Here is a 57,671-nt window from a genome sequence, read left to right as displayed (position 1 = left end):
CGGAGCGTCGGATGCCAACGGTAGGCAAACGAACACACATGTGAAATTCAATGCTATAGCGCTGTTCGACGAAAAACTGCAGGATTATCTGGCCTTTGTGGACAGCAACCCAGACGTAAGGCGCTCACAGGGCATTCCTGAATATATACAAGGCATGGTAGATGCTAATCGAGCGATTAACGCTCTATTATATTTCGCCCACTCTTCAAAAGACGATTTATCGGTGGAAGAGCATGCCTGACTGGGAAAAAGCAGTGTGCTACAGGTGTCGCGGCACACTGCTTTTCCTGTCACTTAACGCCCGTATCTGACGGTTCCTGAATAGGTTTTTGATACAGCCTCAGGATTATGCACCCTGACTCGATATGTACCGAAAGACCCCAGCCAAGAAACGCGAGGTGACAAAGGATTAGCCGCTACCTTTGTCCAAGCGGAGCCAACTTCGCGCTCAATAGAAATTTGAGGAGCCCGACCCGACCCACCGGTTGAAACCATGGCATCAATGTTCGCGCCAGAACAACCGTTGCTACCGGTTATCGTGAATGGGCCATGGGCGGTTATTTCACTATCCGGCTCGACTATTCCGCCAAAGCTTTCGGAAACACTCAAGCACAGTGCAGACGCTTGAGCAGACAGCAACATTAACGCAGCAAAGGGTAATGCAATTAAACTTCTCATAAGCTCACCATAAAGTCTGTCTCGAGAACTTAACGCATGAAGGTCACTATCACCCCTCCTCACTCATCAAATGCGATCCCTCACCGTTAAGAGTGCGATCCATCCAAACTGAAACCATTCATGATTTGGTGCCAGTCGCCGGGTAGGATCGTATGTAAAACCGTACTCGATTTTTTGCTCCGAATATGCCAGCCACTTCCTAAAAACAATAAGGATCGTTCTGTCATACTTAAGTCAAGGGCGCTGTCAGTTGCTTCCTAGTCCCGCACTCGGCTTACTTCTCAGGCGTTATTTCATTCAAAATCAAACTCCGATAATGCCCGGGATTCGATCCAGACCACTTACGAAACGCCTTATAAAACGAACTCGCATCGGCAAACCCCAACCGCGTGGCAATTTCGGCAAAGCTGATCTGCGGTTCAGCCAGCCACACAATCGCCAGTTCCTTGCGCACGCTGTCCTTGAGCCCCTGATAGGTCTGCCCCTCTTCCGCCAAGCGGCGGCGTAGGGTGGACGCAGAAATACACAACCTGGCGGCAAGCCCCTCGGTTTCCGGCCAGGTGTCGGGGGGCATCTGCCGAAGGTCGTGCTTGATGCGCGTGGCGAGGCTTTCGGGGTCGCGATATTTGACCAGAATGTTAGCCGGTGCATGGGCCAGGAACCGTTGGAGCTCCTGCGGGCTGCGCTTGATCGGCAGGTCCAGGCAATCGGCGGAAAAGATCATGCGGGTGCGGGGTCGATCAAAGCGCAGGTTGTCAGAGAACATCACCTGATAATCGTCACAGAAGTCCGGCTGCGCGCAACGCAGCTCAATGGCGAGAATCGGAATGCGCCGCCCCGCCAGCCAGCAGGCGACGCCGTGGACGATCATCCAGTAGGTAAAGTAGGTAAACGCACGCTTGGGCTCATCAGACTCGAGCAGGACAATTTCCGCCAGGCTCTGTTGGCGCACCAACTGGGCTGGCAGGTGCTCCAGCATCAGTGAGAGAAACCCCAAGCCGGTTTCCAGGCCCGCCGCCAGGCTGGGTTGCGCCATGGCGGCGCGACACAGGAACGCCAGGCTGCCGGACTTGAGCTTGCGCGGGTCCATGCCAAAGAACTCATCGTCCCTGCGCCGCGCCAGCAAACGCCACAGGCGTGCATAGGCCGTGGCCGCCACGCGAGCGTCGGGCTGCTCAAGCAACGCCGGGGCAATCCCGACTTTGCTCAATGCCTCAACGGTGGCGGCTCCCGGCGCGCAACTCTGCAACAACGCTTCGCGCACGAGGTGGATGGAGATGGTGTCTTTTTCCGACATGGGGCGTTGAGCTGTCCGGCTGCGGTCTGGTTGGCCTGCATCATAAGGGCGGTTGCGCTTCGCCACCACTGTTCAGCCCACGTTCAGCAAAGGTCAATATTTCTTGTTTAGCAATGAGTATCATTATGTTACAACTTAGCTCCCTAACTAGTTGCGCCCGGGTGCCCGATGCTCGTTCCTTTTTTAATCATGCTGCGCGAAGGCATTGAAGCGGCATTGATCGTTGGCATTATCGCCAGTTACCTGCAACAGACCGGGCGTGGCCAGTGGATGCCCGCAGTGTGGATCGGCGTGTTCCTTGCGGCGGCGCTGGCGCTGCTGGTGGGCGGCGGCCTGGAGTTGGTGAGTGCAGAATTCCCGCAAAAGCAGCAGGAATTGTTTGAAGGTGTCGTCGGGCTGGTCGCCGTGGGCATCCTCAGTTCCATGGTGTTCTGGATGCGCAAGGTGGCGCGCTCGATTAAGCACTCGCTGCATGAATCCCTCGACCATGCGCTGGCCGGCTCCAGGCATCAGGTGTTCGCGCTGATTGCCATGGTGTTTTTCGCCGTGGCCCGCGAAGGGCTGGAGACGGTGTTCTTCCTGTTGGCCGTGTTTCAGCAGAGTGAAGGCCCAGGCGCTCCGATAGGCGCCCTGCTCGGCCTGGTCCTGGCCATTGTCGTCGGCTTGCTGATTTATTCCGGCAGCATGCGCCTGAACCTCGGTGCATTTTTCCGCTGGACCGGCCTGTTCATCCTGGTGGTCGCCGCCGGCATTCTCGCCAACTCGGTGCAAGCCCTGCATGAAGCCGGCGTGTGGAATCACTGGCAAACCGTGCTGTTCGATTTCAGCGCCGCATTGCCCATGGACAGCCCACTCGGCTCGGTACTGGCCGGCATGTTCGGTTACCAGGAAGCACCGACCGTCAGCACCCTGGGCGCCTATCTGATTTACCTGGTGGTGGCCCTGGTGATGTTCTTCCTGCCCTCGGCCCCGACCCAGCCTGTTGCCAACACTTCTTCCGTTTCCAGCCAGTAAGGACCGTCTCTTGTCCAACCCAACCCCTCAATCGGCTCCGCCGTCACGCGCCCTGCGCTGGGGCGTGGCCGGCTCGGTGGTGGTGATGATCGCCGCCGGTGGCCTGTTCTACTACGCCTCGCAATTGGCCGCCGGCAAGCGCCAGGCCAACCACAATGAAATCGCGGTGACCATCCACGGCCACGCCTGCGAACCCAACGCCCTGACGGTACCGGCCGGGCATGCCAGCTTTCGCATCATCAACCGTTCCGACCGTGCGGTGGAGTGGGAAATCCTCGACGGCGTGCTGGTGGTCGAAGAGCGGGAAAACATTGCCCCAGGCCTGAGCCAGGTGATCAACGCCAACCTGCTGCCCGGCGACTACGCCATTACCTGTGGCCTGCTGAGCAACCCGCGCGGCACCTTGCATGTCACGCCCACCGCAGAGTCTGACGCCCAGGCCAAGGCCAAGCCGTCGATGGTGGCCTTTATCGGCCCGTTGTCGGAGTTTCGCGTGTACCTGAGCGGCCAAGGCGGTGCGCTGGTCAAGGCCGTGACGGCCCTGCAACAGGCCATCGCCGCCGGTGACCTGGCCCAGGCCCAGGCGCTGTATGTACCGGCGCGCGAGGCGTATCAGCGCTTGGCGCCGGCGTCCCAGCGCCTGGCCGAATTGGATAACGCGATCAATGCCCGTGCCGATTACTTTGAAAAGCGCGAGCAAGACCCCGCCTTCAGCGGCTTCCACCGCGTTGAATACGGCCTGTTCCAGCAACACAGCCTTGACGGCCTGGCGCCGGTTGCCCAACGCCTGGTCACCGACGTCGCGACGCTCAAGCAACAGTTACTGGCCCAGTCCCTGCCACCGGAGCAACTGGTGAGCATTGTGGTGCGCAACCTCAATAGCCTGGCGGACGTGCGGGCGGCGAGCGGTGAAGAAGAACGCTACAGCCACATCGACTTGAACGGCTTTGCCGCCAACCTGCAGGTCGCGCACAAAGTGGTCGACCTGATGCGCCCGTTGCTGGGCAAGTCCGCCGCCGACCTGCTCCCCACTATCGACAGCGCGCTCAACGCCTTCGACACCGAACTCAACGGGCTCAAGGTGAATGACCGCTACCCAACCTACGACAAGGTTACAGCCGATCAGCGCAAGCAGATCGCCGACAAGGCCAAGGCACTGGCCGTTGCACTCGATGGAATCGACCCCGCCCTTGGCCTTTCCGGCCTGCAGTGAAGACGACCGCATACATGAGTGATACACAACAGTTTGACCTCCAACGTCGCCGCGTCCTGTTGGGCATGGCGGCCACCGGCGCTGCGATTGCCGGCAGCAGCCTGAGCTGCCCGGCCATGGCGGCAGCCGCCGAGCAAGTCACCACCGCACCACGCAGTGACAAAACCCAGGACCACCAGGCGTTTTTCGGCAAGCACCAAAGCGGCATCGTCACCCCGCGCCCGGCCTGCGGCATGGTCGTGGCGTTCGATGTGCTGGCCAGCGACCGCGAGGACCTGGAACGCCTGTTCCGCACCCTCAACGAGCGCATCGCGTTCCTGATGACCGGCGGCACCGTGCCCCAGGTCGACCCGAAATTACCGCCTACCGATTCCGGCATCCTTGGCCCGGTGGTCACACCCGATAACCTGACCATCACCGTGTCGGTCGGCGAGTCATTGTTCGACGAACGCTTCGGCCTCGTGGCGGCCAAACCCAAGCGCCTGAGCCGCATGGTCGGTTTCCCCAACGACGCGCTGGAACCGGCGCAGTGCCACGGCGACCTGAGCCTGCAGTTCAGCTCCAACACGCCGGACACCAATATCCACGCCCTGCGCGACATCGTCAAAAACCTGCCCGACCTGCTGCTGGTGCGCTGGAAGCAGGAAGGCAGCGTGCCGCCCCAGGCACCGACCAAACCCGGTGAGCCGGCGCAGAGTGCGCGCAACTTCCTGGGCTTTCGCGATGGCTCGGCCAACCCCAATTCCAATGATGACAAGGCCATGGACCAGATCGTCTGGGTACAGCCTACCAGCGACGAACCGGCCTGGGCCGCCCATGGCAGTTACCAGGCCGTGCGCATCATCCGTAACTTTGTCGAGCGCTGGGATCGCACCCCGCTGCAAGAACAGGAAAGCATCATCGGCCGTGTCAAACCCACGGGTGCGCCCATGGACGGCCAGCATGAAACCCAGGTCCCGGACTACAGCAAGGACCCTGAAGGCAAGTTGACCAAGCTCGATGCCCACATCCGCCTGGCCAACCCTCGCACCCCGCAGACCCAGGCCAACCTGATCCTGCGACGGCCGTTCAACTACTCCAACGGCGTCAACAAAAACGGTCAACTGGACATGGGCTTGTTGTTCATCTGCTACCAGGCTGACCTGGAGAAAGGCTTTATCAGCGTGCAAACCCGGCTCAACGGCGAGCCGCTGGAGGAGTACCTCAAGCCCGTGGGTGGCGGGTATTTCTTCACGTTGCCCGGGGTCACCGGCCCTAAGGATTTCATCGGGCGCACGCTGCTCGCGGCAACGCACTCTCAAACGCCTGCCAAGACCTAAAACACACCAGAGCGGAATGTCTCCCATGAAGAAGTCGTCTATCGCGTTGTTGTTACTCAGCCTTTCGCCACTGGCAAGCTTCGCCGCTACTGCGCCGTTGGACCTGGTGGGCCCGGTGTCGGATTACAAGATCTACGTCACCGAAGAAATCGGCGAACTGGTCACCCAGACCCAGGCGTTCACCGACGCCATCAATAAGGGCGAGCTGGCCACGGCCAAGAAGCTCTATGCGCCGACTCGCGTGCACTATGAGTCCATCGAGCCGATCGCCGAGCTGTTCAGCGACCTCGACGCGTCCATCGACTCGCGTGTCGACGACCATGAAAAAGGCGTGACGGCCGAAGACTTCACCGGCTTTCACCGCATTGAATATGCGCTGTTCTCGCAGAACTCGACCCAGGGCCTGCAAGCGCTGACCGCCAAGCTCAACGCCGATGTGAATGACCTCAAGACCCGCGTCGATGGCCTGACTTTCCCGCCGGAGAAAGTCGTTGGTGGTGCCGCTGCGTTGCTCGAAGAAGTCGCGGCCACCAAGATCTCCGGTGAAGAAGACCGCTACAGCCATACCGACCTGTACGACTTCCAGGGCAACATCGACGGCGCGAAGAAAATCGTCGACCTGTTCCGTGGCCAGATCGGGCAGCAAGACCAGGCCTTCCTGGCCAAGGTCGACAAAAACTTTGCCAGCGTCGACAAGATCCTGGCCAAGTACAAAACCAAGGATGGCGGCTTTGAGACCTATGACAAGGTCAAGGACAACGACCGCAAGGCGTTGGTCGGCCCGGTCAACACCCTGGCCGAAGACCTCTCAACCCTGCGCGGCAAGCTGGGTTTGAACTAACTGCCGCCCACAAAAAAAACACCCAGTCCCTGTCGAAGGGCCTGGGTGTTTTTTTGCCGGCACGTTGCTCAGTTAGAGAATGCGGTACAGCAAGCGCTCGATCCGCACCCGGCTGACACGCCGCAGGAATTTGCCGACGGCGGGCGGGTAATCCACCAGCGTCTGCAATTGCTGGTAACCCTGGATACGCGTGGTGTGCTGGAAAATATTCGCAAGCTCGGCGCTTCGCGGCTCCAGCCATTGGCCTTGAGGGTCGTCGATCAGCAAGCCGTTTTCCAGGTCGAGGCGAAATGCCCGAGGGTTGAGGTTGTTGCCGGTGAGCAAGGTGTAGCGCTCATCCACCCACATGCCCTTGAGGTGGTAGGTGTTATCGCCGTCGCGCCATAAGTGCAGGTTCAACTGGCCGCTGTTGATCATCGGCTGATGCCGCTTGGCAAAGCGCCGCAGGCTGATCTCGTACAAGTACGGCAACGCCGCAATCACCTTGAAAGGCTCGGTGGGCGGAATGTAGAAGTCGTTGGCGGTCTTGTCGCCCACCACGATGTCGATCTTCACGCCGCGTGCCAGGGCGCGGTTGATCTCACGGGTCACCGGCAATGGCAGGTTGAAATACGGCGTGCAAATAGTCAGTTGCTGCTGGGCGCTGGCGATCAGTTCGAGGATCACTCGGCTCAACGGGTTGTTCTTGCCAACGCCCAGCAAGGGGCTGACCGACAGATGGCCATTGGGCAACTGCCCGGCTGTGGTGTCGTAGGTCGCATGCTTGAGACGGCTGCGCAGGTCGCCGATGTCGTTGCGCAGGCTGCGGGTGGTGGGCGGGTTCGGCAGGTCCAGGCGATGCACGGCCTTGGACGCCACCAGGCCGTGCTCCACCAGATGCTGCATCGAATCGGCCAAGGGTTGGCTATGGATCAGGTGGTAACGATCGAAGCGGTATTTGTCGAACTTGTGCAGGTACACGTTGTTCAGGCTGGCGCCGCTGTACAGCACGCTGTCATCGATCACGAAACCCTTGAGGTGCAACACGCCGAACAGCTCGCGGGTTTGCACCGGCACGCCGTACACCGGCACTTCGGTGGCGTGGCGCTGGGTCATCGCCTGGTACCAGGCGCTGTTGCCCGGTTGCTTGCCCGCGCCGATCAACCCGCGCTGGGCGCGCAGCCAATCCACCATCACCACGATGTCCAGTTCAGGCCGTGCGGCCTTGGCGGCGTGTAGGGCGTCGTAGATCTCCTGCCCCGCCTCGTCCTGCTGCAAGTACAAGGCAACGATGTAGATACGCCGCGTGGCCTGGGCGATTTTCTCCAGCAGGCAGCGACGATAGGCGTCGGCGCTGGGCAGCACCTCAAGGGCCTCGGTGGACAGCGCAAAACCGCGCAGCTTGGGCAACAGGGAGCGTTTGAAGAACGACGGCATAGGGCTCGCAATGGGTCGAATCCGAAGAGGCCCAAAGCTTACACCATGAGGCTGCTCAGGTCTCGCAACGGGCAATCGAAAAAAAGACTGTTGACCATGAAGAACGATCGTTCTACTGTGCTCGATATGAACGATATAACCCAGAATGAAACCCGCGACATTATCCTCGACGTCACCGAGAAGTTGATCTATCGCCACGGCATCGCTGCCACCGGCATGGACTTACTGGTGAAAACCGCCGGCGTGTCGAGGAAAAGTATCTACCGCTACTTCGCCAACAAGGATGAGTTAGTGGTGGCCGCCCTGCAACGCCGTGACGAGCGCTGGATGCAGTGGCTGCGCCGCGAAGTGGAGCGCAACGCCGACAGCGGCGAACGCCTGCTGGGGCTGTTCAGCGCGCTCAAAGGCTGGTTTGGCTCGGCGGACTTTCGCGGCTGCGCCTTTATCAATACCAGTGGCGAAACCGGCGACGCCCAAGACCCGGTGCGCCTGTTAGCCAAGGCCCATAAACGCAAACTGTTCGAGTACGCACTTGAACTGTGCCAAGCACATGGCACCCCCGACCCGGAGCAGCAGGCCGCGCAACTGCTGATCCTGATCGATGGCGCCATTACCGTTGCCCTGGTCATGGGTGATTCAACAGCTGCCGATAATGCGCAATGCATGGCGCGGACTTTACTGCAACTTTGAACCCACAGCCCAGGCACCTTTCGACCCAACCTTTATTGCTTTGAGGAGTCGCCCATGTCAGCCCAAGAACAAGTCCGTCCGCCCCTGCCGCCGTTTACCCGCGAATCGGCCATCGAAAAAGTCCGCCTGGCCGAAGACGGCTGGAACTCCCGCGACCCGCAACGTGTATCCCTGGCATACACCCTGAACACGAACTGGCGTAACCGCGCCGAATTTGCCCATAACCGCGAAGAAGCCAAGCAGTTCCTGAGCCGTAAATGGGCCAAGGAACTGGATTATCGACTGATCAAAGAACTGTGGGCCTTCACCGATAACCGCATCGCCGTGCGCTACGCCTATGAATGGCACGATGATTCGGGTAACTGGTACCGCTCGTACGGCAACGAAAACTGGGAATTCGACGAGAACGGCTTGATGGCCAATCGTTTTGCCTGCATCAACGATATGCCGATCAAGGAGAGCGAGCGCAAATTCCATTGGCCGCTGGGGCGGCGCCCGGATGAGCATCCGGGCCTTTCAGAACTGGGGCTATAACCCCGACTCTGTAGGCAGCGTGAGATCCAATGTGGGAGCTGGCTTGCCTGCGAAGACGGACTAACAGTCAACACAGCTGGACCGGGTACATATCCGTTATTTAGGTAACGGCCACTTAGGGTTCCGCTCTGACAGCGGCTCACTTTTGAAAAGAGCCCAAAAGTAAGCAAAAGGCTCTTGCCCCACCACTCGGCACCTCGCCTAGGCTCGGTGTGCCCGAACGCAGGCTTGAATCCGTGGGCCGCCGCCACGCGCCATCCATGGCGCGGGGCGGCTAACCCGGCGTCCTGCCGGGTTACCCACGAATTCAAGCCTGCGTTCGGCCAGCGTGGTTTGACGGGGCGCCTGAGATCAAGAGCAGATCAAGATCAAGGGCGACTCGCTTCGCATCGTGGTTACCGTCTGCTGTTACAACCCACAAAGTTGTGTAGATACCTATGCCTTCGCAAGCCAGCTCACACATTTGGATCGCGGGGCATCAATTGGATCAACGTCTGCTAACAGCGCCCTCCCACACGTTTAGTCCTGATTCAGCCCCACCCGATACAACACACCATCATCCTCATCCGTCAGCACATACAGAAAGCCATCCGGCCCCTGTCGCACATCGCGAATCCGCGCTTTCAATTCGCCCAGCAAGCGTTCCTCGTGAACCACCTTGTCACCCTCGAACTGCAAGCGAATCAGCTCCTGGCTGACCAGCGCACCGATAAACAGGTTGTGCTGCCAGGCCTTGAACCGGTCGGCGTCATAGAACGCCATGCCACTGATGCCCGGCGACTTCTCCCACACATGATGGGGCGCCACTGTGCCCTCTGCCGTTTTGCCCTTGGCTTCGGGAATCGGCAGCAGGGAATAGTTGATGCCATGGGTTGCCAACGGCCAGCCGTAGTTCTTGCCGCGTTCGATGATATTGACTTCATCACCGCCACGGGGCCCGTGTTCATTTTCCCAGATCGTGCCGCTCCATGGGTTCAAGGCCAGCCCTTGCGGGTTACGCTGCCCATAGGACCAGATCTCAGGACGCACGCCGGGCTGACCGACAAAGGGGTTGTCATCTGGCACGCGCCCATCCGGGTAGATGCGCACCACTTTACCTTGCAGCTTGTCCAAGTCCTGAGCCGTGGGGCGGTCGTTGTTCTCACCCAGGGTCACGAACAGGTAGCCGTCACGGTCAAAGGCCAGGCGCGAACCGAAGTGGTTGCCGGTAGACAGCTTGGGCTCCTGGCGCAGAATCACCTTGAAGTCCTCCAAGCCGCTCAAGTCGGCCGCCAGGCGCCCACGCCCTACGGCCGTGCCGGCCTTGCCGCCCTCGCCACCGCCTTCGGCGTACGACAGGTACACCAGGCGGTCCTGCTTGAAGTCTGGCGACAGCACCACATCCAGCAACCCGCCCTGCCCTTTGGCCCAAACCTGTGGCACGCCCTTCAAGGGTGCAGAGAGCTTGCCGTCGGGGCTGACAAAGCGCAGGTTTCCAGGCAGTTCAGTCACCAGGAAACCTTGCTGGTCGGGCAAAAATGCCAGCGCCCACGGATGGTCCAGGCCCTTGGCAACCGGCGTGGCCGTGACGCTGCCTTGCTCGCTGGGGAACTGTTGGCTATCGGCGGCATACACCGCGCTCAACGGCAGCAACGCGGTGGCGCACAAGGCGGCTAGCAGGGTTTTACGTACAAACATAAGGCGAAATCCTTAGCGGCGATTGCCGTTGGCATCATAGGTGGGCGCTTTGGGTGCGGTGGCCGGACGGCTGGGGGCCGCCTCCTGCTTGGGGTAGCGGTTGCCGATGCCGCCGTTTTCCAGCGTCGGCCGCGGGTTGGCCGGGACAGGCTGGATACTGCGAACCGCCGGTGCATTGGGCTGGGTGCCCTGCATGCTATTGGGGTTGGCCCGGTGAATAGGGCCGTGGTCGCTGCTGCGGCCCGGCAGGTTTTGCGCCTGGGCCAACGGCGCAAGTGCCAGGCCCAGCGCCAATGCTGCAAGATGACGTACACAACGGTTCATGGCCAAACCTCTCTCTGCCAGGTACTACGTGCTTTCGATAACACGCTACGCCGTGGGTTCGGGTTGTGACACTAAATAGTTTCTCATCAGGTGTAATACGATCTGTCCGAGCATCTATCCGCCGAAACTTTTGCCCTGCCCTGCGAGTCACCAGCACACAGGCTCTTCGTTGAGGAATCACACCTATGCCACGGGCAATCTGGAAAGGCGCCATCAGTTTTGGCTTGGTTCACATCCCGGTATCGCTGGTCTCGGCGACCTCTTCACAAGGCGTCGACTTTGACTGGCTGGACAAACGCAGCATGGACCCGGTGGGCTACAAGCGCATCAACAAAACCACCGGCAAGGAAGTCACCAAGGAAAACATCGTCAAGGGCGTGGCGTTTGAAAAAGGACGCTACGTGGTGCTCAGCGAAGACGAGATTCGCTCGGCCCATCCCAAGTCCACCCAGACCATCGAAATCATCGCCTTCGTCGCCAGCGACCAGATCCCCCTGCAAAACATCGACACGCCCTACTTCCTCGCCCCGGATAAACGCGGCGGCAAAGTCTATGCACTGCTGCGCGAAGCGCTGAAAAAAACCGGCAAGGTCGCCCTGGCCAACGTGGTGCTGCATACCAAGCAACACCTGGCTGCGTTGATGCCGCTGGAGTCGGCCCTGGTGCTGGTCATGCTGCGCTGGCCGGCCGAAGTGCGCAGCCTGGATGAACTGGAACTGGGCAGCGATGTGACAAAACCGACCCTGGCCAAAGGTGAATTGGACATGGCCAAGCGCCTGGTGGAAGACATGAGCGCCGATTGGCAGCCCGATGAATACCGTGACAGCTTCCAAGACAAGATCAGAGCGCTGGTGGCGAAGAAGGCCAAGGCCGGCAAGATCGAAGACGTGGAAACCGCCGAAGGCGGCGAAGAGCGCAAATCCGCCGATGTCATCGACCTGACCGAACTGCTCAAACGCAGCCTGGCGGGTAAACCTGCGGCGAAAAAGAGCCCCGCTAAAAAGTCTAATAACAAGGCCTCTTGAGCCTGCCATTGACGGGAGAACAACATGGCAAAGCCCCTGAGCGAGTACAACCGCAAGCGTGATTTCAAGATCACCGCCGAACCCGCCGGCAGCTCACCGAGCAAACGTAAAGCCTCGGCCCTAAGCTTTGTGATTCAAAAGCACGATGCGCGCAACCTGCATTACGACTTTCGCCTGGAACTTGATGGCGTGCTGTTGAGCTGGGCGGTGCCCAAGGGCCCAAGCCTGGACCCGAGCCAGAAACGCCTGGCGGTGCATGTGGAAGACCACCCACTGAGCTACGGCAGTTTCGAGGGCAGCATTCCCGCCGGCCAATACGGTGCGGGGGATGTAATCGTGTGGGACCGAGGCATCTGGCAACCCCACGATGACCCGCGCAAGGCCTATGCGGCGGGCAAACTCAAATTCACCCTGATCGGTGAGAAGCTCTCCGGTGACTGGGCTCTGGTACGAACCCGGCTCAAAGGCAGCGGCGACAAGGAGCAATGGCTGTTGATCAAGGAAAACGATCAGCAAGCGCGCCCGGCGGCTGAATTCGATATTGTCGAGGCCGAGCCGGCCAGCGTGCTCAGCGATGCGGTGGTAGGTAAGCCAAAAGCCAAAGCCAAGGCCAAACCCAAGGCCGCGCCAAAAGCCAAAGCGCCCAAGCGTACCGCTGCCCTGCCGGATGAGTTCGCCCCTCAATTGGCAACCCTGGTGGACCGGGCGCCCGAAGGTGATTGGCACTACGAGATCAAGTTCGATGGCTACCGCATCATGGCGCGCATTCGCGACGGTGAAGTGCGCCTGTTCACCCGCAACGGCCACGACTGGACCGAGCGCCTGCCGCGTCAGTGCAAAGCCTTGCAAGCCCTCAAGCTCAAGGACAGTTGGCTGGATGGCGAAGTGGTCAGCCTCAATGGCGACGGGCTGCCGGATTTCCAGGCGCTGCAAAACGCGTTCGATATCGGCCGCAGCCTGGACATCGTCTATTACCTGTTCGATGCCCCGTTCTTGAACGGTCGCGACCAACGCGAAGACCCGGTCGAAGAGCGTCGCGCTGCGCTTAAATCCGCACTGTCTGGCAGCCGAAGCAAACTGCTGCGCTTCTCCGAAGCCTTTGCCGCCAGCCAGCGCGATATTTTCGAAAGCGCCTGTGACCTGGCCCTGGAGGGGGTGATCGGCAAGCGTGCTGGCAGCCCTTACGTGTCGCGGCGCAGTGACAACTGGATCAAGCTCAAATGCCGCCTGCGCCAGGAATTCGTGATCGTTGGCTACACCCGCCCCCAAGGTTCGCGCAGCGGCTTTGGTGCGCTGCTGCTGGCGGTCAACGATGAGGCAGGCCTGGTATATGCCGGGCGCGTAGGCACGGGCTTTGATCAGGCGGCGCTGAAAAGTATCTACGCCCAGCTCACACCGCTTGAGCGCAAGGACTCGCCACTGCAAAAGCCGCTGACCAGTGCCCAGGCCCGTGGCGTGCACTGGGTTGAGCCGAGCCTGGTCGGTGAGGTGCAATTTGCCGAATGGACCCGTGAAGGCGTGGTGCGCCAGGCCGCGTTTGTGGGCCTGCGTACCGACAAGCCAGCCTCGCAGATCATTCACGAACAGCCGCGTGCGGCCAAGTCGGTCAAGGCATCCGGGGCATCGAAAGCCGGTAAAGCCCAGGCAACGGTGAAGAACGTGAAAATCACTCACCCCGATCGCATTATCGACACGCACAGCGGCACGCAAAAACAGCAACTGGCGCAGTTCTACACCGATATCAGTGAATGGATACTGCCCTTCCTGCGTGGACGTGCCGTGTCATTGTTGCGGGCGCCGGAAGGTATTGAAGGTGAGCAGTTCTTCCAGAAGCACTCAGAGCGCATGGCAATCCCGCACATCAAGCAATTGGACCCGGCGCTGGATCCAGGTCATGCGCGCCTGATGGAAATAGACAGCGTGGATGCCCTGGTCGGCGCCGTGCAAATGGGCACGGTCGAGTTTCACACCTGGGGGGCCACCGCAGACAAGATCGAAACGCCTGACCTGTTCGTCCTCGATCTCGACCCGGACCCGGCCCTGCCCTGGAAAGCCATGCTGGAAGCCGCCCAACTGACCCTGTCGGTACTCGATGAGCTGGGCTTGCAAGCCTTCGTTAAAACCAGCGGCGGCAAGGGCCTGCATTTGATCGTGCCGTTGGCCCGGCGCGATGGCTGGGACACCGTTAAGGCGTTCGCCAAAGCCATTGCCCAATTCATGACCCGGCAACTGCCGGAACGCTTTACCGCCACCAGCGGCCCCAAGAACCGCGTGGGCAAGATCTTTATCGATTACCTGCGCAACGCCCGTGGCGCCAGTACCGTGGCGGCGTATTCAGTGCGGGCACGCCCAGGCTTGCCAGTGTCGGTGCCGGTGAGTCGAGAGGAGTTGAAAGGATTGCGCGGCGCCCAACAGTGGACAGTGGCGAACCTGCATCAGCGGCTACAAACGTTGAAGGACGACCCGTGGGCGGGGTATGCCAATCGGCAGAAGATCAGCAAAAAGATGTGGGACAAACTGGGCGCGGAGCCACCCGGGTGATCCGCGCCCTGAGCCAGGTCAGATAAGAATGAAGATCAGCGCCAGACCGGCAAAGATCGCCCACTTTTCCAGGTAGTAGCGCGTGCGATTGCGCTTTTTAAGCTCTTTGCCACGCAGGCGAATCTTGTACAGGCGAGTGAAGGCACGGTTGAGGCCGCCGGTCTTGTCGCCCTCGTCATTGGGCGAACCCGCGGCGGCCATCACATTGCGGCTGAACCAACGGTTGAACGCTGCCGCCCAGCGGTACTTCATCGGCCGTTCGATGTCGCAGAACAGAATGATGCGGTTCTGTTGCGTGGTGTTTTCCGCGTAGTGAATGTAAGTCTCGTCAAACATTACCGGCTCACCGTCGCGCCAGTAATAGTTTTCACCATCCACGTTGATATAGCAGCCTGGATCATTAGGCGTATCCAGCCCCAGGTGATAGCGGTAGGAGCCTGCATACGGGTCACGGTGACGCACCAGCTTGGAGCCCGGAGGCAGCTCGGCGAACATCGCCGCCTTGATCGAGCCGATGCTCTGCACCAGCTCGGTGGTGCGTGGGCACAGCTTCATCGCCGAGGGGTGACTGTCGCCGTACCACTTGAGGTAGAAACGCTTCCAGCCGGTCTTGAAAAACGAGTTGAAGCCTACGTCGTTGTATTGCTCCGAGCGCTTGATCTCCCCCGCCCGCATCAGGTTCTGGCCTTCTTCGCGGATCTCTTCCCAGTGCTCCTGCAACGGGCTCAGGTCTGGAAAGTCGCTGGGCGAGAGAAAGGGACGGCTGGGCTGCTTGGAGAACAGGTACAGGAAACAGTTGATCGGCGCCAGGAACGTCGAGTGATCGCTAAGCTGGCGACCCAGCTTGTGTCGCACCCGACCGCGCAGGTGTACATACGCAATGGAAGCAACGTAGAGAGCAACAATGATGAGTTTCAAGGGATTCGTCACACGTCAGGGAGAGAACAGGCTGCTCCTGCGGGCCCACAACGGCCGAGGATGGATAAGCAGCACCTGAAATCACAATTCACATACAGGCGACACGGCCGGCGGGATAACCGCCTGCGTGCAACCATTGGCAGTTATTTAGCCACACTTTGTAACCAAAGGTTAACTAAGAATTGTGAAAAGCTGTCTACTGAGTGTGCTGGGGGTAGGAGCAGGCAGGCCCTTGAGCCTGCCTGTTTGAGGGCGTTTGCAGGGTTACAGCGGCGAATCTTTACCCTCGCGGCGATCGCCTAATGCCGTATAGGGTACGGCCTGAGTGCGGCTGCGAACGAAGTAGCGGATCAGCGCAATCATCAGGCCCAGCAACAGGCCGCCGACGAGGCTCAACGCGATGACCAGCGGCTTCTTCGGCTTGATCGGCGACAGAGGCTCCTGGGCTCGACGGTCAATCGTCACCAGCTTGAGGTTGCTCATGTCGATGTTCAAACCACGCAACCTGGCGACTTCAGCGCGAAGCGGCTCGACGTCCTGCAAGAAGATGTCTTCATTGCCACGCTTGCGCAGTACCTCAACCTCGCGGTTGCTTTCCAGCAGTTGCAGCTCTTTGCCGATCTCGGCAATGCGCGGGTTGGTAAAGTCATCGCTGGTACGCTGCTGCAATGCAGCGCGCTCGGCTTCCAACGCCTCGGTCCCCATGAAATACAGCGGGATCTTCTGGTTGTTCACCTCGGTACGCATGACCTGGCTCGAACCCGTGCGGGTGGAGTCGGCCATAGAGGACGGCGTTGTCGGTGTACGGATGCCCATGGACTTGGCAATGCTGATGGCTTCGGCCAACTCGGCCAGGCGATTGGTGCGTTCCATCTTCATCTGCAAGCGCAAAGCGCTGAGCTCATCCTGCAGTTGGGCACGCTTGAGCCGGTCGGCTTCCAGCAGCTTGGCGATTTTCGATTCTTTATCGGTATCGTAGTTGGCGCGGGCGGCGTCGATCTTGCCCTTGAGCTCGCTCAAGCGGTTATTGACGATCACCTTCAGGTCAGCACCCACCTGCTGACGCTCGGCGGCAATGGCGTAGTCCACAAAACCGTTGAGAATCGCAACACCGTCGACGTCGGTCGGGTATTGCAGCTCCAGACGAATATAGCTGCTCAACGAATCGGATTTCTTCGGATCGGGCAAAATCAGATTGACCGAATTGCGGTTGAACGCCTCAAAGCTCTGCTCAAGGGTTTGCCCCGGTTTCTTGAACGCCTTGAACAACTCCTCATGGTCCTTGAAGAACCCCAGGCGCGCATCATAAGAGTCCAGCTGTGCGCCCACTTTGAGCAACGCATCGGCAGGCGGCAACTTATACACTTCCGAACGGTTCAAGGCGTCTAGCTCGTTGATTGCAGCAGGCCGCAACACACTGCTGACTTCATAGGTCTTGGGTGCCAGGAAGGCATAACCTGCGCCTAATACCCCGGCCAGAAGCGTACACCCGACCACCAGCTTTTTTTGTCGCCAGATGGCGTGAAACAATTCAAACAAATCAATTTCATCAGACGCTGCGGAAGGTGGAAGCGGGGAAGTACGATTCAAAATAAGAACACCTTAAAATAATACTAAAAGGCCATCATTCTCAGAAATCTAAAAGACTTCAAAAATCAGGGACAACGCCCTGGATACGGCAGACCAATGGCGATGTGACCACTCAGTCCCCTGAAATATCCCACAAACTTAGGGATTATTTCGGTTTCATTTCGGTGAGTAAGCCAAATGACACAGCCATGTCAGACTGATCTGGTTGCAAGCGTAGTCAATACAACATGAAAAAGCTGTCAAATACCTGTCTTATAAAGAAAAAAATTTCGCCTACAGGTGGAACAGTGTCAGCCTCACTACAATTGAACATTTTTTTGAACAGCAATAAGGAGTTTGCATGTCACCCCTTTCCGCTTCGGACTTTCACGCACTGCAAGGCACTTGGGAACAAACAGCCCTTGAAGACAATGGCGTGCTCAACCCGGTGGATGCCCACAGCGCGCCAGGCGCTATCACGACAATTGCAGGGGATCGCTTCGAAGTGACCACGGTCAGTGGCGAACTATTATTGGCGGGTCGGTTCGAGCTGGACGCCCGTACCACGCCCAAAAGCATTACCTGGACGGACGACATAGGTGATGACGCAGGCAAGCAGCTCCCCGCCAGTTACCGGCTCGACGGCGATGATTTCGTATTTATCGCAGCGGATGAAGGCATGCCCAGGCCCACTGTGTTCAGCACCGGCCCTGGGCAAACCATGCGCACCTTCGTACGGCGCTCTTGATCAAATGTGGGAGCTGGCTTGCCTGCGATAGCGGTGGGTCAGTCAACTAATCTGTCACTGATACACCGCTATCGCAGGCAAGCCAGCTCCCACAGGTTGGAACGCGGGGCGTCAGGCAGATAGGCGGTGGCTGGCAGGCCGTTACGGGAGCAAGCTCCCTCGCCACAGGTGGACACATAAGACGTGATTATCCGATTTGATCACGGCATTTTCACAAGGCCTTCACTTTTCGACCTATAGGGTGAAGCCTACCTACTCCAGTGAATCCCTTGGCCCGCCCTCTCCTCGCGGGCCTTTTTTTGCCTGCGCAAACCTTGATCAGCCATCACGCTTGGTCGCTGTCAGGGTAAAACACAGGGGCATTTGCGCGACCTGATGCTCATACTGTTCGTAAAGTTCTTCCCGGTTGCAATGCGGGTATTCCTGCAAATGGGCGATCTGCAACTGCGCTGCGATAGCCCCGCTGACCACGCTGCCCAGGGTATGTACGTACCAATAGGAGGTGGGCCCGGGCCGTTCATCCTTCCCTTCATAGACAATTGCCTCCTGCAGTACAAAGGGCTCGCCCTGAAAGTAAGAACTGGCAGGCTGCATCGGGTTGGCCCCACAGGGGTCAAACACCTCGAGAAAGGGATGGGTTTCGTACATGACCAGCGTGCCGCCGGGCTTCAGCACACTGGCAACCTGGCGCATGAACAGCGCCACATCCGGCATCCAACCCAGCACGCCAATGGTCACCAGGGCAATATCGAAGCGTGCCTGCAAACGCTCGGGCAAATGGTGGATATCGGTCTCAATGAACTCAGGGCTATGCGGCGAGACCTCGGCCAATTCTCGCGCCTGTTCAAGAAACGCCCGGGATTGATCGACCCCCACCACCGAACGCGCGCCCAAGCCATACAGCGATAGGCTTTCGCGCCCGTTGTTGCAGCACAACTGCACCACATCCTTGCCCATTACACCCACCTCTTGCAGCAAGGTGGTGATGGTCGGGTCAAGGCAGGAAAAATCAGGCGCGGCGACGGAGGCCAGCAGTGCCGTCCAGGTCGGAGTATCTTTGTGCAACCCGGCAGATTCATCCCAGGCATTTTTGTTGCTGGCGATCGCCTCTTGCGCTGAGGGCATGTCCATTGCTTCTCCAGAAACTCATTACAGTGGGCTTTGGAAAGTAAGTTAAATGCACGCAGGAGGAAAGCCTCCCCGACCGCGAAACTTATCACCCAGCCCACAGGTCACTAACCCAACGCGCGTTCAGCCCCTGAACGCGGCTCTTGAAGGTCAGCACCGTGGCCCGTCATTCAGACCTGCGCATCGCTTTATCCCTGGACAGCCTGAACTTCTTTCTCGCCGATGTGCGCGACGGTCTCGGACCGTACCTGGCAATCTATCTGCTGGCCGTGCATCAATGGGAGCCGGCCAGCATTGGCGTGGTCATGACCCTGGCAGGCATCGCCGCCTTACTGACCCAAGGCCCCGCAGGTGCGCTGATCGACCGCACTCGCAGCAAACGCGCGGTGGTTGCCATTGCCGCGCTGCTGGTGACGGGCAGTTGCTTGATGCTGCCCTTCGTCAGCTCATTTGGCTGGGTGGCGGTGACCCAGGCTGCCAGCGCCGTAGCCGCCTCTGTCTTTGCCCCGGCAATTTCCGCCATTTCGCTGGGGATCACCGGGCCGCGCGCCTTCACCCGGCGTACCGGGCGCAACGAGACCTTCAACCACGCTGGCAATGCCGTGGCCGCGTTGCTGGCCGGCGGGTTGGCGTACCTGTTCGGGCCGGTGGTGGTGTTCTACCTGATGGCCTTTATGGCGGTCGCCAGTGTCATTGCGGTCAGTTGCGTGCCGGCCAAGGCGATTGACCATGAGGTCGCCCGTGGTTTCGATCCGGCCCATCACACCGACCATGAACAGCCCTCGGGCCTGAAAGCGTTGCTGGCCAACCAACCACTGCTCCTGTTCGCCATCTGCTGCGCACTGTTTCACCTGGCCAACGCCGCAATGCTGCCGCTGGTCAGCCAGAAACTGGCGCAGATCAATCTGCAGATGGCAACCCCGCTGACTTCAGCCTGCATCGTCGCCGCCCAATTGGTGATGGTGCCGATGGCCTGGCTGGTCGGGCTCAAAGCCGATATCTGGGGGCGCAAGCCGCTGTTGCTTGTAGGTTTCCTGATACTGCCGCTGCGTGGCGTGCTCTATACCCTGTCCAGCGACCCCTACTGGCTGGTGGCCGTGCAGATGCTCGACGGTATCGGCGCCGGCATTTTCGGCGCCCTGTTCCCGGTGATTGTCAAAGACCTGACCCAAGGCACCGGGCGCTTCAACGTCAGCCTGGGCGCCCTCTCCACCGTATTTGGCCTCGGCGCGGCGCTCAGTAGCAGCCTGGCCGGTTTCGTGGTGCAGCAGGCTGGTTACAACGCGGCCTTCCTGACGTTGGCAGCGGTTGCAGCCGCTGCCTTGATGCTGTTGTGGCTGGCCATGCCGGAGACCTTGGCAAAACCATCCTTCGCTCGCCATACAACTGTCGCCTGACATATGCGACAATGCGCGCCAAATTCCAACACACATCCAAAATTTTGTGTTCAGCGACCGGGTTTCGCGCCTTGATGTCGCTGTTGACGCATGCCTGAAGGCACCTGCCGTCACGCTCGCAACCCATTGATAGGTAAAGTAATTGATCTCCACAGCTAACATCACCATGCAGTTCGGCGCCAAGCCGCTCTTCGAGAACGTCTCGGTCAAGTTCGGCGCCGGCAACCGCTATGGTTTGATCGGTGCCAACGGTTGCGGCAAGTCGACCTTCATGAAAATCCTCGGTGGCGACCTCGACCCGTCCGGCGGCCAGGTCATGCTCGAGCCGAATGTGCGCCTGGGTAAACTGCGCCAGGACCAGTTCGCCTACGAAGAATTCACCGTGCTCGACACCGTGATCATGGGCCACGAGGAGCTGTGGAAGGTCAAGGCCGAGCGCGACCGCATCTACTCGCTGCCGGAAATGAGCGAAGAAGACGGCATGGCCGTGGCCGAGCTGGAAACCGAGTTCGCCGAGATGGACGGCTACACCGCCGAATCCCGCGCCGGTGAACTGCTGCTGGGCCTGGGTATTCCCCTGGAACAGCATTTCGGCCCGATGAGTGAAGTGTCCCCAGGCTGGAAGCTGCGCGTATTGCTGGCCCAGGCGCTGTTCTCCGACCCGGAAGTGCTGTTGCTCGACGAACCGACCAACCACTTGGACATCAACACCATCCGCTGGCTGGAAAACATCCTGACCCAGCGCTCCAGCCTGATGATCATCATCTCTCACGACCGTCACTTCCTGAACAGCGTGTGCACCCACATGGCTGACCTGGACTACGGCGAGCTGCGCCTGTTCCCGGGCAACTACGACGAGTACATGACCGTGGCGACCCAGTCCCGCGAGCAATTGCTGTCGGACAACGCCAAGAAGAAAGCGCAGATCTCCGAACTGCAATCCTTCGTCAGCCGCTTCTCGGCCAACGCCTCGAAAGCCAAGCAGGCCACGTCCCGTGCCAAGGCGATCGACAAGATCCAGCTGGCCGAAGTCAAGCCGTCGAGCCGTGTGAGCCCGTTCATCCGTTTCGAGCAGAACAAAAAGCTGCACCGCCAGGCGGTCATGGTCGAAAAAATGGCCAAGGGTTTTGACGGCAAGCCGCTGTTCAAAGACTTCAGCTTCCAGGTTGAAGCCGGCGAGCGCGTGGCGATCATCGGCCCGAACGGTATCGGCAAGACCACCCTGCTGCGCACCCTGGTCAATGAACTGACTCCGGATGCCGGCAGCATCAAGTGGACCGACGCCGCGGAGTTGGGCTACTACGCCCAGGACCACGCCCACGACTTCGAAGACGACGTGAGCCTGTTCGACTGGATGGGCCAGTGGACTCAGGGCGAACAAATGATCCGTGGCACGCTGGGCCGTATGTTGTTCTCCAACGACGAGATCCAGAAGTCGGTCAAAGTGATCTCCGGTGGTGAACAAGGTCGCATGCTGTTCGGCAAGCTGATCCTGCAAAAGCCCAACGTGCTGATCATGGACGAGCCGACCAACCACTTGGACATGGAATCCATCGAAGCATTGAACCTGGCGCTGGAGAACTATCCGGGCACGCTGATCTTCGTCAGCCACGACCGTGAGTTCGTATCGTCCCTGGCCACTCGCATTATCGAGTTGAGCCCAAGCGGCGTGATCGACTTCAGCGGCACCTATGACGACTACCTGCGCAGCCAGGGTGTGGTGTTCTAAAAACAGCACTTAGCTGCAAGTTGCAAGCTGCAACAAAAAGCCCTGTCCCTGTGACAGGGCTTTTTTGCATCCGCACTGTGCCGGGCTCTGATTCTGTGGGCCATGCATAACCAGTGTGGGAGCTGGCTTGCCTGCGACAGCGCAGACCGCCTTCGCGGGCAAGCCCGCTCCCACAGGGGATCTGCGCCGGGCTCTGATTCTGTGGGCAATACATAACTAATGTGGGAGCTGGCTTGCCTGCGAAAGCGGTGGTTCAGCCATAGACTCACTGACTGACACACCGCCTTCGCGAGCAAGCCCGCTCCCACAGGAAACTGTGCCAGGCGCTGATTTTGTGGGCCATGCATAACCCATGTGGGAGCTGGCTTGCCTGCGAAAGCGGTGGTTCAGTTATAGATTCACTGACTGACACGCCGCCTTCGCGGGCAAGCCCGCTCCCACAGGGGATCTGCGCCGGGCTCTGACTCTGTGGGCAATACATAACCAATGTGGGAGCGGGCTTGCTCGCGAAAGCGGTGGTTCAGTTATAGATTCACTGATTGACACGCCGCCTTCGCGAGCAAGCCCGCTCCCACAGGGGATCTGCGCCAGGCGCTGATTTTGTGGGCCATGCATAACCCATGTGGGAGCCGGCTTGCCTGCGAAAGCGGTGGTTCAGTTATAGATTCACTGACTGACACACCGCCTTCGCGGGCAAGCCCGCTCCCACAGGGGATCTGCGCCGGGCTCTGACTCTGTGGGCAATACATAACCAATGTGGGAGCGGGCTTGCTCGCGAAAGCGGTGGTTCAGTTATAGATTCACTGACTGACACGCCGCCTTCGCGAGCAAGCCCGCTCCCACAGGGGATCTGCGCCAGACGCTGATTTTGTGGGCCATGCATAACCCATGTGGGAGCTGGCTTGCCTGCGAAAGCGGTGGTTCAGTTATAGATTCACTGACTGACACGCCGCCTTCGCGAGCAAGCCCGCTCCCACAGGGGATCTGCGCCAGACGCTGATTTTGTGGGCCATGCATAACCAGTGTGGGAGCTGGCTTGCCTGCGAAAGCGGTGGTTCAGTTATAGATTCACTGACTGACACGCCGCCTTCGCGAGCAAGCCCGCTCCCACAGGGGATCTGCGCCAGACGCTGATTTTGTGGGCCATGCATAACCCATGTGGGAGCTGGCTTGCTCGCGAAAGCGGTGGTTCAGTTATAGATTCACTGATTGACACGCCGCCTTCGCGAGCAAGCCCGCTCCCACAGGAAACTGTGCCAGACGCTGATTTTGTGGGCCATGCATAACCCATGTGGGAGCTGGCTTGCCTGCGAAAGCGGTGGTTCAGCTATGGATTCAGTGGCTGACACACCGCCTTAGCGGGCAAGCCCGCTCCCACAGGGATCTACGGTAGGCGTCCCTCGCTCCTACAGGGAGGCGGGATATGCCATGATGCTTTACCGCCCGCCAGCGATTGAGTATTCATGCCTGCCGCCCCCTCCTCCCTGTCGATCACCCTGCAGATCGTTTCCATCGTCTTCTACACCTTCATTGCCTTTATCTGCATCGGCCTGCCGATCGCGGTGATTCCAGGCTATGTGCACGAGCAATTGGGCTTCAGCGCCGTGATTGCCGGGGTGACCATCGGCTCGCAATACCTGGCCACGCTGCTCAGCCGTCCGATGGCTGGGCGCATGTCGGATAACGTCGGCACCAAACGTGCGATCGTGCTGGGCCTGGCCGGCATTCTGATTAGCGGTGTACTGACCTTTATCGCCACCCTGCTCGAAAGCCTGCCGAGCGTGAGCCTGGGTATTCTGATCGCCGGTCGCCTGTTGCTCGGCGTCGCCCAAGGCCTGATTGGCGTGGGGACTATCAGTTGGTGCATGGGCGCCGTGGGCGCTGAGCACACCGCTCGCTCGATCTCCTGGAATGGCATCGCCTCCTATGGCGCCATTGCCATTGGTGCGCCGTTAGGCGTGGTGATGGTGGCTGAGTACGGCTACACCAGCCTGGGTATTGCCCTCGCGGTGCTGGCGGCGTTGGGCCTGGTGCTGATCCGCAATAAACCGTCGGTGCCAGTGGTGCGTGGCGAGCGGCTGCCGTTCTGGGCGGTGTTCGGGCGTATCGCGCCGTTCGGCGCCAGCCTGTGCCTGGCCTCGATTGGCTACGGCACGCTGACGACCTTCATCACCCTGTATTACCTCAATCGTGGCTGGACCGGCGCGGCGTATTGCCTGACGGTATTTGGCGGGTGTTTTATTCTCTCGCGCCTGGTGTTCATTTCCGCCATCAGCCGGTTTGGCGGGTTTACCGCCGCCATCGCCTGCATGCTGATCGAAACCCTGGGCCTGACGCTGTTGTGGCTGGCGCCGTCTACCAGCGTGGCCTTGATCGGGGCCGGGTTGACCGGCTTTGGCTTGTCACTGGTGTACCCGGCGCTCGGCGTGGAAGCCATCAAGCAAGTGCCGGACAGCAGCCGCGGCGCGGGGCTGAGTGCCTATGCGGTGTTTTTCGACCTGGCCCTGGCGATTGCCGGGCCGTTGATGGGCGCCGTGGCGCTGAACCTCGGCTATGGCTGGATCTTCTTCTGCGCGGCCTTGCTGTCGGTCAGCGCGCTCGGCCTGACCGTATTGCTCAGGCGTCGCGCCTACTGATCAGCGGTCTGCAAGCCGGCGCGGGTGGCCTCGCCCAGGGTATGGCTGAAAAAACGCCCGGCCTCGGAGACCAGGTCGCGGTGAATGCCTTCGCGATCGACGCCATCGGCATCCGTGCAAATGGCCGGCATGCTCGCCAATTGATCACTGTCACACGGGGCCATGAACACGAAGTGCCCGGCCCCGGCCAACAGTTTGAAATCCGGGGGCTGCGGCAACTTGCGCGCCAGGGCGGCGGCGTTCTTGTCCACGGCCACCAACTGGTCGCCATCGCCACTGTAGAGCAGCACCGGCACATGCACGTCCGCCAGGGTATGGCGGCCAAACATCAAGCTCAGCGGCGCCATCAGCATCAAGGCATGGATGCGCGGATCGGCCTGGGGTTGCAAATCGTCGCGGTCGACCACCAGCTCGCCCTTGGTGGTGCACGCGTCGCGGTCTTCGGGGCGCTCTTGGCAGTAGCGGCGCAGACGTTCGAAATCAGGCTTGGCGCCGGCCAGGATCAATGCCGTCTCGCCACCGGCGGAATAACCGATGACGCCGATCTGATCGATATCCACAAAGGGCGACAGCATCGGCTCGGCCAACGCGGCGGTGATCGCCTGGGATATCTGGATCGGCCGACCATATAAATTGCTCACAGTGCCCAGGCGGCTGTGGTCCTTGTAGTTGTCCCCGGGATGCAGCACCGCCACCACCACAAAACCCTTGCGTGCCAAGGCGGTGGCCAGGTCATGCAGGGCCAGCGGCGTGCCAGTATTGCCGTGGGACAACATCAGCATCGGGAATCGCCCGATCGCCACCTTGGCATCTTCGCCGGCCGCCACATGGTAGGCGCCCAGCGCAGTGGAGCGCTCGGCATCGGTAGAGGGGTAGAACGCGATGGCTTTCATCGGCTGCGCATCCAGCGGGTCGAGAAAACTCATGCGATGAAACCCCACGCTCCAATGGGGGTGCGGTGCCGGCGCGGCGTGCACTGAAACCAGGCCGCCAATCAGGGAAAGAACCAAAACAGCACAAAGACGCATCATGGGGATGTCCACCTTTGCTGCACAAGAACCGGCCTGTCGAATAAAAAGTCCAGGGTATCGAATGGATGTCTGCATAACCTGGGCCACAACGAAAAAACTCCGTACTCCGCTCGCGCTCAGGCGATCAGAATACAGAGTTTAGGCGCTCGGTTTCAGATTGAAACCGAGGAAAGAGCAAATTTACATAAGCCTTACGCAGCGGCGAACAGTTGCTCGTTGATGCGCACGTTGGCGTCGCTCATGGCTTTGCTGCGCACTTCATCACCGTAGGCCAGGCCTTCGGCGCGGACGATCTCGATGTCGGTGATGCCGAGGAAACCGAACAGCAGCTTCAAGTAGCCTTCGTGAGCAGCGCCCGAGGCCTGGTCGGCATGCAGGCCACCGGCGGTGGAGACAATAATGACCTTCTTGTTGCCGCACAGGCCTTCAGGGCCGGCTTCGGTGTAGCGGAAGGTCTGGCCGGCTACCGCGATGCGGTCGATCCAGGCTTTCAACTGGGTGGGGATGGTGAAGTTGTACATCGGCGCACCGACTACCACGGCATCGGCGGCGAGGAATTCAGCCAGCGACGACGCACTCAGTTCAGCCTCGTGCTTTTGCGCCGCATCGCGCAGTTCGGCAGCAGTGCCCAAGGCGCCCAGGGTCGCGCCGGAAAAATGGTTGATGCCTTCGCTGGCGAGGTCACGGTAAGTCACTTCCACGCCCGGCTGGGCGGCCTGCCATGCCTTGACCACACCCGCGCTGAGCTGACGGGAGGCCGAGTTGTCGCCGAGGATGCTGGAATCGATGTGCAACAGTTTCATGATGGATCTCCGAGGTGGGATCGACAGTGGCGATCAGATGGTGGTGATGCTACGCATGAAACCAATGGTCGATAAGCCATCTGAAATGCGATAGTTTGTCCCACTGACAGGACAATAGGCCCACCATGCAAGACCTCAACGACCTCTACTATTTCGCCAAAGTCGTCGAAGCCGGCGGTTTTGCTGCGGCTGGCCGGCTGCTCGGGATTCCAAAATCCAGGCTGTCACGGCGCATTGCCGAGCTGGAAGACCGCCTGGGTGCACGCCTGCTGCAACGCACCACCCGGCAACTGACCCTCACCGCCGTGGGTGAGCGCTATTTGCGCCACTGCCAGGCCATGCTGCTGGAAGCGGAAATGGCCGACGAGGCCGTGGCCAGTATGTCCAGCGAGCCGCGTGGGCGGCTGCGGGTCAGTTGCCCGGTGGGCCTGGCCCAACACATCCTGCCGGAGTTGGTGGCAGGTTTTCTGGCCGCCCACCCGTTGGTGCAGTTGGACATGACCCTGGTGAACCGCCGCGTCGACCTGGTAGCCGAGGGCATTGATGTGGCACTGCGCGTGCGCGAACACGGCGATGAGGACCCCTTGCTGGTGACCAAACGCCTGCGCCGGGCGCACACCGTGCTGGTGGCCAGCCCCGCGTTCATGCGTGATCGGCAGGTCGAAACCCTGGAAGACCTCAAGCAATTGCCCATACTCGGCGCACTTGAGGCCGACCGAATGGTGCATCAACGCATCATCGACCCCCAGGGCAATACCCATGAGCTGGTGATGGAAGCGCGCCTGGGCATCGAAGACTTTATCGTGCGCAAGGCCAGCGCCATCATGGGTGTGGGCTTTACGATACTGCCGATGATGTACTGCGAAGAAGAACTGGCCAGCGGCCGCCTGGTGCAACTGCTGCCGCAATGGTCATTGCCGGGCGGCTGGCTGCAGGCGGTGTACCCGCACCGGCGCGGTGTGCTGCCGGCTATCCGGGCCTGGATCGACTATCTGGAAGAAGGCTTCAAAGGCTGTGGAGATCGGCTGTTATGAGCATGACAGAAGAACAAGTCGCGCGTTTCTGCCTGAGCCTGCCAGGCGCACGGGAAGACTATAAATGGGGCGGCGTGCGGGTGTTCTCAATTGCTGGCAACAAGATGTTCGCCTTGCAGAACCTGCGCGGTGAGTCGCTGGCCTTCAAGGTCGACAAGGAGCTGTTCCTGGGCCACGTCGACCGGCCGGGCATTCACCCGGCGCCTTACCTGGCGAGGGCGCAGTGGGTCATCATGAACACGCCCTACCCTTTGGGCGCAGAGGAACTGCGTGGCTTGTTGCAGCGCTCCCACCAGTTGGTGGTGAGCAAGCTGCCCAAGCGCACGCAGATTGGCTTGCGGCTAGAGGATTGACAGCAAGGTGCCGCCCAAGAACAACTGGTCCAGCCAGAACACCTGGTGCAACAGCACAATCACCCAGAACAACACCTGGTAAGACACCTTGCGCGTCTTGTGCCGGAACACCTGCTGGGCGATCAACGCCCCCGGCCAACCGCCGGCCAGCTCCACCGCATGCAGGATGTTTTCCGGGGTGCGCCAGCCTTCAGTCTGGGCCTTGCGCTTGTCGCTCCAGTACAGGAAGAACGCCACCACGCTGACCACGCCGTAGGCCATCAACGGGATGACCGTTTCACCGCGATACCACAGCAACGCCGAGCCCAGCAGCGGCGCGGCACACAGCAGCACAAAGAGCAGCGCCTTCAGGCGTGGATGCTGGATGCTCATGGCTTGACCGCAGTCCAGTCGATCCAGCCGAACTGCCAGGTCGCCAGGATCACCAGACCAAAGGCAATCCGGTACCAGGCAAACGCCGCGTAGCTGTGGCTGGCGATGAACTTGAGCAGGGCCTTGACCGCGATCATCGCGAAGATGAACGAGGTGACAAAGCCAATGGCGAACACCGGCAGGTCCGCGGGCTGGAACAGGTCACGGTATTTATAGCCCGAGTACACCGCCGCACCGACCATGGTCGGCATCGCCAGAAAGAACGAGAACTCGGTGGCGGTCTTGCGCGACAGGCCGAACAACAGCCCGCCAATGATCGTCGCACCAGAGCGCGAAGTGCCGGGGATCATGGCCAGGCACTGGGCCAGGCCGACCTTCAGGGCGTCTTTCCAGGTGATGTCATCGACGGTCTCAGCCCGCACTGCATGTTGGCGCCGTTCAGCCCACAACATGATCACGCCGCCCACCACCAGCGCCGTGGCCACGGTGATCGGGTTGAACAGGTAATGCTTGATCAGGTCGGCGAAGATCACCCCCAGTACCACTGCCGGCAATACGGCGATGATCAGGTTGACGGTAAAGCGCCGGGCTTTGGGCTGGGTCGGCAGGCCGATAACCACGTCAAAGATCTTGCGTCGAAACTCCCAGACCACCGCCAGGATCGCGCCCAGCTGGATGATGATGTTGAAGGCTTCGAAACGCTCGCCGCCAAAATTGATCAGGTCGGCGACGATGATCTGGTGGCCGGTGCTGGAGATCGGCAAGAACTCCGTAAGCCCCTCTACGATGCCGAGAATCAATGCCTGTATGGCGGTCCAAAAATCCATGCTGTCTCCAAAGGTCATGCACGGGGCATGCCTCTTAGTCTTTTTTAAGTTCACTGACGACGAGCGCACACAAGCGCCCGCGGTTGATTCTCAACGCCGGTCTGCAAAAATTCCGTGAAAAATCAGGCAGTACTCAGGTTTTTCGATTCCGGGCCGAAAGCCTATCAGACACGCCGGAAATCTCGAAGCAGCACCACAATTATAAAGAGCAGGGAGTGACAGGACGATGAACAGTTTGCGCAGCATGTCGATCAGCCGCCGCCTTTGGCTGATCCTGATAGTCGCCGTGTTGATGCTGCTGGCCTTGGGGCTGTTGATGCTCAACCAGATCCACGGCGACCTCTACCAAGCCAAGCGCCAGCAGACCCAGCACGTGGTACAGACCGCCAGTGGCGTACTCAGCTATTACCAGAACCTGGAAAAAACCGGCGTGCTGACCCGCGACGCCGCGCAACAACAGGCCTTGAGCGCGGTGCGCGGCCTGCGTTATGACCACGATGATTACTTCTGGATCAACGACCTCACCCCCGTGATGATCATGCACGCGGCCAACCCCAAGCTCGACGGCCAGAACCTCTCGGCGATTCGCGACCCGGACGGTTTCGCCGTGTTCAACGAATTCGTGAGCCTGGCCAAGGCCAAGGGCGCCGGCATCGTCAACTACCGCTGGCCAAAGCCCGGCGCCGAAGCGCCGGTGGAGAAAACCTCGTACATCCAACTGTTCGAACCCTGGGGCTGGATCATCGGCTCCGGCGTCTACGTGGACGATGTGCAGGCCGAATTCAGGGGCCAGGTGTGGAAAGCCTCGGCTATTGGCCTGGGTATTGCGCTGATGATGGCCCTGCTGGTGGTGCTGATTGCCCGCAGCATCGTGCAGCCGTTGCAGGCGGCGGTGAATGCCATGGGCAATATCGCCAGCGGCGAAAGCGACCTGACCCACAGCCTCGACACCCACGGCCGTGACGAGTTGACGCAACTGGCCCAGCACTTCAATAGCTTCACCGCCAAGCTGCGCCAGGTGGTCGGCCAGTTGCAGGTGTGCGCGAACGCCCTGGGCCAGTCGTCCACCGAGCTGGGCCACAACGCCAGCCAGGCCCATGACCGCAGCCAGCAGCAATCGCAGCAGATGGAACTGGTGGCCACCGCCATCAACGAAGTCACCTACGGCGTGCAGGACGTGGCCAAGAATGCCGAGCACGCTGCCAGCGAAATGCGCGATGCCCAGGCCCAGGCACAACAGGGCCAGGTCAATATCGACGGCAGCTTGCAGCAGATCGACCAGCTCTCCACCACTATCAGCCAGGCTGTTGAGGTGATCCGCACGCTCTCCAGCGAAAGCACGCAGATCGGCGGCGTACTGGAAGTGATCCGCTCCATCGCCGACCAGACCAACCTGCTCGCCCTCAATGCCGCCATCGAAGCCGCCCGCGCCGGGGAGCAAGGCCGTGGGTTTGCGGTGGTCGCCGATGAGGTGCGCCTGCTGGCCCAGCGCACGCAGAAATCCACCGCCGAGATCCAGGTGATGATCGAGCGCCTGCAAGGCCACTCGGAAGCAGCGGTCAAGGTGATCAGCGACAGCCACAGCGCCTCGCAACTGACCATCGAACAAGCCGGCCAGGCGGGCGCGAGCCTCACCGCCATCGGCCAGGCGCTGCACAACCTCAACGGCCTGAACGCCTCGATAGCCAGCGCCACCCTGCAACAGGCCCACGTGGTGGAAGACATCAACCAGAACGTCACCCAAGCGGCCGGGTTGTCCCACAGCACCGCGCTGGCGGCCGAGCAGTCCAGCGTGGCGAGTGCACAGTTGCGTGGCTTGAGTGAACAGCTGGATGGGCTTTTGCGTCAGTTCAAGGTCTGACGCCCCTCAACGGTGGGAGAGCTGCCCTCTCCCACCGTCCAGCGGCCTCACATCCCCAGCCACTGCGGCAGTGCGAGGGAAATGAACGGCAGGTAGGTGACCATGATCAGGAACACCAACAGAATCATCAGCCACGGCATCGCCGCGCGGATGGTCTGCCCCAGGGTCAGCCCCGTCACCGCCGAAGTCACGAACAGGTTCAGCCCCACCGGTGGATGCACCAGGCCGATTTCCATGTTCACCACCATCACGATGCCCAGGTGAATCGGATCAATGCCCAGCTTCATCGCAATCGGGAAAAAGATCGGCGCCAGGATCAGCACAATGGCCGAAGGCTCCATAAAGCTGCCGGCAATCAGCAACACCACGTTGACCATGATCAAAAAGCCAATCGGCGTCAGCCCTTCGGAGATCACCCAGGCGGTAATTTGCTGGGGGATCTGCTCGGTGGTCAGCACGTGGGCAAACAGCATGGCGTTGGCGATGATGAACATCAGCATGATCGACAATCGCCCGGACTCCAGCAGCACTTTGGGGCAGTCGCGCAGCTTCATGTCCTTGTAGACGAACAGCGCGACAAACGCCGAATACACCGCCGCCACCGCCGCCGCTTCGGTCGGGGTGAACATGCCGCTGTAAATGCCCCCAAGGATGATCACCAGCAGCAACAGGCCCCAGAATGCCCGGCGTGCGCAACTCAGCCACTCACGGAACGTCGCCCGGGGTTGCGCCGGCAGCTTCTTGATGCGGGCGACGATGTAGATCGCGACCATCAACATCAGGCCCAGCAGCAAACCCGGAATCACCCCGGCCATGAACAATTTGCCTACTGAGGTTTCGGTCGCCGCCGAATACACCACCATCACAATCGACGGCGGAATCAGAATGCCCAAGGTCCCGGCATTGCAGATGATGCCCGCCCCAAACTCCTTCGGGTAACCGGAACGCACCATGCCTGCCACGGCAATCGAGCCCACTGCTGCCACCGTGGCCGGTGATGAGCCGGACAGCGCCGCAAACAGCATGCACGCCAGCACCGCCGCAATCGCCAGGCCACCGCGGATATGCCCGACACAGGCGTTGGCAAAGTCGATCAGCCGCTGGGCCACGCCGCCGGTGGTCATGAAGGCACCGGACAACAGGAAAAACGGAATCGCCAGGAAGGTGTAGGCGTCGCTGGTTTCAAACAGCTTGATCGCCAGGGAACTCACCGAGTCCTGGCTGAACATCAGGATCGACACCGCACCGGACAGCCCCAGGGCAATCGCAATCGGCACGCCCAGGAACATGAACACGAACAACAGCAGAAACAGACAGAGCACGGCCATCAGTGACGCTCCTCATGGCTGCCGGCCAACTTGCTGGCCTCACCGGCCTCGTCGGCCAACCCCAACCCGACCTGGCGGTGGGTAAAGATGCGGTAGAAAATTTCCAGGTAGCGGATCAAGACCAAGGCAAAGCCAATGGGCACGATCACCACGATGTCGCCGACATCGATACCGAACTGGTCGAGGTCTTCGGCGCCGATATGCGCGGTCATCACCGCACTCACCCACTTGTAGCTGGCTACCATGAACAGCCCGGCATAGGCCAGGCAGCACAGGCATGCGAGCATGCCGAGCAGGCGCTGCACCGGGCGCCGAGTCAGCCGCACCAGCGCGTCCACGCCCAGGTGGCCTGCGGTGCGCACGCCGTAAGAAATGCCGAAGAAAATCAACCAGCCGAACATGGCCTTGGTCAGCGCCACGCTCCAGGTCATCTCTTGGGCCAACGTCATGGTGCCGTCGCCCAGGGCATTGAAGAAGGGGCTGCTCCAGGCCCATTTGTCAGCCAGGGTAAAAAATAAGGTGTAGACGTTGTTGAGCATGACGTAGACGAATGTCACCAGGGTCATGGCGGCCAGCAGGAACGCAATGAAGCCTTCCTCCAGGTGCTCCCAGACGCGCCTTAGCGTTTGCATGGCAAAACCTCGCGAAAAAGGGATGGGTTATGCAAGGCACAGGGTGAAAACCGGTTCGACATGTGGGAGCGGGCTTGCTCGCGAATACAGTCTGTCAGTTGATAACACTGGTGACTGACCCACCGCTTTCGCGAGCAAGCCCGCTCCCACATTGGATCTCAGTATGCCCTGGGATTACTGGTTGGAAGCGTCCGCCGCCTTGATCAGGTCAGCCCCAATCTCGCCCTCGAACTTCTGCCACACCGGGCGCATGGCTTCGCGCCACAGCGCACGTTGCGCGGGGGTCAGTTCGATGATTTCGCTGGTCTTGGCGTCGATGATCTTCTGCTTGGCCGACTGGTTCAGCGCTTCGGCCTGCTTGTTCACCTCTACGGTAACCTCGGCCATGATCTGCTCCAGGGTGCTGCGCACATCCGGCGCCAGGCTGTTCCAGAATTTTGCGTTGGTGATCACCATGTAGTCGATCAGGCCATGGTTGGACTCGGTGAAGTACTTCTGCACTTCGTTGACCTTCTGGCTTTCATAATTCGACCAGGTGTTCTCGGTGCCATTCACGGTACCGGTCTGCAGGCCCTGGTAAACCTCGGCAAAACTCATCTTGCGCGGGTTGGCTCGGATCGCCTTGAACTGTTCTTCGAGCACACTGGAAGCCTGCACGCGGAACTTCAGGCCACGGGCGTCCTTGGGTTCATGCAGGGCCTTGTTGGCAGACAGTTGCTTGAGACCGTTGTGCCAATAGGCCAGGCCGAGGATGTTCTTATCCTGCATCGAGGTCAGCAGTTGCTTGCCCTGAGCGGCCTGGAAACGGTCGACGGCGGCCAGATCGTTGAACAGGAACGGCAAGTCGTAGATCTGCACTTGCTTGGTGTAATGCTCGAATTTGGCCAGGGAGGGCGCCAGCATTTGCACGTCGCCCAGCAGCAACGCTTCCATTTCCTTGCCATCGCCAAACAGCGACGAGTTCGGGTACACCTCGACCTTGACCTTGCCGGGCAGGCGCTCTTCAGCAAGTTTTTTAAACAGCAAGGCGCCCTGGCCTTTAGGGGTGTTTTCGGCAACCACGTGGGCGAACTTGATCACAATCGGGTCTGCCGCCTGGGCCAGGCCCGCGGTAAACAACGTGGCGGCGCACAGCAGCGCCCGGGAAAGCTTGAGCATGGGAATCACCTTTTTATTGTTGTGTTGTAAGGCAAGGTGCCTGATGAAACGCGTGTCGTGAATTTCGAATTTTAGATACCTGCGTTCGGCCTAGCCGAACGCGTCCAGGGTGGGAGCTGGCTTGCCTGCGATAGCGGTGTGTCAGACAACACAGACATTGACTGTTCTGCCGCTATCGCAGCATAGATATCTCCACAACTTCGGTACGACGCTAAACCTGTGGCGAGGGAGCTTGCTCCCGTGACGGACTGACAGCCGACAGCTATCTACCTGACACCCCAACGATCCAAATGTGGGAGCTGGCTTGCCTGCGAAGACGGCCTGGCAGTCAATACAGTTGGATTGTGTACATATTCATTCCTGCGGTAACGGCCACTTAGGGTTCCGCCCTGACGGCGGCTCACTTTTGAAAAGCGCAAAAGTAAGCAAAACGCTCTTGCCCCACCACTCGGCACCTCGCTTGGGCTCGGTGTGCCGGTAATCCGCCAGTGATTTGGGGGGCCGCCGCCACGCGCCATCCATGGCGCGGGGCGGCTAAACCGGCATCCCTGCCGGTTTACCCCCCAAATCACTGTCGAATTCCGGCCAGCGTGGTTTGACGGGGCGCCAGAGATCAAAAGCAGAGCAAGATCAAGCGCGACTCGCTTCGCATCGTGGTTACCCCGTCGGCTGCTACAACCTACAAAATTGTGTAGATACCTATGGCTATCGCAGGCAAGCCAGCTCCCACATTTTGTTACCGGTTTTGTCAGTTACAGTTGCGCGGCCAGCAGCCGCTGCGCGCGCAGCAGTACCGGCGCATCCACCATCTGCCCGTCAATCTGATAAGCCCCTGCCCCATGGGCGCCCGCCTCCACCACCCGCCTGGCCCAGGCCAGCTCTTCGGCGCTCGGCGCCAGCGCGGCATGGATCACTGCGACTTGCTTGGGATGAATGCACAACGCGCCGGCAAAGCCCATTTCATAAGCGTGCCGGATCGAGCGGTGCAGGCCTTCGGGGTCGTCGATGGCCGGGTGCACGCCGTCCAGCGGCGCCGCCAGGCCCGCGGCGCGCGAATGCACGATCAGCGCCAGGCGCGCCTGGTCGAGGGCCAGTTCGGCCGCGCGGGAGTGACTGCTCAGGTTGAGGTCCAGCGCCAGGTCCAAGCCGCCGAACGACAGGCGCTCTACCTGGGGCGCCTGGGCAATCTGCGCCAGTGCCAGCAAACCCCGTGCGCTTTCAATAATTGGCCAGATACGTTTGCCGGTCGCGGCCACCACCGCCACCTGAGCCGCGCTTTCGACCTTGGGCAGCAACACCCCCGCCACATTTGCATGGGCCTTGCAGAAGGCGACATCGGCAAAATGCTCAGCATGCTGGGGCGCGTTGATGCGTACCCACACCTGGGCTTCGGCATGCGCATGCAGGAACGCGCCCAGATTATCCCGGGCCTGACGCTTGAGCGGCTCTTCCACCGCGTCTTCGAAATCCACAATCACTGCGTCGGCGCCGCTGGCCAGGGCCTTGGCAAACCGCTCCGGGCGGCTGCCCGGCACAAACAGCGCAGAACGTACTAATGGCTTTGGCATCACTTGATTCCTGATTAGATAACACCGCGCTCGCGCAGGCTGTTAATGGCCTCAACGGAGTAACCCAGCTGGTCGAGGATGCCTTGGCTGTGTTGCCCCAGCGCTGGCACGCCGTCCATGCGCGGGGTAAACGCAGCGTTACGCGCCGGTGGCAGCAGCGACGGCAACGGCCCCGCCGGGCTGTCGACTTCGCGCCAGCGGTCGCGGGCCTTGAGTTGTGGGTGGTCCCACACGCCTTGCATGTCGTTGACCCGTGCACTGGCAATCTGCGCGTCTTCCAGGCGCTGGATCACCGCCTCGACGTCCAGTGGGGCAAAGCGCTCCACGATGATCTGGCGCAGCAGCTCGCGGTTGGCCGAGCGCTTGAAGTTGGCGCTGAAGCGCTCGTCCGTCGCCAGCGCCGGGCTGAGCAGCACTTTGTCGCAGAACGCCGCCCATTCGCGCTCGTTCTGCAAGCCGAGCATCACCGTGCCGCCGCCTCCAGTGGGAAACGGCCCGTAAGGGTAAATCGTCGAATGCGCGGCACCCGCACGCGGTGGCGGCGGCGCGCCGTCGAAGGCGTAGTACATCGGGTAGCCCATCCACTCCACCAGGCTTTCGAGCATACTCACATCGATGCGGCTGCCCTGGCCGGTTTTGCCGCGCAGCAGCAGCGCCGACAGAATGCCGCTGTAGGCGTACATGCCGGCCGAGATGTCCGCGATAGAGCAACCGGCCTTGGCCATCTGTTCTTCATCTGGGCCACCGGTCACCGAGAGAAAGCCGCCCTCGCTCTGGATCAACAGGTCGTAGGCTTTCTTTTTCTCGTAGGGCCCGCCTTCGCCGTAGCCGGAAATATCGCAGACGATCAGCCGTGGAAAGCGCGCGTGCAGCGCCTCGAACGATAAGCCCATGCGCGCCGCCGCGCCGGGGGCAAGGTTCTGCACCAGCACATCGGCGTCGGCCAGCAGCGCATCCAGAATGGCGCCCGCCTCGTCCTGCTTGAGGTCCAGGGTCAGGCTTTCCTTGGAGCGGTTGGTCCAGACGAAATGCGATGCCAGGCCACGCACCCGCTCGTCATAGCCACGGGCGAAGTCGCCGGTGCCGGGGCGCTCCACCTTGATGACCCGGGCACCCAGGTCGGCCAGTTGGCGCGTACAGAATGGCGCGGCAATCGCGTGTTCCAGGCTGACGACGGTGATGCCGTCCAGCGGTCGTTGTTCAGTCATCACAAATTCCTCCAAGCCAATGGGCCATGGACGCGGTAGTGCGCAGGTTCCACACATGCTCGATCAGGCGGTTGGCCTGGGCCGGGGTGCGGGCGCCGCTGAAGTGGGCCAGGCGCTGGAACTTATCCGCCAGCTCGGCACGGCTCAGGGTGTTGCCCGGGTCACCCTTGGGTTCATCAATGGCACCGTGCAGCGTGCGGCCATCGGTGGTGGTGACGGTGACGCGGCCCAGCCAGCGTTGCGGGTAGGCGCTGTCGACTTCGGGGTCCAGGCTCATGCTGACCTTGTCGCGAAACGCCGCGACCGCAGGATCGCTCAACGCCAGGTCATGGAATTCAGGCAACCCGGCTTTGCCATGCACGGCGATCAGGCCGAGCACGGTGCCCATGGAGAATTTGGCCTGGTGCACGGTGGCCGGTACCGTCACCCGGCCGAGTACGTCGATGGCGCCTTGGTGCACGTGGGTTTGCACCTGGGAAATCTGTGCAGCGCTCAAGCCTTCACGCTGCATCACGTCCAATAGCGCATCGGCAGCGGGATGGGTGTGACGGCAGGAGGCGTGGAACTTGAACGAGGTTTCTACCAGTGCCCAACGGCTGCCCAGGTCGGCAGACAATTTGCCCGGCTGCGCATCACTGGACATGCCCGCCGCCAAACCCTGGTCGCCTTCAAGAATATTGCGCGCGCCGGTCAGCCCATCGGCCGTCAGGTAAGCCGCCAGCAAGCCGTCCGCCGCCGCCTTGGCCGTGTGCAGTTGCTTGGAGTCGGCGGCATCGCGCAGAAACTCCCACAGCCCGGCGGCCTGGGTGCCGGCGCTGCCGAGCAGGTTGATGAATTGCTCTTCGTTGAAGTCGAGCAACTTGCCCACCGCGACCGCTGCCGCCAGGGTGCCGACCGTGGCCGTGGTGTGGAAGATGCGGTAGTGGGAACGGCCCAGGAACTCACCGATGCGAATCCCCGCCTCATAGCCGGCCACCGAGGCCAGCAACAGTTCACGGCCAGACTTGCCGAAGTCCTGGGCAGCGGCCAACGCGGCGGGAAATACCACAGTGGCGGGGTGCAGCACCGAGCTGTTGTGCAGGTCATCCTGCTCCACCAGATGTGAGGAGGCGGCGTTGACCAGGGCGGCAAAATACGCGCTGGTGCCGGTGCCGTTGACGATCACCTGGGCCGGGCCGCTGCTCGGGCCCATCTTCTGTGCGTAGCGTTCAAACAGGGGAATCGGGTGCGCGCCCTGGCTGGCCAAGGCGGATGCGAGCCAATCCAGGTAAAGCTCTTCGGTGCGCGCCAGTACGTGCTCGGGCAACTGCGCGTAAGTCAGCTCGGCCAGGAACCGGCAAAGGGCTTGGGTATGATGCATGCTCAAGGCCCTCAGAAGCTGCGCGGCAGTTCGAGCAAATGCTCGGCCACGTAGGACAGGATCAGGTTGGTGGAGATCGGTGCGACCTGGTACAGGCGGGTCTCGCGGAATTTACGCTCCACGTCGTACTCGCAGGCAAAGCCGAAGCCGCCGTGGGTTTGCAGGCAGGCGTTGGCCGCTTCCCAGGACGCCTTGGCCGCCAGGTACTTGGCCATGTTGGCACTGGCCCCGGCGTTCTTGCCGCTGTCGTATTCCTCACAGGCGCGCCAGCGCATCAGGTCCGCCGCTTCAATCTCGATATGCGCCTCGGCAATCGGGAACTGCACGCCCTGGTTCTGTCCGATGGGCCGGCCAAACACCACACGGTCGCGGGCATAGGCGCTGGCCTTTTCGATAAACCAGCGGCCGTCACCGATGCACTCGGCGGCAATCAGCGTGCGCTCGGCATTCAGGCCATCGAGGATGTATTTGAAACCCTTGCCCTCCTCGCCAATCAGGCTGTCCAGGGGCAGCTCCAGGTTGTCGAAGAACAGCTCGTTGGTCTCGTGGTTGACCATATTGGCGATGGGCTGCACGGTGAGGCCGTTGCCGATGGCCTGGCGCAGGTCCACCAGGAAGATCGACATGCCTTCGGACTTTTTCTTTACGTCGGCCAAAGGCGTGGTGCGCGCCAGCAGGATCATCAGGTCGGAATGCTGTACCCGAGAGATCCAGACTTTCTGGCCGTTGATCACGTACTTGTCGCCGTGCTTGATCGCCGTGGTCTTGATCTTGGTGGTGTCGGTGCCGGTAGTGGGCTCGGTGACGGCCATCGACTGCAGGCGCAATTCACCACTGGCCAGCTTGGGCAGGTAGAAGCGTTTTTGCGCCTCGCTGCCGTGACGCAGCAGGGTGAACATGTTGTACATCTGGCCATGCACGGTGCCCGAGTTGCCGCCGCAGCGGTTGACTTCCTCAAGGATTACCGAGGCTTCGGCCAGGCCCAGGCCGGAACCGCCGTATTCCTCGGGGATCATTGCCGACAGCCAACCGGCGTCGGTCAGCGCCTTGACGAAGGTTTCGGGGAAGCCCTTTTCTTCATCGATCTTGCGCCAGTAAGCGGCATCGAATTCGGCGCACAAGGCACGCACACCGTCGCGGATGGCGTTGAGTTCTTCAGTGTCGTGGGCATTCATTAACGGCTCTCCGCCTGTTGTTATTGGGTTATTCGAAATGCACCTGGGCGGTCTGCGCCAGGCCTTCAGTGTTGCCAGCCCAGAGTTCTGCGACGCCAGTTGCGCTGATGCGCCCGCCCACCTCAAAAGGCTGTGGCGCGGTCAGTGGGCGCACACCGCGATAGGCAAAGCGGCGCAGGGTCGCTTCGGGGTGCGCCCGGCAGAACGCGCGCAGGCTCAAGGTGGCGATCAGCGGGCCATGCACCACCAGGCCGGCATAGCCTTCGGTGCCGGTGACATAGGGGTAGTCGTAATGAATGCGGTGGCCGTTGAACGTCACGGCGCTGTAGCGAAACAACAAGGTCGGCGTCGGCTCGACGGCCTCTGTCCATTCGCCTTGGGCCAGCGCGTCGCCGCTGCCCGCCTTGGGTGGCGTGGGTTCGCGGTAGACGATGTCCTGTTCCTCGCGGATGGCCAGGCGACCGTCCTGGGAGTAGTCATGGCGCACGGTGACGAATAACAGTGAACCGGTGCGGCCGGTTTTTTCTTCGACCTGGGTGATGGTGGATACGCGCGTGGCCGCCTCGCCAGCCCGCAAAGGGTGCAAAAACTCAAGGCGCCCACCGGCCCACATGCGATTGCGGTTATCGGCCGGTGGCAGGAACCCACCGCGTGCCGGGTGACCGTCGCTGCCCAGGGCCGATTCGGGCAACGGGTCCTGGAAAAAACACCATTGCCACAACGCAGGCACCGCGTCGCCATCGGCAGGCACGGCTTCATCGAACGTGGCGGCGATACGCTTGAGCAGGTTATGGCTCAGGTGGTCGTGGGCGGTCTCACTTCGGCCGATCCAATCAGTGGCGCTCATCGAGTGCAGGTCCTCAGGCAGTGGGTGTCTGCCGTGGATCATGCAAGGGCCTGCCCGTTCTGAGAATTTGCATTTCAATAAACCAGCGTTCGGTTATGCTGAACGCCATTAATTGAAAAACACCGCATATCCCTGTGGGAGCGGGCTTGCTCGCGAAAGCGCAGTGTCAGTCACTGAATACATTGGCTGATCCACCGCTTTCGCGAGCAAGCCCGCTCCCACATTTGGATCTTCATTGTGATGAGGTTTGGTGTTTATACCGGGAGCCTTGCATGCACTTCGATCTCGCCGACCTGCGCCTGTTTATCCATATCGCCGAATCTCCCAGCCTTACCCAGGGCGCCAAGCGCGCCTTCCTGTCGCCGGCTGCCGCCAGTGCGCGGATCAAGGCCCTGGAAGGCCAGCTCGACACGCGCCTGTTGTACCGCGACAGCCGGGGCGTGGAGATCACCCCGGCAGGCGAGCGGCTGTTGCACCATGCGCGGTTGATCATGCGCCAGGTGGATTACCTCAAAAGCGAGTTCACCCAATACGGCGTGGATTCGGCCGGGCATATCCGTATCTTCGCCAACACCACGGCGGTCACCGAATTTTTGCCGGAGGTTCTGGCAGGCTTTCTGTCACAGCGCCCCGGCGTCACCGTCGACCTGCAGGAACGCCTGTCACGGGACATCGTGCGCGGGGTGCTCGATGGCACCAGTGACATGGGCATCATCGCCGGCCCCGTGGAAGCCTCCGGCTTGCAAGTACTGCATTTCAGCACCGATGAACTGGTGCTGATGGTGCCGGTCGGGCATCCGTTGGCCGACCTGCCTTCAGTGACCCTTGAGCAAACCCTGGCGTATCAGCACATCGGCCTGCATGAAGGCAGCACGCTGTTGAGTTTCCTGCGCGAACACGTCGAGCGCCTGGGTAAGCAATTGTCGCTGCGTATCCAGGTCTCGAGCTTCGAGGCGATCTGCCGGATGGTCGAGGCCGGCGTGGGCATCGGCATCATTCCCGAGTCCGCCGCCCTGCGCCACAGCCGCACCATGCAACTGGTGACCGTGAAGCTCGACGAACCCTGGGCGATTCGCGAGCGCAGCATCCTGGTACGTGAGCTGGAAGCGTTGCCAGGGACCATTCGCGCGCTGATCGCCACGTTGATGCCCTGATCCTTGCTCGAAAAAAACCTCAACGATAACGGGTGTTTTCTGGATAAACGCGGCGCCTGTGCGTTTTTGGCGAGCGAGCTCGCTCCTACAGGTGGCTGTTAACAGTCTTTGACAGTTTCCCGACAAAGCACTCAAAGATTCCAAGCCCCCGCCGGCCTAGCATTCCAGCATCCAAACCATCGCTCGGGTGCTCTTGATGTTTCGCAGGTTGCGCGGTATTCCGCTCTTGGGTTGCCTGATGGGCAGTATCGGTTGCCACTCGCAACCGCCTGCCCCGCCGCCGATTCAAAAAGGCGATTACGGCGCAATCATCCGCTACCTGCAAACCCGCATTCCCCGGGAGATGGCGCGGGACAATGTGGCAGGTTTGTCGATTGCGCTGGTCAATGGCCAGGAGCTGATCTGGGCCCGTGGCTTTGGCCTGGCTGACAAAGACCAGGGGGTGCCGGTCACGCCCAATACCGCGTTTCGCGCCGGTGGCATTTCCAAACTGCTGAGCGCCACGGCGGCGCTGCAGCTGGTGGAGCAGCACCACCTGGCGCTGGATGCACCGATCCAGCAGACCCTGCGTGAGTTCTACGTACGTTCACGCTTTCACAGCGACCAGGCCGAGGCGGATCGAGCGATCACTTTGCGGCGCTTGCTCAGCCATCAATCCGGCTTGCCCAGCGAGCACCTGCGCGACCTGCGCAGCACTTACGCCATGGGGCAAATGCCGATGCGCGTGTCGGGTGTGTGGCTGAGCAGCCTGCCGGGGTCCCAGGTGGCGTACTCCAACCTTGGTTATTCACTGGTGGGCGCGGCCATCGAGCGCAGCAGCGGTAAAAGCTTTGAAGCCCAGTTGCAAAGCAGCCTGCTCACGCCCCTGCGAATGAACCAGTCCAGCTTCGTGGGCACCGGTGCGCAAATGGGCTTTCGCGCCCATGGTTACGAGGACGGCAAGGCCAGCACCGACGCCCAGGTGCGTGACCTCGCCGCCGGTGGCCTGTGGACCAGCCCCAAAGACCTCAGCCGCTACGTACGCATGCTATTTGCCAAGGGCACCTACAAGGGCAGCCAGATCCTCGGCAGCGCTTCTATCGACGCCATGTTTACCCAGCAAAACACCGGCAATGCCCTGGATTTCGACTGCCAGATCGGCCTGGGCTGGTTTCTCGCGCCCTGCGGTGACGAGCCCATCGGCCCCGGTGTGCGCACCTACCAGCACAGCGGTGGCGGCGATGACTTCGTCGCCCAATTGACCCTGCTACCGGATCAGCAACTGGCGGTGATCATCATGGCCAACGACAGCAACGCCGAAGACATGGTGGTGTCACTGACCACCGACAGCCTGCGCCTGATGCTCCAGGCACAGACCGGCCAGCCCGTGTGCGCCGATGACTGCCAGGCCCCGAGCCACGGCCTCAAGCTGCGCCATGTGCCGGCGGCGGTGGATCGCAAGCGCCTGGCTGGTTTCTATGCGACCGCCTGGGGCGTGTTCCGCATCAGGGATGAGCATGCGCGCTTGACCGGCGAACTGGCCGGCTACGATTTCGAGCTGTTACGTGATGAACAAGGCTGGCTGCGCGCGCAGAAAAAGATCCTCGGCTTCTGGCGCAAGGACCTGGGCGAGTTGGGCCGCGTGCAGTTGGATCTGATCCAGGTACAAGGCCGCCAAATGCTCACCGCGCGCAGCCACGGCCAACGCATTGCCATCGGTGAACGCATCGAGCCACCGCCCTTGCCTACCGCCTGGGCCAACACGGTCGGCACCTATCAGGTGCTCAGCAGCCATGAACCCGACGCGCCATTGAGTGGCATCAGCGTGCGTCAGGAGGACGGCTTTCTGGTGATTCGCGGCCAATTGCACGGCGAGCCGCTGACCGACTACATCCTGCTGCCCATCGACAACGCCCATGCGGTACTGGCCGGCAACGGCTACGGCCTGGGCGATACCGTCAGCCGCCAGGTCAACGGGCTGAGCGCTTCGGGTTATTCCTTCAAACGTACCCAATCACCCCACATACCCTCGAATTTCTAACCAGGAGAAACACCTGATGCACGCAAAAAACCTGTGCCTGTCATTGACCTCACTGTGCCTGCTCGCCGCCGCCGATACGGCGCTTGCCGAAGAGTGGCAATACAGCCTCAAGGCCGGCATGGCCAACGCACCCCGCTACAGTGGCAGCGACGAACGTATGACGGCGCCTGTACTCGGCGGCAAAATCATCAGCCCCTGGGGCGTCTTCCTCGATACTGATACGGGCCTGGGCTGGGGTTACGAAGGTAATGCCCTGAGCTTCAGCGCATACGTTGGCGCAAGCGGTTCGCGTAAGGATAAAAATGAAAGCATGCAGGCCGGCTCCAAACGCCTCAAAGGTATGGGCCAGATCAAGTCACGTCCGCAATTGGGAGTGAGTGCCGCCTACAACCTCGGCGGTGTGATCATCGGCGCCACCCTGGAACATGCGCTTGAAGAAGATAAACACAAGGAAACCGGCAAGGCTTTTACCCATCTGGAGTTGAGCCTGGGTACCCATCTGTATGAAGGCCGCTACGGCTGCGTCGATGCCGCCATCAACAGCCACTTCGGTGACCGCAACTACCTGCAAACCTGGTACGGCGTGACTACCGACCAGGCCACCCGCAGCCGCTTCAAGGAATACAAGGCAAGTGCCGGCAATATCAGCAATGGCATGAGCCTTTCATGGAGCGTGCCGATCAACGAACACACGCAGTTCTCGACCTTGCTGGATGTGCAATACCTGGCGGACAAGGCCGGCAAGAGCCCGATTGTGGAGCAGCGGTTGCAGGCGTCGGTGTCGGGGGAGTTGCAATACACCTTCTGATCTACCTTGCCCTCTGTAGGAGCGAGCTTGCTCGCGAAAAACGTCCACGATAACGCGTGTTTTCTAGATAAACGCGGCGCCTGTTAGTGCTTCGCGAGCAAGCTCGCTCCTACAGAGACAATGCCAGTTCCTTAGTAACCCAACGACAAGCCCGTGTTGCGCCGCGGGTCATTGGCCCCATAGAAACGGTTGTTACCCACCGGCTTGCCCTCCAGGGAAGGCGCGCCTACCAGGATGGCGGCCAGGTGGTTGGCATCTTGCGGGCCGGCAAACGTGTGGCCCCAGCTTTCGAGGATCTTCTGGGTGTCCGGGCTGACGGCAAAGGTCTCAAGGTTGGTGGTTTCCGGCATCCATTGCTGGTGGAAGCGCGGTGCATCCACGGCTTCCTGGATGTTCATCTTGTAGTCGATGACATTCAGGATGGTCAGCAAGGTCGCGGTGATAATGCGGCTGCCCCCCGGTGTGCCAACGACCATTACTGCCTTGCCGTCCTTAGTGACGATGGTCGGGCTCATCGATGACAACGGCGCCTTGCCCGGTGCGATGGCGTTGGCTTCGCCCTGCACCAGCCCATACATATTCGGCACCCCGACCTTCACGGTGAAGTCATCCATTTCATCGTTGAGAATCACCCCGGTCTTGCTGGCCATCACCCCGGCGCCAAACCAGTCGTTGAGGGTATAGGTCACCGAGACCGCGTTGCCCCACTTGTCGACGATGGAATAGTGGGTGGTGTTATTGCCTTCGTGGGGCGACACACCTGGCTTGATCGCCTGGGAGTCACCGGCCTTCTGCGGCTCGATGGCAGCGCGTAACTTGGCCGCGTAGTTCTTGTCCAGCAGATGCTCGATGGGGTTCTTCACGAAGTCCGGATCACCCAGGTAGCTGTTGCGGTCCACGTAGGCATGGCGCATCGCTTCGATCTGGTAGTGCAGGCCCTGGGCCGAGTGATAGCCCAGATCGGCCATCGGGTAGCCTTCGAGGATGTTCATGATCTGGCAGATCACCACACCGCCCGAGCTGGGTGGCGGCGCCGAGACCACATGGTAGCCACGGTAGTCGCACTCGATGGGGGCCAGTTCGCGGGTTTTGTAGGCGTCGAGGTCGGCCTGGGTGATGATGCCTTTGCCGGCCTGGCTGGAATCCACCACCGCCTTGGCGACCCAGCCTTTATAGAAACCGTCGGTGCCCTTGGCCGAGATTTCCTTGAGGGTCTTGGCCAGGTCCTTCTGCACCAGCTTCTGGCCCACCTGCATCGGTTTGCCGTTGTGCAGGAAGATCCCGCGCATGTCCTGGTCTTTTTCGAACTCACCGGTGGCGGTGTGCAACAGGTCGATATCGCCCTGCTCCAGCGCAAAGCCGTTTTCCGCCAGCTTGATCGCCGGGGCAATCACTTGGGCGCGCTTGAGGGTGCCGTATTTGCTCAGGGCCAGCTCCATGCCAGACACCGTGCCCGGTACGCCGACCGCCAAATGGCCTTTGGCGCTGAGGCTTTCGACCACATTGCCGGCCTTGTCGAGGTACATGTCGGCCGTCGCCGCCAACGGGGCTTTTTCGCGGAAGTCGAGGAAGGTCTTGCGCCCGTCCGCCAGTTGCACGGTCATGAAACCACCGCCGCCCAAGTTGCCCGCCGCCGGGTACACCACCGCCAGTGCGTAACCTACCGCCACCGCCGCATCGACCGCGTTGCCGCCGGCCTTGAGCACATCAACACCCACGTGGGTTGCCAAGTGCTGGGCCGTGACCACCATGCCATTTTCACCCGCAACCGGGGCTTGGGAAGCTGCGTGCACACCGTTGACCGTCAAGACCAGCGCGGTCGCAATCAACGTGTGACTGAAGGGTTGGTATTTCATCCATGGCTACTCTGTTTATTGAGATGCACCAAAATAGCTCCTAGCCGATTTAATCCCCAGCGCAATGGCGTTTTTATTACAGAACTTGTCGGTCATGGAACGCACACCGCTGCGCAAGTCGGCAATCAGCTCTGGTCTATAAAATTAATGGCGCTAGAATCGGCGCCATTCTTTTACCGCCGCCCTGATACGAGCCTGTCCATGAGCTTTGATTTCGACACGATCCACCCACGCTTCAATACCGGCAGTACCAAGTGGAGCCGTTACCCGCAAGACGTCCTGCCGATGTGGATCGCTGACATGGACATCGCCGCGCCGCCCGCCATCTTGCAAGCCCTGCACGCGCGCCTCGACCAGCAGATTCTCGGCTACAGCGTGGCCGGCCCGGACGTGCGCGACGCTATCGTTGCCGACTTGTGGGCCAAGTACGCCTGGCGCGTGCAGCCTGAAGAACTGCTGTTTCTGCCCGGCGTGGAGCCTGGCTTCAATATGGCCCTGCACGCCTTCGTCCAGCCTGGCCAGGCGGTGGTGCTGCAAACCCCCAACTATCGGCCGATTCGCCTGGCGCCCGGCAACTGGAACCTGCCACGCATCGAAGTGCCGTTCCAATTGATCGATGGCGAGTACCGCACACCGCTGCCGGCCATGCGCCAAGCCTTGAGCGGGGCCGGGGCGCTGTTGCTGAGCAACCCGCACAACCCCATCGGCAAGGTGTTTGCCCGTGAAGAGCTGCTGGCGGTGGCCAATGCCTGCCTGGACACCGGCGCATTGATCATCAGCGACGAAATCCACGCCGAGCTGTGCTTCGACGGCCGTCGCCACATCCCCACCGCCAGCCTCAGCCCCGAGATCGCCCAGCGCACCATCACGCTGATGTCAGCGAGCAAGGCGTATAACGTGGCCGGCCTGAAGACCTGCTTCGCCGTGGTCCAGAACGCCGAGGTGCGCGAGCGTTTCAATCAGGCGCGCTGCGGCATGGTTGACAGCGTCAGCCCCCTGGGCCTGGAAGCCACACGCGCCGCCTACAGCGAATGCACCGAGTGGCTCAGCGCGCTGGTGCAGTACCTGCAAGCCAACCGCGACTACCTGCTCGACGCGGTAAAAACCCGCCTGCCCGGCGTGGTGATGCATGCGCCACAGGGCACCTTCCTGGCGTGGCTCGATTGCAGCGCCCTGGGTCTTGATGACCCGCAGCAGTTCTTTCTGGAGCAGGCCAAGGTGGGCCTGAGCGCGGGGATTGAATTTGGCGATGACAGCCAGCAATTCGTGCGCCTGAACTTCGGTTGCCCACGGGCGATGCTGGAGGAAGGCGTGCAGCGCATGCAGATCAGCTTACAAAACCGCTGACGTCGGTCGGAACCGCACGGGAGATTTTCCGCACATACCGGGCTTAGCTGCCCGCTGTGCCATTGAAATTCTCCCGGAGCCGCCCGTCGATGATTCTGCCGCCACGCCCACTCCCCCTCATTGCCTGGGATTTCAAACCCATCGCCGGCGATACCCCGCAGGCCTTGCCGGCCTACTCAGTGGAGCCTCTACAACCGCCACGCAAACCGGCGTTGAGGCAAAACCGCAGTACATCGGTAGACCACCAGAAAGCCCTCTACCGGCAGCTGTTGCAGGCCACGCACACTGCGCTGCCCAGGGTCCGCGACGAAGCCAAGCAATGGGCCGAGGCGCTGGTGTTCAAGTTGACCGGGCGCAAGGTCGATGCCGACGCCATCTTCCTCAATCGCTTCCAGCAAGCACAAAGTGCCAATACCGTCACCGACTGGGAACATCTGAGGGAAGAACCCACGGTTTCCCAGGCGCTGCCGGACGCGTTGTTGAGCAACTTCAGCGAACACGACGCACTGCCCGGCGTGCTTGACCAGCAGGCCGGCCTGTACACGGTCGGCCGCGGGCAAAGTACCCAAGGCGGCTATGGCGCCCATAACCAGTTTGCGCTGGCGCCTTCCCAGCTGATGCATGAAAGCTGGAAAACCGACTTTCAGGCGCACATGACTCAAAAGCTCGAACGCTTCTGGCACGACCATGGCGATGACTACCGCACCGCCTTGAAAGGCGAGTTCATTTATCAGGCCCGTGAACAGCTCAAGGCCTACGAGCGCGCCTCACCCGCCGAACGCCTGAACATGCCGGCCGAGCAGCGCTTTACCCGCGATGATTACCGCCTGGTGATGGGCGCCGCCGCCAACCTGCCCCTGGATGAAAACCAAGCCCTGAGCGTCGAACAACTACGAGCGACAGCGCCGGTAGAAGGCCGCACACGGGTTCACGTGTTTGACATCAACGGGCGCCCCGCTCACGACATCCTGCGTTTCACCGCCACTGACTACGGCAGCCACGGGCAATTGCGTGATCGTCGAGACGGCGTGCAGGTCCTGTATATGCCGGGGCACAAGCCCGCTTTCCTGCGCTTTGATTCCCTGGACGCGATGGACCAATGGGTGGCCGAGCAAGGCCGGCATGCCGAGACGCGCCAGGCGCTGCAATCGCACTTCGCCCTCAGGGACCGACAAGACAGCGACTTGGGGTTCTGGAGCGATTTCAAATCCTTCATCACCGGCGATTCGCGCTCGAACAAAGGCGCGGACAGCGCCATTCGCTACTTGGCCAGCGGCTACTGGGACACCCTGGAAGGGACCGTTATCGACAGCGCCAATGTGCGCATTCACGGCGACGTGTTCAGCGTGATCAAAGACGCCACCCGCGAACGCATGTCCCGCGATGCAGACGTCATGATCAAGTCCAACAGCGAGGTCACCCGCGATACCTGGCTTAACGATTTGACCGTAGCCGCCGGCCTGGCGGCCAAGTTCGCAGTGATTGGCGAGCCGGTTGTGGTCGGTGTCGCGGCCGCCGCCGGCCTTGTAGAAGCCCAATTGGGTGTCGAGCAATCGATCACGGGGGACACGCAGGCCGAGCGCAAACACGGCAGCACTGCCGCACTGGATGGCGCGCTCAATGAGCTGTTTGCCATCGTGGGCGGTACCGTGAAGGAGCCTGCTTTTGAGCAACCGGCCACGATCCCCTTGACTCGGGAGCTTTTCAGCGACGGCCGGCAGGCAATGGTCATCGAACACCCTTTGAGCCCCAGTGCCTATACCCTGCCACGCGCCAATGGCTATGACCTGGTGGACCGTGGTCGGGTGTATCGCTACCTCAATACAAGACCTGGCGAGCTGACCGACCTGCAAGCAGCAGAACACGCCAAGCCCTTGGAGGGCTTTGAGGCGCTTTGCCCTGCGCCCGCTGCGGGTGGGCGGGTGCGACGCGGCATCCAGGACGAGTGTTTCGTTAAACTTATCGCCGACCTGCCCAAACCCCAAGAACGCCTGCAGGCCCTGGAGCACGTGCGCTTGTTCCCGTCCAAGGCCGGGCTGTTCACGCGCGAGCGCACGGTGGTCTATGAAAAACGCCTGCACAAAATAGTCAAAGGCGACACCGGCCCCCAACTGGTGCCCGTCGCCAACGGCGAACGCATCACTTACAAGGCGCACGTGCACGGCCAGCTCATTGACGACCCCGATTTCGGCTTTTACACAGGCGATAGCGCCGGCACGCTTGCTAACGATACTCGGGTGGTCAAACTCGGCAGCATCAGCAACGCCAGCAATGATCAGCGCCAGCTCAGAGGCGTGGTCGTCACCAGCGCCAGCCAGCGCTACCTGGTGGTAGAGGCTGACACTGCCGAGTTCTATTACGCACCACTGGATAAAACCCAAACCCGGGATATCAGGTTCAAGAAATGCGGGCCTCTAGAGATGAGCCTTGCGCAAGGATACCGCCAGTTTCTGAGTGCCAACCATGCTGTGCAGGCCCTTAAGGCCGACTTTGTCGCGCTGGCTCCGCTCAAAAAAGCCTTCAAGCAACTGCAGCGCTCAGGTTTTAGCAAAGCCGACATCGACGAATTGAAGCGCCACTGCAAGGGCATGACCCCTGAGCAGAGGCGCGAAGTGGTGTACCGGCTGCAGCAAGCCAACGCCATCGTGAAACCGGATGTGGCCTTGCGCCCCCATGGTGTTTCACCGTTGCCTGGCAACCAGGTGCATCCGGCCGCAGACCTGGCCAGGGCCGACGCGGCCAGGCTTACCCTGGGCTGGTTGGGGCGCACCGCCAAGCTGAAAGCCGCCAATACCGTGCAGGTGGCCATGGGTGAAGCCACGACACTCACGAGCGGCAACGACGTGCTCTCCACCCGCAGCCTGACCGACTGCTCGGCCATTGCGGTGCTCACCGACTGGGACGGTGCGCGTTACCAGACCCGCACGCTGATGCACCTGACCGGCAGCAACCTGGAACTGGGCCTGCGAGGCGGCAATACCCAAGCGTTGCTGGATCGATTGAACGCATCACTGAACAAAGGTGGGCAGGTCATTCTGGTAGGCGGGGTCAATTCAGGTTCACTGCAAGGCATGGCCACCACCATCGGGCAATCGTTGCAGGGCGAACAACCGCTCAGGACACTGCTTCAAGCACGGCCCGGCGTCAGCGTCACGCTGGCCAGCTCCCTGGGCATCACGGTGAATGCTGATGGCACGTTTGAGCTGATCGAGGGAACGGGCAAAGGTGTCATGCCCGAGGATCAGGTCAGGGAAATTTTCAATCGAGTTGACTGAGGGCACTGCCACACGCCTTTCCCTGACCCTGTTGGGCGTTTACAACTTGGCAATGGACACTTCTGTGGACTTCACAAAGGCAATCACCTCACTGCCCACTTTCAATTCCAGGTCACGCACCGAGCGCGTGGTGATCACCGACGTCACAATGCCCGACGCAGTCTGCACGTCGATTTCCGACACCACTTCCCCCAGCAGAATCTCCTTGATCACGCCTTTGAACTGGTTGCGCACGTTGATCGCTTTGATGGTCATGTCGGCTTTCCTTTTGGCTGTTGGGTCAATCCGCACGAATGCGCAGGCCCTCAAAATGCGCTGCCGGATAGAATATTAAAAGGAATAAATATCTATTTATTTATTCGATATAGGAATATGTGTAGTGATGTTTCATGACCCGCCTACGGCTGAATTTGTGTGTGGCAGCGACCTATGACCGCACATCTTGTGCGTTGACCAACTTTGTCACACCCCATATAGTGTGCCCACAAACAGATCAGACCACTACATAGTGTGCAGCATCGGTATTTACCGACCACACTACGCGCAGTATTTCAATGCCTTGTAGCCTGCAAAAACATTTATTTTTCGAGTACCAGGAAGGAGTATTTCCATGCTGAGTTGGGATGAAGTCGACAACGAAGACACCGGTGCAGCGGTGATCAAAGGCGCCAACGCCGGCCACGCCACCGAAGCCAACATGGACCGCCTCGACGGTGCCGGCGCCGCTGCCGCCGTGGAAGCCCGCGCCGTCACCGCCAACGACTCCGCCGCCATCGTGCGCGCCAAGGCCGCCCTGGACAAACTCGACGTCGCCGAAGGCCTCGCCGAGCTGGAAGGCGCCTCCGCCCGCGTCGCCGTTGACGAAAAGCGCATGATCAACTGCCGCGCCGACCTCAACCAACTCGTGCCGTTCAAGTACGACTGGGCCTGGCAGAAGTACCTCGACGGCTGCGCCAACCACTGGATGCCGCAAGAGGTCAACATGACCGCCGACATCGCGCTGTGGAAAAACCCCGAAGGCCTGACCGACGACGAGCGCCGCATCGTCATGCGCAACCTGGGCTTCTTCTCCACCGCCGACTCCCTGGTGGCCAACAACCTGGTACTGGCCGTGTACCGCCTGATCACCAACCCGGAGTGCCGCCAGTACATCCTGCGCCAGGCCTTCGAAGAAGCGATCCACACCCACGCCTACCAGTACTGCATCGAATCGCTGGCCATGGATGAAGGCGAGATCTTCAACATGTACCACGAGATTCCATCGGTGGCCAAAAAGGCCGCCTGGGGCCTGAAGTACACCCGCTCGATCTCCGATCCGAAGTTCGAAACCGGCACCGTCGACACCGACAAAGAACTGCTGCGCAACCTGGTCGCCTACTACTGCGTACTGGAAGGCATCTTCTTCTACTGCGGCTTCACCCAGATCCTGTCCATGGGCCGCCGCAACAAAATGACCGGCGTGGCCGAGCAGTTCCAGTACATCCTGCGCGATGAGTCGATGCACCTGAACTTCGGTATCGACGTGATCAACCAGATCAAAATCGAAAACCCACACCTGTGGGATGCCGAGATGAAGGAAGAAGCGACCCAGATGATTCTGCAGGGGACGCAGTTGGAGATCGAATACGCTCGCGACACCATGCCTCGTGGGGTGTTGGGCATGAATGCGGCGATGATGGAAGATTATTTGAAGTTCATCGCTAACCGTCGTTTGACGCAGATTGGCTTGAAGGAAGAGTACCCAGGCACCACCAATCCATTCCCGTGGATGAGCGAGATCATGGACTTGAAGAAAGAGAAAAACTTCTTCGAGACCCGTGTGATCGAGTACCAGACCGGCGGCGCGCTGAGCTGGGACTGAATCCACACGGACCCCAAAAAATGTGGGAGCGGGCTTGCTCGCGAATGCGCAGTGTCAGTCAGTGGAATACTAGCTGGCCTACCGCTTTCGCGAGCAAGCCCGCTCCCACAGGTGGTTATCTGTGTTCTTTAGACTTGCGTAAAAAGCCTTTATGCCCAACCAAACCATCAAGACCCCTTGCGTCGGCCTGTGCTCCACCGTCTACGGTGACCTGGTCTGCCGGGGCTGCAAGCGTTATCACCATGAAGTGATCCAGTGGAATGGCTATAGCGCCGAGGAAAAACAAGCGGTGTGGCTGCGCCTGGAGCAGTTGCTGGTACAGGTGATGGCCAGCAAGCTGGAAGTCTTCGATCCGCAGCGCCTGCGTCAGCAACTGGAAGCGCGCAAGATTCGCTTTGTACCGCACCAGTCGCCGTATTGCTGGGCATACCAACTGATTGCCCGTGGCGCACGGGTGATCTCCAAGCTGGATGCGTATGGCTTGGCGTTGCTGCCCGAGTTTCGCGAGCGCCACTTGGCGGACCTGCGCGATGCGATAGACCGGGAGTTCTTTCTGCTGTCCGAGGCCCATTACGAACGCTATATCGCCCCGGCTTTCCTGAAAGAGTCATTCGGACCGGCGCTGATTGCCACGCGCTGACCAGCGCCACAAGCACTGTAGGAACTGGCTTGCCTGCGACGGTAACCACGATGCGAAGCGAGCCGCTCTTGCTCTTGATCTGCTTTTGATCTTAGGCGCCCCATCAAACCACGCTGGCCGGAATTCGACAGGGATTTGGGGGGTAAACCGGCAGGGATGCCGGTTTAGCCGCCCCGCGCCATGGATGGCGCGTGGCGGCGGCCCCCCAAATCACTGGCGGATTACGGGCACACCGAGCCTAGGCGAGGTGCCGAGTGGTGGGGCAAGAGCGTTTTGCTTACTTTTGCGCTGTTCAAAAGTGAGCCGCCGTCAGGGCGGAACCCTAAGTGGCCGTTACCGCAGCAATGGATATGTACAAATCCACCTCTGTTGACTGCCAGGCCACCTTCGCGAGCAAGCCCGCTCCCACAGTTGGATGGTGGGGTGTCAGGTAGAGAAGTGTCGGCTGGTAGGCCGCCATCGCAGGCAAGCCAGCTCCCACAGTTGGATGGTGGGGTGTCAGGTAGAGAAGTGTCGGCTGGTAGGCCGCCATCGCAGGCAAGCCAGCTCCCACAGTTGGATCGCGGGGTGTCATCCCCCTTCACAGACCAGCCACCCTCCCACCCAATTGTGTTTAAAATGCCGCCCGCCCCGATGACCGACGCTTAACGATGACCCCAGACGCCCTCGCTACCCTGCACGCCCACCTGCTCACTGCCCTGGCTGACGCGCCTGCAGAAACCCGGCGCCTGTTCCATGGCCGTGGCCGCTGCTGGCCAGGCCTGGAGCAACTCACCGTGGACTGGCTGCAAGGGGTCGTGCTGGTCGCCCTGTTCAAAGAAACCGAGCACCTGCAAGCCCTGAAGCACACCCTGTTGCAGATCGAATGGAGCCGTTTCGGCGTGCACACCGTGGCCCTGCAACACCGCTACCTGCCGCAAAGCACCACCGAATGGCTGGTGGGCGACGCCATCGATGAACTGACCATCACCGAAGGCGGCCTGCGCTACCTGATCGACCTGGGCAAAAAACAGAACAGCGGGCTGTTTCTCGACATGCGTTACGGGCGCAACTGGGTGCGCGAACAGGCCAGCGGCCAACGCGTGCTCAACCTGTTCGCCTATACCTGCGGTTTTTCCGTGGCCGCCATCGAAGGCGGCGCCGACCATGTGGTGAACCTGGACATGGCCCGTGGCGCCCTCAGCCGTGGCCGCGACAACCATCGCCTGAATGGGCATGACCTGGGCCGGGTGAGTTTCCTGGGCCACGACCTGTTCAAATCCTGGGCCAAGGTGACGAACAACGGCCCTTACGACCTGGTGATCATCGACCCGCCCTCCTTCCAGAAAGGCAGTTTCCTACTGACCAAGGATTACCAGCGCGTGCTGCGCCGCCTGCCGGACTTGCTCAGTGCCCACGGCACCGTGCTGGCATGCATGAACGATCCGGCCTTCGGTGAAGATTTCCTGATCGACGGCGTGACCCGCGAAGCACCGGGCCTGCGCTTTGTGCAGCGGCTGGAAAACCCACCGGAATTTCCTGATATCGACCCCCAGAGCGGGTTAAAGGCACTGGTGTTCCGTCAGGGCTGATGCCCAAATGTCCTACGCTTGCTACGCTAACGGATACGCCGGGCGGTGAACCTTATCCTCCCCTTCCCGGTCGATACCTGCATTCCCTGGCCAGACTCGACGGCGCTACGTCGTCGGCTGCCCCGTTTGACCTTTTGGAGAACCGCCCGTGATATCGACCCTGCATGTAGCCAGACTCAAAGCCTGGGGCGCCCACGGCTTTACCGCCACCGGTGTGGTACTGGCCTTTTTGGCCACCCTGGCGCTGCTGGAAAACTCCCCCAAGGCGTGCCTACTGTGGCTGGGCCTGGCACTGGTGGTGGATGGCGTCGACGGCTCGCTGGCGCGACGGGTGAATGTCAGCACGGTGCTGCCAAGCTTTGACGGCTCGGTGCTGGACCTGGTGATCGACTACCTCACCTACGTATTCATTCCTGCACTGTTTATCTACCGCTACATCGACCTGCCCGATTTCACCCACCTGTTTGCGGTGTCGGTGATCCTGGTGTCGTCGCTGTTCTGCTTTTGCAACGTGAACATGAAGAGCAAGGACAACTACTTCGTCGGCTTCCCTGCCGCCTGGAACGTCGTTGCCCTGTGCGTCTATATCATCCAGCCGGATGCCTGGGTCACCTTGCTGACCGTGATCGGCCTGGCGCTGTTGACCGTGACGCCGATGAAGTTCCTGCACCCGTTCCGGGTCAAGCGCTTCATGCCGATCAACATCGCGGTGACCACCATCTGGCTGTTGTGCAGCTTCCTGATGGTGGTGGATTACCCCAACACCAATCCTTGGACATTTGGCCTGTGGTCGCTGATGTCGGCCTACTTCCTGGGTATCTGCATCTGGCGCACGGCCTTGGAATGGCTGGGCGCGCACAAATAACGCTCTAGAACGCCCCGTTGTCGTGGGGTACGACATCGGGGAACACCGCCGCTACCTGCCACTGTTCAGCGATCTTTGCATGCGCATCGACCCTGAACAGGTCCCAGAAGGTATGGGTTTGACCATTGACCCGCCCTTCTGACTGGACCGCGACAAACTCACCTTCAGCCACCACCGGCCTGATCGCGACATACTCCTTGTCGCTCACCGCCAACGCTTGCTCCATGGTCGCCGAGCACGGCGGGTTTTCGGCGGCAGGACGAGTGCTGGGCATCCCCAAGTCGCGCCTCAGCGCACGCGGCGCGGCGCTCGAACAAGGTGTCTACCCGCTCCCACAGGGGTTTTGTGCCAAGCGCTGATTTTGTCGGCAATGCATAACCAATGTGGGAGCTGGCTTGCCTGCGAAAGCGGAGGTTCAGTTGAATATTCATTGACTGACACACCGCCTTCGCGAGCAAGCCCGCTCCCACAGGGGATCTGGGCCAGGCCTGATTTTGTGGGCAATACATAACCTATGTGGGAGCTGGCTTGCCTGCGATAGCGGTGGTTCAGTTGAAAATTCAGTGACTGACACTCCGCTATCGCAGGCAAGCCCGCTCCCACATTTGAATCGCCTAGACCCGCCACATCGCAGTAAGATGCTGGCTTTCTGCGGCCCTCCAACAATAAGCCCTGCCCATGCCTTTCGAACTCAGCGTTGACCTCACCACCCTGGCCATCCTGGCCGTTGTCGCTTTTATCGCCGGTTTTATCGACGCCATCGCCGGCGGTGGCGGTTTGTTGACCACGCCTGCCCTGCTCACCGCTGGCATGCCGCCGCATCTGGTACTGGGCACCAACAAACTCAGCTCCACCTTCGGTTCGGCCACCGCCAGCTTTACCTTCTACCGCCGCAAGCTGTTTCACCCACGCCAATGGGTGCACGCCATCGTCGGTACGTTGATCGGTGCGCTGACCGGCGCGGTCGTCGCCCATTACTTGCCCGCCGAAACCCTGAACAAGATGCTCCCGGTGATCGTCTTCGCCTGCGGTGTGTACCTGCTGTTCGGTGGCACGCCCAAGGCGCCACTGGACGCCGAGGCACCGATCAAGAAGAAATGGCAAGCCACCCAGGGCTTCGGCCTGGGCTTCTACGACGGCGTGGCAGGGCCCGGCACGGGGGCGTTCTGGACGGTCAGCACGATGCTGCTGCACCCCATCGACCTGGTGAAGGCCAGCGGCGTGGCGCGCAGCATGAACTTCGTCAGCAACGCGGCGGCGCTGACGGTGTTCATCATCAATGGGTCGGTGGACTGGATTGTCGGCCTGGCGATGGGGGTGTCGGTGATGTGTGGCGCGTTCTTTGGCGCACGCAGCGCGATCAGCGGCGGCGCCAAATTCATTCGCCCAGTGTTTATCACCGTGGTGCTGGGCCTGACCGTGCGCCTAGCCTGGCAGCACTGGTTCAGCGTGGCCTAAACGGCGGGCCAGGTAGAGGTCGATGAGGTAACGCGCAATCGAGCGTGACGCCGGCAACGGCGGCAGCTCGTGGATATTGAACCACTGCGCATCTTCGATCTCGTCGGCCTGGGGCACGATATCGCCACCGGCGTATTCGGCATGAAAGCCCAGCATCATCGAGTGAGGGAACGGCCAGCATTGGCTGCCCATGTACTGGATGTTCTTGACCTCCACCTGCACCTCTTCACGCACTTCCCGGATCAGGCAGTCTTCGGCGGATTCACCCGGTTCGGCAAAACCGGCCAGGGTGCTATAGACCCCCGTGACGAAACGCGGCGAACGCGCCAGCAGGATCTCATCGCCACGGGTCACCAGCACGATCATGCTTGGCGAGATACGCGGGTAGCTGCGCAGGTCGCAGGCCTGGCAATACATCGCCCGCTCCCTCGGCACCTGCACCATCGCCTGGCCACAACTGCCACAAAAACGATGTTCCCGCGCCCAGGTACCGATCTGCGCGGCGTAGCCCAGCACCTTGTACAGGGTGTGATCGCCTTGCAGCATAAAACCGCGCAGGCCCTGC

General features: G+C 60.7%; 49 protein-coding genes and 1 pseudogene (2 of these 50 cut by a window edge). 27 read left to right on the top strand and 23 right to left on the bottom strand.

All coding sequences use genetic code 11. The features are described 5' to 3' along the window. Positions 1-241: the 3' portion of a hypothetical protein gene (locus tag N2A98_RS12260; RefSeq protein WP_078466848.1), read on the top strand. The gene continues 284 nt to the left of window position 1, outside the view; 241 of the gene's 525 nt are visible here — the last part of the coding sequence; the start codon falls outside the window, past its left edge; it ends in the stop codon at positions 239-241. A gap of 711 nt (positions 242-952) precedes the next feature. Here N2A98_RS12260 and N2A98_RS12255 read toward each other — a convergent pair. Continuing rightward, positions 953-1,975, bottom strand: a complete 1,023-nt coding sequence (locus N2A98_RS12255; RefSeq protein ID WP_275623515.1) for an AraC family transcriptional regulator — start codon at positions 1,973-1,975, stop codon at positions 953-955. A gap of 168 nt (positions 1,976-2,143) precedes the next feature. Between N2A98_RS12255 and efeU the strand changes: the two genes are divergently transcribed. Genes efeU through efeO (N2A98_RS12235) form a run of 4 tightly spaced genes read left to right on the top strand, consistent with a single transcriptional unit; the run spans position 2,144 to position 6,362 of the window. After that, entirely contained in the window at positions 2,144-2,989 is an 846-nt protein-coding gene (gene efeU / locus N2A98_RS12250; RefSeq protein ID WP_014718373.1) for an iron uptake transporter permease EfeU, read from the top strand. A 10-nt stretch (positions 2,990-2,999) separates the two neighbouring features. After that, complete coding sequence (gene efeO / locus N2A98_RS12245) at positions 3,000-4,202, top strand: iron uptake system protein EfeO (RefSeq protein ID WP_275623514.1); 1,203 nt, start codon at positions 3,000-3,002, stop codon at positions 4,200-4,202. Positions 4,203-4,216: 14 nt separating this feature from the next. Next, a complete protein-coding gene (gene efeB, locus N2A98_RS12240) occupies positions 4,217-5,521 on the top strand; it encodes an iron uptake transporter deferrochelatase/peroxidase subunit (protein ID WP_153475379.1) in 1,305 nt (434 codons plus the stop codon). A gap of 25 nt (positions 5,522-5,546) precedes the next feature. Further along, entirely contained in the window at positions 5,547-6,362 is an 816-nt protein-coding gene (gene efeO / locus N2A98_RS12235; protein ID WP_275623513.1) for an iron uptake system protein EfeO, read from the top strand. Positions 6,363-6,434: 72 nt separating this feature from the next. Here efeO (N2A98_RS12235) and pssA read toward each other — a convergent pair whose 3' ends face one another. Further along, positions 6,435-7,778 carry a CDP-diacylglycerol--serine O-phosphatidyltransferase gene (gene pssA / locus N2A98_RS12230; RefSeq protein ID WP_275623512.1) on the bottom strand — a complete coding sequence of 448 codons (1,344 nt, stop codon included), beginning with the start codon at positions 7,776-7,778 and terminating at the stop codon, positions 6,435-6,437. Positions 7,779-7,904: 126 nt separating this feature from the next. On the opposite strand from pssA, the gene N2A98_RS12225 reads away from it, so the two are divergent. Together N2A98_RS12225 and N2A98_RS12220 are read left to right on the top strand one after the other, a co-directional pair. Further along, complete coding sequence (locus N2A98_RS12225; protein ID WP_078803034.1) at positions 7,905-8,468, top strand: TetR/AcrR family transcriptional regulator; 564 nt, start codon at positions 7,905-7,907, stop codon at positions 8,466-8,468. Between the two features lie 54 nt (positions 8,469-8,522). Next, positions 8,523-9,002: a nuclear transport factor 2 family protein gene (locus tag N2A98_RS12220; RefSeq protein WP_275623511.1), complete on the top strand. Its 480-nt coding sequence runs from the start codon at positions 8,523-8,525 to the stop codon at positions 9,000-9,002. A gap of 519 nt (positions 9,003-9,521) precedes the next feature. Here N2A98_RS12220 and N2A98_RS12215 read toward each other — a convergent pair. Beyond that, positions 9,522-10,679, bottom strand: a complete 1,158-nt coding sequence (locus N2A98_RS12215) for a PQQ-dependent sugar dehydrogenase (protein WP_275623510.1) — start codon at positions 10,677-10,679, stop codon at positions 9,522-9,524. Positions 10,680-10,691: 12 nt separating this feature from the next. Then, positions 10,692-11,003 (bottom strand): hypothetical protein, encoded by a 312-nt coding sequence (locus tag N2A98_RS12210; RefSeq protein ID WP_044273653.1) that lies wholly within the window; start codon positions 11,001-11,003, stop codon positions 10,692-10,694. A gap of 185 nt (positions 11,004-11,188) precedes the next feature. Between N2A98_RS12210 and N2A98_RS12205 the strand changes: the two genes are divergently transcribed. Both N2A98_RS12205 and ligD read left to right on the top strand, forming a co-directional pair. Continuing rightward, complete coding sequence (locus tag N2A98_RS12205; protein WP_047710785.1) at positions 11,189-12,028, top strand: Ku protein; 840 nt, start codon at positions 11,189-11,191, stop codon at positions 12,026-12,028. A gap of 24 nt (positions 12,029-12,052) precedes the next feature. Further along, positions 12,053-14,569, top strand: coding sequence for a DNA ligase D (ligD, locus tag N2A98_RS12200; protein ID WP_275623509.1), 2,517 nt, complete (start codon positions 12,053-12,055; stop codon positions 14,567-14,569). 18 nt (positions 14,570-14,587) lie between these two features. Here ligD and lpxO read toward each other — a convergent pair whose 3' ends face one another. Then, positions 14,588-15,487 carry a lipid A hydroxylase LpxO gene (gene lpxO / locus N2A98_RS12195; protein ID WP_044273650.1) on the bottom strand — a complete coding sequence of 300 codons (900 nt, stop codon included), beginning with the start codon at positions 15,485-15,487 and terminating at the stop codon, positions 14,588-14,590. Positions 15,488-15,751: 264 nt separating this feature from the next. Next, on the bottom strand, positions 15,752-17,077 hold the full coding sequence (locus N2A98_RS12190; protein WP_275623508.1) for a Wzz/FepE/Etk N-terminal domain-containing protein: 1,326 nt from the start codon (positions 17,075-17,077) through the stop codon (positions 15,752-15,754). A 340-nt stretch (positions 17,078-17,417) separates the two neighbouring features. Between N2A98_RS12190 and N2A98_RS12185 the strand changes: the two genes are divergently transcribed. Beyond that, on the top strand, positions 17,418-17,804 hold the full coding sequence (locus N2A98_RS12185; protein ID WP_069558090.1) for a TIGR03067 domain-containing protein: 387 nt from the start codon (positions 17,418-17,420) through the stop codon (positions 17,802-17,804). A 318-nt stretch (positions 17,805-18,122) separates the two neighbouring features. Here N2A98_RS12185 and N2A98_RS12180 read toward each other — a convergent pair whose 3' ends face one another. After that, positions 18,123-18,935, bottom strand: a complete 813-nt coding sequence (locus N2A98_RS12180) for a class I SAM-dependent methyltransferase (RefSeq protein ID WP_275623507.1) — start codon at positions 18,933-18,935, stop codon at positions 18,123-18,125. Positions 18,936-19,090: 155 nt separating this feature from the next. On the opposite strand from N2A98_RS12180, the gene N2A98_RS12175 reads away from it, so the two are divergent. From N2A98_RS12175 to N2A98_RS12160, 3 genes are all read left to right on the top strand, one after another. Continuing rightward, a complete protein-coding gene (locus N2A98_RS12175; protein ID WP_275623506.1) occupies positions 19,091-20,329 on the top strand; it encodes an MFS transporter in 1,239 nt (412 codons plus the stop codon). 142 nt (positions 20,330-20,471) lie between these two features. After that, positions 20,472-22,058, top strand: a complete 1,587-nt coding sequence (locus N2A98_RS12170) for an ABC-F family ATPase (RefSeq protein WP_003191057.1) — start codon at positions 20,472-20,474, stop codon at positions 22,056-22,058. Positions 22,059-23,521: 1,463 nt separating this feature from the next. Continuing rightward, positions 23,522-24,694, top strand: coding sequence for an MFS transporter (locus tag N2A98_RS12160; protein ID WP_275623505.1), 1,173 nt, complete (start codon positions 23,522-23,524; stop codon positions 24,692-24,694). Here N2A98_RS12160 and N2A98_RS12155 read toward each other — a convergent pair. Together N2A98_RS12155 and N2A98_RS12150 are read right to left on the bottom strand one after the other, a co-directional pair. Continuing rightward, complete coding sequence (locus N2A98_RS12155; protein WP_275623504.1) at positions 24,688-25,725, bottom strand: dienelactone hydrolase; 1,038 nt, start codon at positions 25,723-25,725, stop codon at positions 24,688-24,690. The genes N2A98_RS12160 and N2A98_RS12155 overlap by 7 nt on opposite strands. A 191-nt stretch (positions 25,726-25,916) precedes the next feature. Continuing rightward, complete coding sequence (locus N2A98_RS12150) at positions 25,917-26,528, bottom strand: FMN-dependent NADH-azoreductase (protein WP_003191051.1); 612 nt, start codon at positions 26,526-26,528, stop codon at positions 25,917-25,919. Between the two features lie 125 nt (positions 26,529-26,653). On the opposite strand from N2A98_RS12150, the gene N2A98_RS12145 reads away from it, so the two are divergent. Both N2A98_RS12145 and N2A98_RS12140 read left to right on the top strand, forming a co-directional pair. Next, the gene (locus tag N2A98_RS12145) at positions 26,654-27,562 is read left to right on the top strand and encodes a LysR substrate-binding domain-containing protein (RefSeq protein ID WP_044273644.1); all 909 of its coding nucleotides are present in this window, start codon (positions 26,654-26,656) and stop codon (positions 27,560-27,562) included. Next, a complete protein-coding gene (locus N2A98_RS12140; protein ID WP_034127343.1) occupies positions 27,559-27,915 on the top strand; it encodes an MmcQ/YjbR family DNA-binding protein in 357 nt (118 codons plus the stop codon). The genes N2A98_RS12145 and N2A98_RS12140 overlap by 4 nt, the downstream gene beginning before the upstream one ends. Here N2A98_RS12140 and N2A98_RS12135 read toward each other — a convergent pair. Further along, positions 27,904-28,287: a DUF1294 domain-containing protein gene (locus N2A98_RS12135; RefSeq protein ID WP_003191046.1), complete on the bottom strand. Its 384-nt coding sequence runs from the start codon at positions 28,285-28,287 to the stop codon at positions 27,904-27,906. The genes N2A98_RS12140 and N2A98_RS12135 overlap by 12 nt on opposite strands. Beyond that, on the bottom strand, positions 28,284-29,114 hold the full coding sequence (locus N2A98_RS12130) for an undecaprenyl-diphosphate phosphatase (RefSeq protein WP_044273643.1): 831 nt from the start codon (positions 29,112-29,114) through the stop codon (positions 28,284-28,286). The genes N2A98_RS12135 and N2A98_RS12130 overlap by 4 nt, the downstream gene beginning before the upstream one ends. A 226-nt stretch (positions 29,115-29,340) precedes the next feature. Between N2A98_RS12130 and N2A98_RS12125 the strand changes: the two genes are divergently transcribed. Further along, positions 29,341-30,975: a methyl-accepting chemotaxis protein gene (locus tag N2A98_RS12125; RefSeq protein ID WP_047710779.1), complete on the top strand. Its 1,635-nt coding sequence runs from the start codon at positions 29,341-29,343 to the stop codon at positions 30,973-30,975. 47 nt (positions 30,976-31,022) lie between these two features. Here the strand turns inward: N2A98_RS12125 and dctM are convergent, their stop codons facing one another. The 8 genes from dctM to N2A98_RS12085 all read right to left on the bottom strand — a co-directional run bounded on the left by dctM (position 31,023) and on the right by N2A98_RS12085 (position 40,251). Next, positions 31,023-32,303 carry a C4-dicarboxylate TRAP transporter large permease protein DctM gene (gene dctM, locus N2A98_RS12120; RefSeq protein WP_014718351.1) on the bottom strand — a complete coding sequence of 427 codons (1,281 nt, stop codon included), beginning with the start codon at positions 32,301-32,303 and terminating at the stop codon, positions 31,023-31,025. After that, complete coding sequence (locus tag N2A98_RS12115; RefSeq protein ID WP_047710778.1) at positions 32,303-32,935, bottom strand: TRAP transporter small permease; 633 nt, start codon at positions 32,933-32,935, stop codon at positions 32,303-32,305. Before N2A98_RS12115 ends, dctM begins: the two co-directional genes overlap by 1 nt. A gap of 174 nt (positions 32,936-33,109) precedes the next feature. Further along, on the bottom strand, positions 33,110-34,093 hold the full coding sequence (locus N2A98_RS12110) for a TRAP transporter substrate-binding protein (protein WP_047710777.1): 984 nt from the start codon (positions 34,091-34,093) through the stop codon (positions 33,110-33,112). A gap of 752 nt (positions 34,094-34,845) precedes the next feature. Then, positions 34,846-35,661 carry a CoA ester lyase gene (locus tag N2A98_RS12105; RefSeq protein ID WP_275623503.1) on the bottom strand — a complete coding sequence of 272 codons (816 nt, stop codon included), beginning with the start codon at positions 35,659-35,661 and terminating at the stop codon, positions 34,846-34,848. Positions 35,662-35,675: 14 nt separating this feature from the next. After that, positions 35,676-36,869: a CaiB/BaiF CoA-transferase family protein gene (locus tag N2A98_RS12100; protein WP_078466862.1), complete on the bottom strand. Its 1,194-nt coding sequence runs from the start codon at positions 36,867-36,869 to the stop codon at positions 35,676-35,678. Next, entirely contained in the window at positions 36,862-38,229 is a 1,368-nt protein-coding gene (locus tag N2A98_RS12095) for an MmgE/PrpD family protein (protein ID WP_275623502.1), read from the bottom strand. The genes N2A98_RS12100 and N2A98_RS12095 overlap by 8 nt, the downstream gene beginning before the upstream one ends. A gap of 11 nt (positions 38,230-38,240) precedes the next feature. Continuing rightward, the gene (locus N2A98_RS12090) at positions 38,241-39,404 is read right to left on the bottom strand and encodes an acyl-CoA dehydrogenase family protein (protein WP_275623501.1); all 1,164 of its coding nucleotides are present in this window, start codon (positions 39,402-39,404) and stop codon (positions 38,241-38,243) included. Between the two features lie 28 nt (positions 39,405-39,432). Beyond that, the gene (locus tag N2A98_RS12085) at positions 39,433-40,251 is read right to left on the bottom strand and encodes a MaoC family dehydratase N-terminal domain-containing protein (RefSeq protein ID WP_275623500.1); all 819 of its coding nucleotides are present in this window, start codon (positions 40,249-40,251) and stop codon (positions 39,433-39,435) included. Between the two features lie 272 nt (positions 40,252-40,523). Here N2A98_RS12085 and N2A98_RS12080 point away from each other — a divergent pair, with 272 nt between their 5' ends. The 3 genes from N2A98_RS12080 to N2A98_RS12070 all read left to right on the top strand — a co-directional run bounded on the left by N2A98_RS12080 (position 40,524) and on the right by N2A98_RS12070 (position 44,233). Next, positions 40,524-41,405 carry a LysR family transcriptional regulator gene (locus N2A98_RS12080; RefSeq protein WP_003191032.1) on the top strand — a complete coding sequence of 294 codons (882 nt, stop codon included), beginning with the start codon at positions 40,524-40,526 and terminating at the stop codon, positions 41,403-41,405. A 196-nt stretch (positions 41,406-41,601) separates the two neighbouring features. Beyond that, complete coding sequence (locus N2A98_RS12075) at positions 41,602-43,425, top strand: serine hydrolase domain-containing protein (RefSeq protein ID WP_275623499.1); 1,824 nt, start codon at positions 41,602-41,604, stop codon at positions 43,423-43,425. Between the two features lie 16 nt (positions 43,426-43,441). Beyond that, positions 43,442-44,233 (top strand): MipA/OmpV family protein, encoded by a 792-nt coding sequence (locus N2A98_RS12070; protein WP_275623498.1) that lies wholly within the window; start codon positions 43,442-43,444, stop codon positions 44,231-44,233. Between the two features lie 131 nt (positions 44,234-44,364). On the opposite strand, the gene ggt is transcribed toward N2A98_RS12070, so the two are convergent. Next, on the bottom strand, positions 44,365-46,089 hold the full coding sequence (gene ggt, locus N2A98_RS12065; RefSeq protein WP_275623497.1) for a gamma-glutamyltransferase: 1,725 nt from the start codon (positions 46,087-46,089) through the stop codon (positions 44,365-44,367). A gap of 201 nt (positions 46,090-46,290) precedes the next feature. Here ggt and N2A98_RS12060 point away from each other — a divergent pair, with 201 nt between their 5' ends. Beyond that, complete coding sequence (locus N2A98_RS12060; protein ID WP_275623496.1) at positions 46,291-47,436, top strand: PatB family C-S lyase; 1,146 nt, start codon at positions 46,291-46,293, stop codon at positions 47,434-47,436. 89 nt (positions 47,437-47,525) lie between these two features. After that, positions 47,526-50,711, top strand: coding sequence for a DUF6543 domain-containing protein (locus N2A98_RS12055; RefSeq protein WP_275623495.1), 3,186 nt, complete (start codon positions 47,526-47,528; stop codon positions 50,709-50,711). Between the two features lie 39 nt (positions 50,712-50,750). Here the strand turns inward: N2A98_RS12055 and N2A98_RS12050 are convergent, their stop codons facing one another. Then, positions 50,751-50,966 (bottom strand): TOBE domain-containing protein, encoded by a 216-nt coding sequence (locus N2A98_RS12050; RefSeq protein WP_003173733.1) that lies wholly within the window; start codon positions 50,964-50,966, stop codon positions 50,751-50,753. Between the two features lie 355 nt (positions 50,967-51,321). Here N2A98_RS12050 and N2A98_RS12045 point away from each other — a divergent pair, with 355 nt between their 5' ends. The 4 genes from N2A98_RS12045 (at position 51,322) to pcsA (ending at position 55,648) form a co-directional block, all read left to right on the top strand. Beyond that, positions 51,322-52,572 (top strand): ribonucleotide-diphosphate reductase subunit beta, encoded by a 1,251-nt coding sequence (locus tag N2A98_RS12045; protein WP_003191024.1) that lies wholly within the window; start codon positions 51,322-51,324, stop codon positions 52,570-52,572. A gap of 151 nt (positions 52,573-52,723) precedes the next feature. Then, positions 52,724-53,212 carry a DUF1289 domain-containing protein gene (locus N2A98_RS12040; RefSeq protein ID WP_275623494.1) on the top strand — a complete coding sequence of 163 codons (489 nt, stop codon included), beginning with the start codon at positions 52,724-52,726 and terminating at the stop codon, positions 53,210-53,212. 650 nt (positions 53,213-53,862) lie between these two features. Then, positions 53,863-54,783: a class I SAM-dependent methyltransferase gene (locus N2A98_RS12035; RefSeq protein WP_078803164.1), complete on the top strand. Its 921-nt coding sequence runs from the start codon at positions 53,863-53,865 to the stop codon at positions 54,781-54,783. A gap of 148 nt (positions 54,784-54,931) precedes the next feature. Then, on the top strand, positions 54,932-55,648 hold the full coding sequence (gene pcsA, locus N2A98_RS12030) for a phosphatidylcholine synthase (protein WP_073525045.1): 717 nt from the start codon (positions 54,932-54,934) through the stop codon (positions 55,646-55,648). A 4-nt stretch (positions 55,649-55,652) separates the two neighbouring features. On the opposite strand, the gene N2A98_RS12025 is transcribed toward pcsA, so the two are convergent. Next, positions 55,653-55,874, bottom strand: coding sequence for a hypothetical protein (locus N2A98_RS12025; RefSeq protein WP_275623493.1), 222 nt, complete (start codon positions 55,872-55,874; stop codon positions 55,653-55,655). On the opposite strand from N2A98_RS12025, the pseudogene N2A98_RS12020 reads away from it, so the two are divergent. Together N2A98_RS12020 and N2A98_RS12015 are read left to right on the top strand one after the other, a co-directional pair. Next, a pseudogene (locus N2A98_RS12020) lies at positions 55,873-55,965 on the top strand (LysR family transcriptional regulator); the annotation flags it as partial. The gene N2A98_RS12025 and the pseudogene N2A98_RS12020 sit on opposite strands and share 2 nt — an antisense overlap. 361 nt (positions 55,966-56,326) lie before the next feature. Further along, positions 56,327-57,106, top strand: coding sequence for a TSUP family transporter (locus N2A98_RS12015; RefSeq protein WP_003191011.1), 780 nt, complete (start codon positions 56,327-56,329; stop codon positions 57,104-57,106). On the opposite strand, the gene nudC is transcribed toward N2A98_RS12015, so the two are convergent. Next, positions 57,074-57,671 carry the 3' portion of an NAD(+) diphosphatase gene (nudC, locus tag N2A98_RS12010; RefSeq protein ID WP_275623492.1) on the bottom strand. 236 nt of this gene lie beyond the right edge of the window, so the window shows 598 of its 834 coding nt (coding positions 237-834); the start codon falls outside the window, past its right edge — the gene reads right to left on this strand; the stop codon is at positions 57,074-57,076. The two genes, N2A98_RS12015 and nudC, sit on opposite strands and share 33 nt — an antisense overlap.

The organism is Pseudomonas sp. FJ2-5-13 (assembly GCF_029201605.1).
Classification (GTDB): Bacteria; Pseudomonadota; Gammaproteobacteria; order Pseudomonadales; family Pseudomonadaceae; genus Aquipseudomonas; species Aquipseudomonas lactis.
This window is presented reverse-complemented; position numbering and strand designations above follow the sequence as displayed.

Coding starts and splice junctions, on each gene's coding strand:
- N2A98_RS12255 (WP_275623515.1), bottom strand. CDS start 1,975: ATGTCGGAAAAAGACACCATCTCCATCCACCTCGTGCGCGAAGCGTTG.
- efeU (WP_014718373.1), top strand. CDS start 2,144: ATGCTCGTTCCTTTTTTAATCATGCTGCGCGAAGGCATTGAAGCGGCA.
- efeB (WP_153475379.1), top strand. CDS start 4,217: ATGAGTGATACACAACAGTTTGACCTCCAACGTCGCCGCGTCCTGTTG.
- efeO (WP_275623513.1), top strand. CDS start 5,547: ATGAAGAAGTCGTCTATCGCGTTGTTGTTACTCAGCCTTTCGCCACTG.
- pssA (WP_275623512.1), bottom strand. CDS start 7,778: ATGCCGTCGTTCTTCAAACGCTCCCTGTTGCCCAAGCTGCGCGGTTTT.
- N2A98_RS12225 (WP_078803034.1), top strand. CDS start 7,905: ATGAACGATATAACCCAGAATGAAACCCGCGACATTATCCTCGACGTC.
- N2A98_RS12220 (WP_275623511.1), top strand. CDS start 8,523: ATGTCAGCCCAAGAACAAGTCCGTCCGCCCCTGCCGCCGTTTACCCGC.
- N2A98_RS12215 (WP_275623510.1), bottom strand. CDS start 10,679: ATGTTTGTACGTAAAACCCTGCTAGCCGCCTTGTGCGCCACCGCGTTG.
- N2A98_RS12210 (WP_044273653.1), bottom strand. CDS start 11,003: ATGAACCGTTGTGTACGTCATCTTGCAGCATTGGCGCTGGGCCTGGCA.
- N2A98_RS12205 (WP_047710785.1), top strand. CDS start 11,189: ATGCCACGGGCAATCTGGAAAGGCGCCATCAGTTTTGGCTTGGTTCAC.
- ligD (WP_275623509.1), top strand. CDS start 12,053: ATGGCAAAGCCCCTGAGCGAGTACAACCGCAAGCGTGATTTCAAGATC.
- N2A98_RS12185 (WP_069558090.1), top strand. CDS start 17,418: ATGTCACCCCTTTCCGCTTCGGACTTTCACGCACTGCAAGGCACTTGG.
- N2A98_RS12180 (WP_275623507.1), bottom strand. CDS start 18,935: ATGGACATGCCCTCAGCGCAAGAGGCGATCGCCAGCAACAAAAATGCC.
- N2A98_RS12160 (WP_275623505.1), top strand. CDS start 23,522: ATGCCTGCCGCCCCCTCCTCCCTGTCGATCACCCTGCAGATCGTTTCC.
- N2A98_RS12155 (WP_275623504.1), bottom strand. CDS start 25,725: ATGATGCGTCTTTGTGCTGTTTTGGTTCTTTCCCTGATTGGCGGCCTG.
- N2A98_RS12150 (WP_003191051.1), bottom strand. CDS start 26,528: ATGAAACTGTTGCACATCGATTCCAGCATCCTCGGCGACAACTCGGCC.
- N2A98_RS12145 (WP_044273644.1), top strand. CDS start 26,654: ATGCAAGACCTCAACGACCTCTACTATTTCGCCAAAGTCGTCGAAGCC.
- N2A98_RS12140 (WP_034127343.1), top strand. CDS start 27,559: ATGAGCATGACAGAAGAACAAGTCGCGCGTTTCTGCCTGAGCCTGCCA.
- N2A98_RS12135 (WP_003191046.1), bottom strand. CDS start 28,287: ATGAGCATCCAGCATCCACGCCTGAAGGCGCTGCTCTTTGTGCTGCTG.
- N2A98_RS12130 (WP_044273643.1), bottom strand. CDS start 29,114: ATGGATTTTTGGACCGCCATACAGGCATTGATTCTCGGCATCGTAGAG.
- N2A98_RS12125 (WP_047710779.1), top strand. CDS start 29,341: ATGAACAGTTTGCGCAGCATGTCGATCAGCCGCCGCCTTTGGCTGATC.
- dctM (WP_014718351.1), bottom strand. CDS start 32,303: ATGGCCGTGCTCTGTCTGTTTCTGCTGTTGTTCGTGTTCATGTTCCTG.
- N2A98_RS12115 (WP_047710778.1), bottom strand. CDS start 32,935: ATGCAAACGCTAAGGCGCGTCTGGGAGCACCTGGAGGAAGGCTTCATT.
- N2A98_RS12110 (WP_047710777.1), bottom strand. CDS start 34,093: ATGCTCAAGCTTTCCCGGGCGCTGCTGTGCGCCGCCACGTTGTTTACC.
- N2A98_RS12105 (WP_275623503.1), bottom strand. CDS start 35,661: ATGCCAAAGCCATTAGTACGTTCTGCGCTGTTTGTGCCGGGCAGCCGC.
- N2A98_RS12100 (WP_078466862.1), bottom strand. CDS start 36,869: ATGACTGAACAACGACCGCTGGACGGCATCACCGTCGTCAGCCTGGAA.
- N2A98_RS12095 (WP_275623502.1), bottom strand. CDS start 38,229: ATGCATCATACCCAAGCCCTTTGCCGGTTCCTGGCCGAGCTGACTTAC.
- N2A98_RS12090 (WP_275623501.1), bottom strand. CDS start 39,404: ATGAATGCCCACGACACTGAAGAACTCAACGCCATCCGCGACGGTGTG.
- N2A98_RS12085 (WP_275623500.1), bottom strand. CDS start 40,251: ATGAGCGCCACTGATTGGATCGGCCGAAGTGAGACCGCCCACGACCAC.
- N2A98_RS12080 (WP_003191032.1), top strand. CDS start 40,524: ATGCACTTCGATCTCGCCGACCTGCGCCTGTTTATCCATATCGCCGAA.
- N2A98_RS12075 (WP_275623499.1), top strand. CDS start 41,602: ATGTTTCGCAGGTTGCGCGGTATTCCGCTCTTGGGTTGCCTGATGGGC.
- N2A98_RS12070 (WP_275623498.1), top strand. CDS start 43,442: ATGCACGCAAAAAACCTGTGCCTGTCATTGACCTCACTGTGCCTGCTC.
- ggt (WP_275623497.1), bottom strand. CDS start 46,089: ATGAAATACCAACCCTTCAGTCACACGTTGATTGCGACCGCGCTGGTC.
- N2A98_RS12060 (WP_275623496.1), top strand. CDS start 46,291: ATGAGCTTTGATTTCGACACGATCCACCCACGCTTCAATACCGGCAGT.
- N2A98_RS12055 (WP_275623495.1), top strand. CDS start 47,526: ATGATTCTGCCGCCACGCCCACTCCCCCTCATTGCCTGGGATTTCAAA.
- N2A98_RS12050 (WP_003173733.1), bottom strand. CDS start 50,966: ATGACCATCAAAGCGATCAACGTGCGCAACCAGTTCAAAGGCGTGATC.
- N2A98_RS12045 (WP_003191024.1), top strand. CDS start 51,322: ATGCTGAGTTGGGATGAAGTCGACAACGAAGACACCGGTGCAGCGGTG.
- N2A98_RS12040 (WP_275623494.1), top strand. CDS start 52,724: ATGCCCAACCAAACCATCAAGACCCCTTGCGTCGGCCTGTGCTCCACC.
- N2A98_RS12035 (WP_078803164.1), top strand. CDS start 53,863: ATGACCCCAGACGCCCTCGCTACCCTGCACGCCCACCTGCTCACTGCC.
- N2A98_RS12025 (WP_275623493.1), bottom strand. CDS start 55,874: ATGGAGCAAGCGTTGGCGGTGAGCGACAAGGAGTATGTCGCGATCAGG.
- N2A98_RS12015 (WP_003191011.1), top strand. CDS start 56,327: ATGCCTTTCGAACTCAGCGTTGACCTCACCACCCTGGCCATCCTGGCC.